The sequence below is a fragment of the Streptomyces sp. NPDC000410 genome, from assembly GCF_040300305.1.
GTDB lineage: Bacteria > Actinomycetota > Actinomycetes > Streptomycetales > Streptomycetaceae > Streptomyces.
The window spans coordinates 1-55,778 of record NZ_JBEPDM010000029.1; the positions used below are offsets into that span (position 1 = coordinate 1).

The 55,778-nt window shown below is 71.2% G+C and carries 54 protein-coding genes, 1 rRNA gene, 2 pseudogenes and 1 riboswitch (1 of these 58 running past the window's edge); of the genes and pseudogenes, 35 read left to right on the top strand and 22 right to left on the bottom strand.

Annotated elements, in window-relative coordinates; all coding sequences use genetic code 11:
- The 11 genes from rrf to ABT342_RS24970 form a co-directional block, all read left to right on the top strand.
- Positions 1–95, top strand: a 5S ribosomal RNA gene (gene rrf / locus ABT342_RS24920); the annotation flags it as partial.
- Between the two features lie 148 nt (positions 96–243).
- A complete protein-coding gene (gene clsA / locus ABT342_RS24925; RefSeq protein ID WP_351577942.1) occupies positions 244–852 on the top strand; it encodes a cardiolipin synthase ClsA in 609 nt (202 codons plus the stop codon).
- Between the two features lie 115 nt (positions 853–967).
- Positions 968–3,463: a sugar phosphate nucleotidyltransferase gene (locus ABT342_RS24930; protein ID WP_351577944.1), complete on the top strand. Its 2,496-nt coding sequence runs from the start codon at positions 968–970 to the stop codon at positions 3,461–3,463.
- Between the two features lie 97 nt (positions 3,464–3,560).
- Entirely contained in the window at positions 3,561–4,490 is a 930-nt protein-coding gene (locus tag ABT342_RS24935; protein ID WP_351577946.1) for a DUF881 domain-containing protein, read from the top strand.
- The gene (locus tag ABT342_RS24940) at positions 4,487–4,819 is read left to right on the top strand and encodes a small basic family protein (protein ID WP_003970459.1); all 333 of its coding nucleotides are present in this window, start codon (positions 4,487–4,489) and stop codon (positions 4,817–4,819) included. Before ABT342_RS24935 ends, ABT342_RS24940 begins: the two co-directional genes overlap by 4 nt.
- Before the next feature lie 5 nt (positions 4,820–4,824).
- Positions 4,825–5,634 (top strand): DUF881 domain-containing protein, encoded by an 810-nt coding sequence (locus ABT342_RS24945; protein ID WP_502965608.1) that lies wholly within the window; start codon positions 4,825–4,827, stop codon positions 5,632–5,634.
- Positions 5,635–5,716: 82 nt separating this feature from the next.
- Positions 5,717–6,658, top strand: a complete 942-nt coding sequence (locus tag ABT342_RS24950) for an FHA domain-containing protein (RefSeq protein ID WP_351578168.1) — start codon at positions 5,717–5,719, stop codon at positions 6,656–6,658.
- Between the two features lie 18 nt (positions 6,659–6,676).
- Positions 6,677–7,420 carry a transcriptional regulator FtsR gene (gene ftsR, locus ABT342_RS24955; RefSeq protein WP_351577948.1) on the top strand — a complete coding sequence of 248 codons (744 nt, stop codon included), beginning with the start codon at positions 6,677–6,679 and terminating at the stop codon, positions 7,418–7,420.
- 53 nt (positions 7,421–7,473) lie between these two features.
- Positions 7,474–7,947, top strand: a complete 474-nt coding sequence (locus ABT342_RS24960; protein ID WP_026281837.1) for a bifunctional nuclease family protein — start codon at positions 7,474–7,476, stop codon at positions 7,945–7,947.
- Between the two features lie 184 nt (positions 7,948–8,131).
- Positions 8,132–8,728 (top strand): MerR family transcriptional regulator, encoded by a 597-nt coding sequence (locus ABT342_RS24965; protein WP_351577950.1) that lies wholly within the window; start codon positions 8,132–8,134, stop codon positions 8,726–8,728.
- A gap of 103 nt (positions 8,729–8,831) precedes the next feature.
- Positions 8,832–10,424, top strand: coding sequence for a DNA polymerase IV (locus ABT342_RS24970; RefSeq protein ID WP_351577952.1), 1,593 nt, complete (start codon positions 8,832–8,834; stop codon positions 10,422–10,424).
- On the opposite strand, the gene ABT342_RS24975 is transcribed toward ABT342_RS24970, so the two are convergent.
- Entirely contained in the window at positions 10,334–10,717 is a 384-nt protein-coding gene (locus tag ABT342_RS24975) for a PRC-barrel domain-containing protein (protein WP_351577954.1), read from the bottom strand. The genes ABT342_RS24970 and ABT342_RS24975 overlap by 91 nt on opposite strands.
- 113 nt (positions 10,718–10,830) lie before the next feature.
- A riboswitch (glycine riboswitch) is annotated at positions 10,831–10,928 on the top strand.
- A 177-nt stretch (positions 10,929–11,105) separates the two neighbouring features.
- Between ABT342_RS24975 and gcvP the strand changes: the two genes are divergently transcribed.
- Positions 11,106–13,991, top strand: coding sequence for an aminomethyl-transferring glycine dehydrogenase (gene gcvP, locus ABT342_RS24980; protein ID WP_351577955.1), 2,886 nt, complete (start codon positions 11,106–11,108; stop codon positions 13,989–13,991).
- Between the two features lie 229 nt (positions 13,992–14,220).
- Here gcvP and ABT342_RS24985 read toward each other — a convergent pair whose 3' ends face one another.
- Both ABT342_RS24985 and ABT342_RS24990 read right to left on the bottom strand, forming a co-directional pair.
- Positions 14,221–14,421 (bottom strand): DUF5999 family protein, encoded by a 201-nt coding sequence (locus tag ABT342_RS24985; RefSeq protein WP_351577957.1) that lies wholly within the window; start codon positions 14,419–14,421, stop codon positions 14,221–14,223.
- Positions 14,422–14,725: 304 nt separating this feature from the next.
- Positions 14,726–15,316: a hypothetical protein gene (locus ABT342_RS24990; protein WP_351577960.1), complete on the bottom strand. Its 591-nt coding sequence runs from the start codon at positions 15,314–15,316 to the stop codon at positions 14,726–14,728.
- A 486-nt stretch (positions 15,317–15,802) separates the two neighbouring features.
- Here ABT342_RS24990 and ABT342_RS24995 point away from each other — a divergent pair, with 486 nt between their 5' ends.
- The gene (locus tag ABT342_RS24995; RefSeq protein WP_351577963.1) at positions 15,803–17,332 is read left to right on the top strand and encodes a glutamate-cysteine ligase family protein; all 1,530 of its coding nucleotides are present in this window, start codon (positions 15,803–15,805) and stop codon (positions 17,330–17,332) included.
- 55 nt (positions 17,333–17,387) lie between these two features.
- On the opposite strand, the gene ABT342_RS25000 is transcribed toward ABT342_RS24995, so the two are convergent.
- Positions 17,388–18,740, bottom strand: coding sequence for an outer membrane protein assembly factor BamB family protein (locus tag ABT342_RS25000; RefSeq protein ID WP_351577966.1), 1,353 nt, complete (start codon positions 18,738–18,740; stop codon positions 17,388–17,390).
- 196 nt (positions 18,741–18,936) lie between these two features.
- Between ABT342_RS25000 and ABT342_RS25005 the strand changes: the two genes are divergently transcribed.
- Positions 18,937–19,734: a CPBP family intramembrane glutamic endopeptidase gene (locus ABT342_RS25005; RefSeq protein WP_351577969.1), complete on the top strand. Its 798-nt coding sequence runs from the start codon at positions 18,937–18,939 to the stop codon at positions 19,732–19,734.
- Positions 19,735–19,786: 52 nt separating this feature from the next.
- Here the strand turns inward: ABT342_RS25005 and ABT342_RS25010 are convergent, their stop codons facing one another.
- Positions 19,787–20,611: a PhzF family phenazine biosynthesis protein gene (locus ABT342_RS25010; protein WP_351577972.1), complete on the bottom strand. Its 825-nt coding sequence runs from the start codon at positions 20,609–20,611 to the stop codon at positions 19,787–19,789.
- 150 nt (positions 20,612–20,761) lie between these two features.
- On the opposite strand from ABT342_RS25010, the gene ABT342_RS25015 reads away from it, so the two are divergent.
- Positions 20,762–21,349 (top strand): PadR family transcriptional regulator, encoded by a 588-nt coding sequence (locus ABT342_RS25015; RefSeq protein WP_351577975.1) that lies wholly within the window; start codon positions 20,762–20,764, stop codon positions 21,347–21,349.
- A 63-nt stretch (positions 21,350–21,412) separates the two neighbouring features.
- Here the strand turns inward: ABT342_RS25015 and ABT342_RS25020 are convergent, their stop codons facing one another.
- A complete protein-coding gene (locus ABT342_RS25020; RefSeq protein ID WP_351577978.1) occupies positions 21,413–21,841 on the bottom strand; it encodes a type II toxin-antitoxin system Rv0910 family toxin in 429 nt (142 codons plus the stop codon).
- A gap of 221 nt (positions 21,842–22,062) precedes the next feature.
- On the opposite strand from ABT342_RS25020, the gene ABT342_RS25025 reads away from it, so the two are divergent.
- From ABT342_RS25025 to ABT342_RS25035, 3 genes are all read left to right on the top strand, one after another.
- Positions 22,063–22,593: a Clp protease N-terminal domain-containing protein gene (locus ABT342_RS25025; protein WP_351577981.1), complete on the top strand. Its 531-nt coding sequence runs from the start codon at positions 22,063–22,065 to the stop codon at positions 22,591–22,593.
- 41 nt (positions 22,594–22,634) lie between these two features.
- Complete coding sequence (locus tag ABT342_RS25030) at positions 22,635–23,624, top strand: EamA family transporter (RefSeq protein ID WP_351577984.1); 990 nt, start codon at positions 22,635–22,637, stop codon at positions 23,622–23,624.
- Between the two features lie 226 nt (positions 23,625–23,850).
- Positions 23,851–24,810: a DMT family transporter gene (locus tag ABT342_RS25035; protein ID WP_351577986.1), complete on the top strand. Its 960-nt coding sequence runs from the start codon at positions 23,851–23,853 to the stop codon at positions 24,808–24,810.
- A gap of 226 nt (positions 24,811–25,036) precedes the next feature.
- Here the strand turns inward: ABT342_RS25035 and ABT342_RS25040 are convergent, their stop codons facing one another.
- Complete coding sequence (locus tag ABT342_RS25040; protein ID WP_351577989.1) at positions 25,037–25,708, bottom strand: pyridoxamine 5'-phosphate oxidase family protein; 672 nt, start codon at positions 25,706–25,708, stop codon at positions 25,037–25,039.
- A gap of 35 nt (positions 25,709–25,743) precedes the next feature.
- Here ABT342_RS25040 and ABT342_RS25045 point away from each other — a divergent pair, with 35 nt between their 5' ends.
- Positions 25,744–27,075, top strand: a complete 1,332-nt coding sequence (locus ABT342_RS25045) for an aminotransferase class I/II-fold pyridoxal phosphate-dependent enzyme (RefSeq protein WP_351577992.1) — start codon at positions 25,744–25,746, stop codon at positions 27,073–27,075.
- Between the two features lie 15 nt (positions 27,076–27,090).
- On the opposite strand, the gene ABT342_RS25050 is transcribed toward ABT342_RS25045, so the two are convergent.
- Positions 27,091–28,032, bottom strand: coding sequence for a DMT family transporter (locus tag ABT342_RS25050; RefSeq protein WP_351577994.1), 942 nt, complete (start codon positions 28,030–28,032; stop codon positions 27,091–27,093).
- 74 nt (positions 28,033–28,106) lie between these two features.
- Here ABT342_RS25050 and ABT342_RS25055 point away from each other — a divergent pair, with 74 nt between their 5' ends.
- Entirely contained in the window at positions 28,107–29,003 is an 897-nt protein-coding gene (locus ABT342_RS25055) for a LysR family transcriptional regulator (protein WP_351577997.1), read from the top strand.
- Positions 29,004–29,102: 99 nt separating this feature from the next.
- Here ABT342_RS25055 and ABT342_RS25060 read toward each other — a convergent pair whose 3' ends face one another.
- Positions 29,103–29,570, bottom strand: a complete 468-nt coding sequence (locus ABT342_RS25060) for a pyridoxamine 5'-phosphate oxidase family protein (RefSeq protein ID WP_351578000.1) — start codon at positions 29,568–29,570, stop codon at positions 29,103–29,105.
- 145 nt (positions 29,571–29,715) lie between these two features.
- Here ABT342_RS25060 and ABT342_RS25065 point away from each other — a divergent pair, with 145 nt between their 5' ends.
- Positions 29,716–30,372 carry a cysteine hydrolase family protein gene (locus ABT342_RS25065; RefSeq protein ID WP_351578003.1) on the top strand — a complete coding sequence of 219 codons (657 nt, stop codon included), beginning with the start codon at positions 29,716–29,718 and terminating at the stop codon, positions 30,370–30,372.
- Here the strand turns inward: ABT342_RS25065 and ABT342_RS25070 are convergent.
- The 3 genes from ABT342_RS25070 to ABT342_RS25080 all read right to left on the bottom strand — a co-directional run bounded on the left by ABT342_RS25070 (position 30,359) and on the right by ABT342_RS25080 (position 32,769).
- Entirely contained in the window at positions 30,359–30,826 is a 468-nt protein-coding gene (locus ABT342_RS25070; RefSeq protein WP_351578006.1) for a Rieske (2Fe-2S) protein, read from the bottom strand. The genes ABT342_RS25065 and ABT342_RS25070 overlap by 14 nt on opposite strands.
- 179 nt (positions 30,827–31,005) lie before the next feature.
- Positions 31,006–32,277, bottom strand: coding sequence for a cation:proton antiporter (locus ABT342_RS25075; protein ID WP_351578009.1), 1,272 nt, complete (start codon positions 32,275–32,277; stop codon positions 31,006–31,008).
- Positions 32,278–32,283: 6 nt separating this feature from the next.
- Complete coding sequence (locus ABT342_RS25080) at positions 32,284–32,769, bottom strand: cation:proton antiporter regulatory subunit (protein WP_351578012.1); 486 nt, start codon at positions 32,767–32,769, stop codon at positions 32,284–32,286.
- Between the two features lie 264 nt (positions 32,770–33,033).
- Between ABT342_RS25080 and ABT342_RS25085 the strand changes: the two genes are divergently transcribed.
- The 9 genes from ABT342_RS25085 to ABT342_RS25125 all read left to right on the top strand — a co-directional run bounded on the left by ABT342_RS25085 (position 33,034) and on the right by ABT342_RS25125 (position 40,515).
- Complete coding sequence (locus ABT342_RS25085; protein ID WP_351578014.1) at positions 33,034–33,864, top strand: HAMP domain-containing sensor histidine kinase; 831 nt, start codon at positions 33,034–33,036, stop codon at positions 33,862–33,864.
- Positions 33,768–34,271 (top strand): LuxR C-terminal-related transcriptional regulator, encoded by a 504-nt coding sequence (locus ABT342_RS25090; RefSeq protein ID WP_351578171.1) that lies wholly within the window; start codon positions 33,768–33,770, stop codon positions 34,269–34,271. The genes ABT342_RS25085 and ABT342_RS25090 overlap by 97 nt, the downstream gene beginning before the upstream one ends.
- A gap of 77 nt (positions 34,272–34,348) precedes the next feature.
- On the top strand, positions 34,349–35,194 hold the full coding sequence (locus tag ABT342_RS25095; RefSeq protein ID WP_351578017.1) for a HipA family kinase: 846 nt from the start codon (positions 34,349–34,351) through the stop codon (positions 35,192–35,194).
- Positions 35,191–35,574: a DUF3037 domain-containing protein gene (locus tag ABT342_RS25100; protein ID WP_351578020.1), complete on the top strand. Its 384-nt coding sequence runs from the start codon at positions 35,191–35,193 to the stop codon at positions 35,572–35,574. The genes ABT342_RS25095 and ABT342_RS25100 overlap by 4 nt, the downstream gene beginning before the upstream one ends.
- A 237-nt stretch (positions 35,575–35,811) precedes the next feature.
- Positions 35,812–36,573, top strand: a complete 762-nt coding sequence (gene fabG, locus ABT342_RS25105; protein ID WP_351578022.1) for a 3-oxoacyl-ACP reductase FabG — start codon at positions 35,812–35,814, stop codon at positions 36,571–36,573.
- 16 nt (positions 36,574–36,589) lie between these two features.
- On the top strand, positions 36,590–37,357 hold the full coding sequence (locus ABT342_RS25110; RefSeq protein ID WP_351578024.1) for an SDR family oxidoreductase: 768 nt from the start codon (positions 36,590–36,592) through the stop codon (positions 37,355–37,357).
- A gap of 117 nt (positions 37,358–37,474) precedes the next feature.
- Positions 37,475–39,055: an ABC transporter substrate-binding protein gene (locus tag ABT342_RS25115; protein WP_351578026.1), complete on the top strand. Its 1,581-nt coding sequence runs from the start codon at positions 37,475–37,477 to the stop codon at positions 39,053–39,055.
- A gap of 78 nt (positions 39,056–39,133) precedes the next feature.
- A complete protein-coding gene (gene ung / locus ABT342_RS25120; RefSeq protein WP_351578029.1) occupies positions 39,134–39,817 on the top strand; it encodes a uracil-DNA glycosylase in 684 nt (227 codons plus the stop codon).
- Between the two features lie 248 nt (positions 39,818–40,065).
- Positions 40,066–40,515 carry a hypothetical protein gene (locus tag ABT342_RS25125; protein ID WP_351578174.1) on the top strand — a complete coding sequence of 150 codons (450 nt, stop codon included), beginning with the start codon at positions 40,066–40,068 and terminating at the stop codon, positions 40,513–40,515.
- Between the two features lie 91 nt (positions 40,516–40,606).
- On the opposite strand, the gene ABT342_RS25130 is transcribed toward ABT342_RS25125, so the two are convergent.
- Together ABT342_RS25130 and ABT342_RS25135 are read right to left on the bottom strand one after the other, a co-directional pair.
- Complete coding sequence (locus ABT342_RS25130; protein WP_502965609.1) at positions 40,607–41,140, bottom strand: DinB family protein; 534 nt, start codon at positions 41,138–41,140, stop codon at positions 40,607–40,609.
- Between the two features lie 34 nt (positions 41,141–41,174).
- Entirely contained in the window at positions 41,175–41,768 is a 594-nt protein-coding gene (locus tag ABT342_RS25135) for a TetR/AcrR family transcriptional regulator (protein WP_351578034.1), read from the bottom strand.
- Positions 41,769–41,847: 79 nt separating this feature from the next.
- On the opposite strand from ABT342_RS25135, the gene ABT342_RS25140 reads away from it, so the two are divergent.
- Together ABT342_RS25140 and ABT342_RS25145 are read left to right on the top strand one after the other, a co-directional pair.
- Positions 41,848–43,068 carry an FAD-dependent monooxygenase gene (locus ABT342_RS25140; RefSeq protein ID WP_351578037.1) on the top strand — a complete coding sequence of 407 codons (1,221 nt, stop codon included), beginning with the start codon at positions 41,848–41,850 and terminating at the stop codon, positions 43,066–43,068.
- Positions 43,065–43,988 (top strand): Gfo/Idh/MocA family protein, encoded by a 924-nt coding sequence (locus ABT342_RS25145; protein WP_351578040.1) that lies wholly within the window; start codon positions 43,065–43,067, stop codon positions 43,986–43,988. Before ABT342_RS25140 ends, ABT342_RS25145 begins: the two co-directional genes overlap by 4 nt.
- On the opposite strand, the gene lnt is transcribed toward ABT342_RS25145, so the two are convergent.
- The 3 genes from lnt to ABT342_RS25160 all read right to left on the bottom strand — a co-directional run bounded on the left by lnt (position 43,894) and on the right by ABT342_RS25160 (position 48,173).
- Positions 43,894–45,525: an apolipoprotein N-acyltransferase gene (lnt, locus tag ABT342_RS25150; protein WP_351578043.1), complete on the bottom strand. Its 1,632-nt coding sequence runs from the start codon at positions 45,523–45,525 to the stop codon at positions 43,894–43,896. The two genes, ABT342_RS25145 and lnt, sit on opposite strands and share 95 nt — an antisense overlap.
- An 87-nt stretch (positions 45,526–45,612) precedes the next feature.
- Positions 45,613–46,077: a nuclear transport factor 2 family protein gene (locus ABT342_RS25155; protein ID WP_351578046.1), complete on the bottom strand. Its 465-nt coding sequence runs from the start codon at positions 46,075–46,077 to the stop codon at positions 45,613–45,615.
- Positions 46,078–46,160: 83 nt separating this feature from the next.
- Positions 46,161–48,173 carry an APC family permease gene (locus ABT342_RS25160; RefSeq protein ID WP_351578049.1) on the bottom strand — a complete coding sequence of 671 codons (2,013 nt, stop codon included), beginning with the start codon at positions 48,171–48,173 and terminating at the stop codon, positions 46,161–46,163.
- Between the two features lie 110 nt (positions 48,174–48,283).
- Between ABT342_RS25160 and ABT342_RS25165 the strand changes: the two genes are divergently transcribed.
- Both ABT342_RS25165 and ABT342_RS25170 read left to right on the top strand, forming a co-directional pair.
- Positions 48,284–48,592, top strand: a complete 309-nt coding sequence (locus ABT342_RS25165) for a DUF1490 family protein (RefSeq protein ID WP_351578051.1) — start codon at positions 48,284–48,286, stop codon at positions 48,590–48,592.
- A gap of 2 nt (positions 48,593–48,594) precedes the next feature.
- Positions 48,595–50,778 (top strand): heavy metal translocating P-type ATPase, encoded by a 2,184-nt coding sequence (locus ABT342_RS25170; RefSeq protein WP_351578054.1) that lies wholly within the window; start codon positions 48,595–48,597, stop codon positions 50,776–50,778.
- A gap of 7 nt (positions 50,779–50,785) precedes the next feature.
- On the opposite strand, the gene ABT342_RS25175 is transcribed toward ABT342_RS25170, so the two are convergent.
- The 4 genes and pseudogenes from ABT342_RS25175 to ABT342_RS25190 all read right to left on the bottom strand — a co-directional run.
- Complete coding sequence (locus ABT342_RS25175; RefSeq protein WP_351578057.1) at positions 50,786–51,661, bottom strand: undecaprenyl-diphosphate phosphatase; 876 nt, start codon at positions 51,659–51,661, stop codon at positions 50,786–50,788.
- 195 nt (positions 51,662–51,856) lie between these two features.
- Entirely contained in the window at positions 51,857–53,146 is a 1,290-nt protein-coding gene (locus tag ABT342_RS25180; protein ID WP_351578060.1) for a DUF1266 domain-containing protein, read from the bottom strand.
- Between the two features lie 17 nt (positions 53,147–53,163).
- On the bottom strand, positions 53,164–54,255 hold the full coding sequence (locus ABT342_RS25185; protein WP_351578062.1) for a helix-turn-helix domain-containing protein: 1,092 nt from the start codon (positions 54,253–54,255) through the stop codon (positions 53,164–53,166).
- A 98-nt stretch (positions 54,256–54,353) separates the two neighbouring features.
- Positions 54,354–54,731, bottom strand: a pseudogene (locus ABT342_RS25190) (winged helix-turn-helix transcriptional regulator); the annotation flags it as partial.
- A gap of 2 nt (positions 54,732–54,733) precedes the next feature.
- Here ABT342_RS25190 and ABT342_RS25195 point away from each other — a divergent pair.
- Positions 54,734–54,925: pseudogene (locus ABT342_RS25195) on the top strand (steroid 3-ketoacyl-CoA thiolase); the annotation flags it as partial.
- Between the two features lie 19 nt (positions 54,926–54,944).
- Here the strand turns inward: ABT342_RS25195 and ABT342_RS25200 are convergent.
- Positions 54,945–55,778: the 3' portion of a TVP38/TMEM64 family protein gene (locus ABT342_RS25200; protein ID WP_351578064.1), read on the bottom strand. 33 nt of this gene lie beyond the right edge of the window; 834 of the gene's 867 nt are visible here — the last part of the coding sequence; its start codon lies off the right edge, out of view; the stop codon is at positions 54,945–54,947.

Consider the following 55,778-nt stretch of genomic DNA (forward strand, 5'->3'; position numbering starts at 1 on the left):
AAACGCCCGGTTACATTCCGAACCCGGAAGCTAAGCCTTTCAGCGCCGATGGTACTGCAGGGGGGACCCTGTGGGAGAGTAGGACGCCGCCGAACGGATTGTGTGGAGAGCCCCGGACCGGGTAACGGTCCGGGGCTTTTCCGCGTTTAGGCACCTTAGGCACCCCCATGTCCAGCACGTATGAGCCTGAGGGTAAGGTCGGGGGGCATCATTGGCACGTTCCACACAGCAGGAGGCCCCCGGGTGGAGGTCCAGGAGACCCGTGTTCAGACGGACCGGGTACTCACCATCCCTAACATCCTCAGCATGGCCCGCCTTGTCGGCGTGCCGTTGTTCCTGTGGTTGATCCTCCTGCCCGAGTTCGGTGGACCGAACGCTGATGGGTGGGCGCTGCTTGTGCTGCTGCTGAGTGGCGTCAGTGACTACCTCGACGGCAAGCTCGCCCGGCGCTGGAACCAGATCAGCAGCCTGGGGCGCATCCTCGACCCCGCTGCTGATCGGCTTTACATCCTTTCCACCCTGGTGGGGCTGACCTGGCGGGAGATCCTGCCGCTCTGGCTGACCGCGGCGCTTTTGGCCCGTGAGCTGATGCTGCTGGTGATGGTGGGAATCCTTCGCCGGCACGGCTATCCGCCGCCTCAGGTGAACTTCCTCGGCAAAGCTGCAACCTTCAACCTGATGTATGCGTTCCCGTTGCTACTGCTCAGTGACGGAAACGGGTGGCTTGCGTCACTTGCTGAAGTTTTCGGATGGGCGTTCGCCGGATGGGGTACAACTCTGTATTGGTGGGCAGGGATCCTCTACGTGGTTCAAGTCCGCCGGCTCGTCAAGGCTGATTCCGTGGCTGATTGAGCCGTCTGTCCGGAGCTGGAGCAGAGTGCCTCGGCCCGCGTATGTCATCGGAAGGGCCTGCCCGGACGGGTGAAGTCGGCTGGACCGTCGTCTCTTCAAGGAGGACGCTTCCGACATGAAGGCCGTCGTGATGGCTGGTGGCGAAGGAACACGACTTCGCCCCATGACCTCAAGCATGCCCAAGCCACTCCTGCCGGTGGCCAATAGGCCGATCATGGAGCATGTGCTGCGCTTGCTGAAGCGGCATGGGCTCAATGAGACCGTCGTGACCGTGCAGTTCCTCGCCTCCCTCGTCAAGAACTACTTCGGCGACGGCGAAGAGCTCGGGATGGAGCTGACCTATGCCAACGAGGAGAAGCCGCTCGGCACCGCGGGGAGTGTGAAGAATGCCGAGGAGGCGCTGAAGGACGACGCCTTCCTTGTCATCTCCGGAGACGCGCTCACCGACTTCGACCTGACCGACCTCATCACGTTCCACAAAGAGAAGGGCGCACTGGTCACGGTGTGCCTGACCCGGGTGCCCAATCCGCTGGAATTCGGCATCACCATCGTGGACGAAGAGGGCAAGGTCGAACGGTTCCTCGAAAAGCCGACCTGGGGGCAGGTCTTCTCGGACACCGTGAATACGGGCATCTACGTGATGGAGCCCGAGGTCTTCGACTACGTCGAGGCCGATGTTCCGGTGGACTGGTCCGGCGATGTCTTCCCGCAGCTCATGAAGGAAGGCAAGCCGATCTACGGCTATGTCGCCGAGGGCTACTGGGAAGACGTGGGCACGCACGAGAGCTATGTGAAGGCCCAGGCCGACGTGCTCGAAGGCAAGGTCGACGTCGAGCTCGACGGGTTCGAGATCTCGCCCGGCGTATGGGTCGCTGAGGGTGCGGAGGTGCATCCCGACGCGGTGCTGCGCGGGCCGCTCTACATCGGGGACTACGCCAAGGTCGAAGCCGACGCGGAAATCCGTGAGCACACCGTCGTCGGCTCAAACGTGGTCGTGAAGAGCGGGGCGTTCCTGCACCGGGCCGTCGTGCACGACAACGTCTACATCGGGCAGCACAGCAACCTTCGTGGCTGTGTGATCGGCAAGAACACCGACATCATGCGTGCCGCTCGCATCGAGGACGGCGCGGTCATCGGCGACGAGTGCCTGATCGGTGAGGAATCGATTGTTCAGGGCAATGTGCGGGTCTATCCGTTCAAGACGATCGAGGCCGGCGCCTTCGTCAACACCTCGGTGATCTGGGAGTCGCGCGGCCAGGCGCATCTGTTCGGCGCGCGGGGCGTCTCCGGAATCATCAATGTGGAGATCACGCCGGAGCTCGCCGTACGGATCGCGGGAGCGTACGCGACAACCCTCAAGAAGGGCGCGACCGTCACCACGGCTCGGGACCACTCGCGTGGTGCGCGGGCCCTCAAGCGTGCGGTGATCTCGGCGCTCCAGGCCAGCGCCATCGACGTACGGGACCTGGAGAATGTGCCGTTGCCGGTCGCGCGTCAGCAGACGGCTCGTGGAAGCGCCGGCGGGATCATGATCCGGACCTCGCCGGGCGTGCCGGACTCCGTGGACATCATGTTCTTCGACGAGCGCGGGGCGGACCTGTCGCAGGCCGGGCAGCGGAAGCTGGACCGGGTGTACGCGCGGCAGGAGTACCGTCGGGCGTTCCCCGGTGAGATCGGGGACCTGTCCTTCCCCGCCAGCGTCTTCGACTCGTACACCGGATCGCTGCTGCGCAACGTCGATACGACGGGGATCGCCGAGGCAGGCCTCAAGGTCGTCGTCGACGCCTCGAACGGCAGCGCGGGTCTCGTTCTGCCGAGTCTCCTCGGCCGGCTCGGTGTGGACTCCCTGACCATCAATCCCGGCCTCGACGAGTCGAGGCCGACCGAGACGGCCGACGCCCGCCGCAAGGGGCTGGTGCGGCTCGGGGAGATCGTGGCGTCCGCGCGGGCCGCGTTCGGCGTGCGGTTCGACACCGTCGGGGAGCGGCTCTCACTCGTCGACGAGCGGGGCCGGATCATCGAGGACGACCGCGCCCTGCTCGTCCTGCTCGATCTGGTGGCCGCCGAGCGGCGCAGCGGGCGGGTCGCTCTGCCGGTGACGACGACACGTATCGCAGAGCAGGTCGCCGCGTACCACGGCACGCAGGTCGAATGGACGACGACGTCGCCCGACGATCTGACCCGGGTCTGCCGGGAGGAATCCACCATCTTCGGTGGAGACGGCCGTGGCGGCTTCATCGTTCCCGAATTCAGCAGTGTCTTCGACGGCACGGCGGCCTTCGTGCGGCTGATCGGACTGGTGGCCCGTACACAGCTCACGCTCAGCCAGATCGACGCGCGGATTCCACGCGCGCATGTCCTGCGGCGGGACGTCGCCACTCCCTGGGCGGTCAAGGGACTGGTCATGCGCAAGGTCGTCGAGGCCGCGGGAGACCGGTCCGTCGACACGACCGATGGTGTGCGCGTCGTCGAGGCGGACGGGCGGTGGGTGATGGTGCTGCCCGACCCCGCCGAAGCCGTCACCCATCTGTGGGCCGAAGGCCCCGACGACACGTCGGCCCAGGCACTGCTCGACGAATGGTCCGGCGTCGTGGACAGCGCAGGTCACTGAGCTGCGGGCGGTGTGCCGGAGGGCGGTGAGGGCCGCCGTCCGGCACACCGGTGGGGCCATTCGGCGGTAGCGGCTGCGACGTGCGACGATGTGCGGCATGCCGCAGCAGCCCCCCGTTCGGAGCACCGCCTCACCCCCGCCGCGTCCCGATGCGTCCATGTCGCTGCTGACCAATGTCATGGATCACAGCCTCGACGACGGCTACGCCGAGGCGGCGGCCCGCAGGGACGCGGAGGGCGGTGGGCTGCCCAAGACGCTGCGGACGAAGTTGTGGCTCGCCGCGGGCCTGGTCCTGGCGGCGTTCGTGGTCACGCTGGGTGCCGCGCAGGCGCGGATATCGGCACCGGTGGTGGCGAAGGAGCGCGAGGAGCTCATCGACCGTATCGAGGCGGAGACCTCGGCGGCCGACGAGCTGGAGGCCGAAGTCGAGCAGCTGCGTGACGAGGTCGGCGAGCGCCAGCGCAAGGCACTGGAGAAGCACGGCGGGGACCAGGGCGAACTGGTCGCGCTGCTCTCCGGTGCGACCGAGCTGCACGGGCCGGGGATCAAGCTCGTCATCGACGACGCCGAGGGCACGGAGGGTGGCGGCGACGGCCCGCGGGAGGGCAGCGGCTTCGCCGATACGGGGCGGGTCCGGGACCGGGACATGCAGCGCGTCGTCAACGGACTGTGGCAGTCCGGTGCGGAGGCCGTCGCGATCAACGGACAGCGGCTCACCGCCCTGTCCGCGATCCGCGCGGCCGGCGACGCCATACTGGTCGACAACAAGCCGCTGGTGCCGCCGTACACGGTGCTGGCGGTGGGGGACGGGAAGAAGCTGAGCACCGCCTTCCAGGACAGCGCCGACGGCCAGTACCTGCACGCGCTGCAGGAGAACTTCGGCATCCGCACCAGCATTTCCGCGCAGGAAGAGGTGCGTCTGCCTGCCGCGCCGAGCCTGATCGTACGTACCGCACAGCCGAGGACCACCGCTGCCAGGACGGGCGGCGGACAGGGCACCGCAGACACAGGGAAGGGCACATCGTGATCGCCGTACTGGGCCTCGTCGTGGGAGTCGTGGTCGGACTGTTGGTCCGGCCCGAAGTGCCGGCGGTGGTCGAGCCCTACCTGCCGATCGCCGTGGTCGCGGCCCTGGACGCGGTATTCGGCGGCCTGCGGGCCATGCTCGACGGGATCTTCGTCGACAAGGTCTTCGTGGTCTCGTTCCTGTCGAACGTCGTCGTCGCGGCCCTGATCGTGTTCCTCGGGGACAAGCTGGGCGTCGGCGCCCAGCTGTCGACAGGTGTCGTCGTCGTCCTGGGCATCCGGATCTTCTCCAACGCTGCCGCCATCCGCCGGCACGTGTTCCGGGCGTGAGGCCGATGAGCGAGAACGAAGCGATGAAGGGCGAAGGGCAGCCGCCGAAGGATCCGGGCGGCCCCGCCGCCGAGCCGCCCGCGCCGACCCCGGAGCCGACCGGCCGGCAGCGGCTGATCGAAGGGCTCTGGCCGCCGCGGGTCTCCCGGGCCCAACTCATCGTCGCGCTGCTGCTGTTCGTCCTGGGCCTGGGTCTGGCCATCCAGGTCCGGTCCACCAGCGACAACAGCGCCCTGCGCGGTGCGCGCCAGGAGGATCTGGTGCGCATCCTCGATGAACTTGATGACCGCACCACGCGTCTTGAAGATGAGAAGCAGCGTCTGGAGGACCAGCGGACCGAGCTGGAGACCAGCTCGGACCAGGCCGAGGAGGCGCGGCGGCAGACTCAGGAAAAGGAGCGGCAGCTGGGAATCCTCGCGGGTACGGTGGCGGCCCAGGGTCCGGGTATCACCCTGACCATCGACGACGGGTCGGGCGCGGTCGAGGCGGACATGCTGCTCGACGCGATCCAGGAGCTGCGCGCGGCAGGCGCGGAGGCCATCCAGATCAACGACGTCCGGGTCGTGGCGAACTCGTACTTCTCCGGCGGCGACGGCGACATCGAGGTCGACGGCAAGAAAGTGGACGCGCCGTACCGCTTCAAGGTGATCGGCAAGCCGCAGGATCTGGAGCCGGCGCTGAACATCCCCGGGGGTGTGGTGCAGACCCTGGAGAAGGAGCAGGCCACGGCCACGGTGGCCCGCTCGGAGAAGATCGTTGTGGACGCCTTGCGACCAGCGGAACGGCCTGACTACGCTCGGTCGTCCTCCCAGTGAGACGGGGGGACACAGGGGTGTCCGGACTAGGGCAAGAGGTTGCGGGGGGTCGACGCATCGTAAGCGTGCTGCGTGGTGGAAACTGTCCGGAGGATACGGACGTTGTGAGAATGTCCGGGTCGGCAGGTGTGTTGAGTCAGGGTTCCTGCCCCACGGGCGGGTCTGTTTCGGTCAAGGGGAATCGCCCGTGAAGTTGTTTGGGAAGTTGTTCGGCAAGAGCGCACGCGAGGACAGCGGCAACTCCGCCCGCCATCGCGCACCGCGCCATGGCCAGGAGGCGGAGCAGAGCGGCGAGCGGCCGCTCTTCCGGGACGAGGTCGCAGGGCCGGGTGGTCACATTCCCGGCGGTCAGGGCGCGTCCGCTGTTGACCCTGCCGGTCCCGGCCGCATAGGTTTCGGAGAACCGTCAACCTCAAGTACGGGTGGAGAGTTTGCCTCCGACCCGTACGCATCCCAGGCCCCCGCGGGGCAGCCGCGGCAGGAGGATCCGTCCATGCCGGTTTGTACGCGGTGCGGGCACCGCAACGCCGAGGCCAGCCGTTTCTGCTCCAACTGCGGGGCGCCGCTGCGGCCAGGGGCCCAGGCGGAGCGTGCCTCGGAGACGACCTCGACGATCTCCATCTCGGGGCTGGAGGCCTACGACTCCGAGGTGACGGGCCAGACCGCCGTGCCCTCGTTGTCCCCCGAGGCCCAGGCGGCCGTCGACGCGCTGCCGCTCGGCTCGGCGCTGCTCGTGGTGCGTCGCGGGCCCAACTCGGGCAGCCGCTTCCTGCTGGACGGTGAGCTGACCACGGCCGGCCGCCACCCGCAGAGCGACATCTTCCTCGACGACGTGACCGTGTCCCGGCGCCATGTGGAGTTCCGCAGGGCCCCCGACGGTACGTTCAGCGTCACGGATGTCGGCAGTCTGAATGGCACGTATGTCAACCGGGAGCCGATCGACTCGGTCCTGCTGTCGAACGGTGACGAGGTTCAGATCGGTAAGTACCGGCTGGTCTTCTGCTCGAGCCAGCGGGGCGTGTGACCCTTTCAGGGAAGGTCCATGCTGCGAACAACTCCGACGGGCGGTGCCGGCAGCGGCACCGTCGGCGGCGACCGGCTGGTCAGCATCGGCTCGGTGCTGAACCAGCTGCGTGACGAGTTCCCCGAGGTCACGATCTCCAAGATCCGTTTCCTCGAGGCCGAGGGCCTGGTCGAGCCGCGCCGCACACCGTCCGGCTACCGCAAGTTCAGTCCGGAGGACGTCGAGCGGCTGGCCCAGGTGCTGCGCATGCAGCGGGACCACTATCTTCCCCTGAAGGTCATCCGGGAGCATCTCGACGCCCTGAGCCGCGGTGAGCAGCCGCCGCTGCCGGTCCATGGCACGCCCGGGGACGCACAGCCGCCGGGCGCGGATCCCGGGGCCGGGCGGCCCACCGCGGCCCGGGTCGGCAGGGCCGAGCTGCTCGCGGCCGCGGAGGTGACCGAGGCGGAGCTCGACGAGTGGGAGTCGTACGCACTCATCGCTCCCGTGCCGGACGGCGGTTACGACGCGGAGTCCGTGACCGTGGCCAAACTGATCGCGGATCTGGGCAGATTCGGTCTGGAACCGAGGCACTTGCGCGCCATGAAGGCGGCCGCCGACCGGGAGGCCGGACTGGTCGAACAAGTGGTCGCTCCGCTGCGCCGGCACCGTAATCCGCAGACCAGAGCCCATGCCGAGGCAACGACGAAGGAGCTGGCGACCCTCTCCGTCCGGCTCCACGAGGCCCTGGTCTCGACGGCACTGGGTGTCCGACTGCGCTGATCTTGGAGGAGCCCGACTACCCAAACCTGCCGGGCACGTCCTAGGGTTGCTGTGTGAACGAGCTCGACGTTGTGGGTGTCCGGGTGGAAATGCCCTCCAACCAGCCGATCGTGCTCCTGCGTGAAGTGGGAGGCGACCGCTACCTCCCCATCTGGATCGGACCCGGGGAGGCGACCGCGATCGCCTTCGCGCAGCAGGGCATGGCTCCCGCGAGGCCGCTGACCCACGACCTGTTCAAGGACGTGCTGGAAGCCGTCGGGCAGGAGCTCACCGAGGTCCGGATCACAGACCTGCGGGAGGGCGTGTTCTACGCGGAGCTGGTCTTCGCGAGCGGGGTCGAGGTCAGCGCCCGGCCCTCCGACGCGATAGCGCTCGCCCTGCGCACCGGAACGCCGATCTACGGCAGTGACGGGGTGCTGGACGACGCGGGTATCGCGATTCCGGACGAGCAGGAGGACGAGGTCGAGAAGTTCCGCGAGTTCCTCGACCAGATCTCGCCGGAGGACTTCGGCTCCAGCAGCCAGTGACCGTCCCGCTTCGTGGCCCGTCATAGGCGGGTCACGAAGCACATTCGAGTAGCCTTTCCCCGGACCGGGGCACGGAAAACCACTCTCAGGGTGATTATCACTCGGCGTGCCGAGTGTGGCGATCGTTGACGCACCCCGAGTGACTGCCTACCGTCGTGATGGCAGGTCAAGGACGGAGGTCGGCGTGAGACACAGCGGCGACGGTACGGCAGAGGATCCTCTCGGACGCGGTCCCGGGCAGGGCGGGCCGTATCCGCTTCCCATCAGTTCGGCCGACCCCTCGACCGAGACCATCGGCTACCGGGGGCCGACCGCGTGCGCGGCGGCGGGCATCACCTACCGGCAGCTCGACTACTGGGCCCGCACGGGCCTGGTGGAGCCGAGCGTACGCCCCGCGTACGGCTCCGGCACTCAGCGGCTCTACAGCTTCCGGGACGTCGTCGTCCTCAAGATCGTGAAGCGCTTCCTGGACACGGGCGTCGCGCTGCAGAACATCCGGACCGCGGTGCAGCACCTGAGGGCCCGCGGCTTCACGGACCTGGAGCGGATGACGCTGATGAGCGACGGAGCGACGGTCTACGAGTGCTCCTCGCCCGACGAGGTCGTGGATCTGCTCCAGGGCGGCCAGGGTGTCTTCGGGATCGCCGTGGGCGTCGTATGGCGGGACGTCGAGGCGGCCCTCTCTCAGCTGCACGGCGAGCGCGTGGACACCGGTGAGACGCTGGTCGGCCACAATCCGGCCGACGAGCTGGCCAGGCGCCGCCGCGACCGGGCGGTCTGAGCGCCGCGAGCGGGCCGTCCGGGCCGTGCTGCGGCTCCCGGTCGCAAAGACGCTCGTACGCGCGTACGGCCGATTGTCAGTGGCGTAGGGCAGCATCAGGGGTGTGAGACCCGCGCCGACGATTCTGCATCTCGACATGGATGCGTTCTTCGCCGCCGCCGAGCAGGCGGCGAAGCCCAGCCTGCGCGGAAAACCGGTGGTGGTCGGCGGGCTCGGCCCGCGCGGGGTCGTGGCCACGGCCTCGTACGAGGCGAGACGCTTCGGGGTGCACTCGGCGATGCCGATGGGCCAGGCCCGGCGGCTCTGTCCGAACGCGGCGTACCTCGTGCCGAGGTTCTCGCTCTACCGGACGGTGAGCGAGCAGGTGATGGAGCTGCTGGGCCGGCTGTCGCCCCTGGTGGAGCCGCTGAGCCTGGACGAGGCCTTCGTGGACCTGGAGGCCGGGGGCGCGGCCCATGACTCGCCCTCGGCGCGCGAGGCCGGTGAGCGGCTGCGCAGGGACATTCTCGCGGTCACGGGGCTGACCGGTTCGGTCGGCTTGGCGGGTTCGAAAATGCTGGCGAAGATCGCCTCCGAGCAGGCGAAGCCCGACGGCCTCGTGCTCATCGAGCCGGGGACCGAGCGGGAGCTGCTGGGGCCGATGTCGGTGCGGACGCTCCCGGGGGTGGGGCCGGCGACGGGGGAGCATCTGCGACGGGCGGGGATGACCACGGTCGCCGAGCTGGCCGAGGCGGGCGAGGACGAGCTCGTACGGCTGCTCGGGAAGGCGCACGGGGCCTCGCTGTTCCGGATGGCGCTCGGACACGACGACCGGCCCGTGGTGGCCGAGCGCGACGCGAAGTCGGTGTCGGTGGAGGACACCTTCGACGTGGATCTGCACGACCGGGTGCGGATCCGGCTGGAGGTGGAGCGGCTCGCCGACCGGTGTGTGCGGCGGCTGCGCGGGTCGGGGCACTCCGGGCGGACGATCGTGCTGAAGGTGCGCAGGTACGACTTCTCGACGCTGACCCGGTCGGAGACGCTGCGCGGGCCCACGGACGATCCGGCCGTGGTGCGGGAGGCGGCGGCCCGGCTGCTGGAGTCGGTGGACACCACGGGTGGGGTGAGGTTGCTCGGGGTGGGCGTGAGCGGTCTCGCCGACTACACGCAGGAGGATCTGTTCGCGCAGGCGGCGGCGGGAGAGCGCGGTCCCGGGGATGCCGACAGGATCCCGGAGGAGCACGGCCCCGTCCGGGACGAGGCGGAGCCGGTGGAGCAGCAAGCGCCGACCGGGCGGCACTGGGCGGCCGGACACGACGTGCGGCATGCGCGGTACGGGGCGGGCTGGGTGCAGGGCAGCGGGCTCGGGCGGGTCACCGTCCGATTCGAGGAGCCGTGGTCGGCCGTGCCGGGCAGGGTGCGGACCTTCTCGGTCGACGACCCGGACCTGGAGCCGTCGGAGCCGCTGCCGCTGGTCCGTCCGGAGCTGGAAGAGCCGGAAGTGCCGGAAGAGCCGGAAGAGCCGGAAGAGCCGGAAGAGCCGGAAGAGCCGGAAGAGCCGGAAGAGCCGGAAGAGCCGGAAGTGCCGGAAGAGCCGGAAGTGCCGGACGAGGCGGATGAGCGGGATCAGCCGGATCGGTCGGATCGGTCGTCGTCGCCCGGGCGCCGCCCGAAGTCCTGGTCGGCCGCCGGGGGAGCGGGGAGGTCGAGACCGTAGTGGTGGTAGAGCTGGAGTTCCTGTTCGGGCGAGAGGTGCCGGCCGACGCCGAAGTCGGGAGCGTCCTTGATCAAGGCGCGCTCGAAGGGTATGTGGAGGCCGTCGCCCGTGAGTTCGCTGGGCTCCAGCGGCACGAACGCGTCCCGGCTGAACAGCCCGGTGCGTACCGCCGCCCACTCCGGTACCCCCGTCGCGTCGTCCAGATACACCTCGTCGACGGTCCCGATCTTGGTCCCGTTGCGGTCGAACGCCTTGCGGCCGATCAGGCTGCGCGGATCGATATCGGTCTGCACGGTCCCTCCAACTGGTCGCACTGCTCCGTACGTACTACGAAAGTGCACAATTGTGGGGTCGGCCACTCGAGGGCTGAGGCCAAGTCCTCGCTGGTAGGCTGGCAGACGGCTGCTGACCCCGTGCGGGAGAGTCCTCCGGCGAATGTGCCGTAGGCGCCGAAGGAGCAAATCCTCCCCGGAATCTCTCAGGCCCCCGTACCGCACGGAAGAGGTCACTCTGGAAAGCAGGGCGGGCGTCGGACGGCACCCACCCTCACCGACGGTGAAAGCCGGGACGTCAGCGCGCGGACGGACCGGTGAAGCTCTCAGGTTGAGATGACAGAGGGGGAGGCCGTCCGGGCACCCCCCAGGTGCCCCTCGCAGGTCGTATCGACCAGGAGGCCTCCGTATGACCGCCAACCGCACTCCGCTCTCCCAGCTGGAGCGAGGCACCCCCTTCGAGCAGCGCCACATCGGGCCCGACGCCGAGGCCCAGGCCAAGATGCTCGCGCAGGTCGGTTACGGCTCGCTCGACGAGCTGACCGCCGCCGCAGTGCCGGACGTGATCAAGAGCGCCGAGGCGCTCGGACTGCCCGAGGCCCGCACCGAGGCCGAGGTCCTCGCCGAGCTGCGCTCCCTGGCGGACCGCAACAAGGTCCTGGCACCGATGATCGGCCTCGGCTACTACGGCACCTTCACCCCGCCGGTCATCCTGCGCAACGTCATGGAGAACCCGGCCTGGTACACGGCGTACACGCCCTACCAGCCGGAGATCTCGCAGGGCCGTCTCGAGGCGCTGCTCAACTTCCAGACGATGGTCGCCGACCTCACCGGCCTGCCCACCTCCGGCGCCTCGCTGCTCGACGAGGGGACCGCGGCCGCCGAGGCCATGTCCCTGGCCCGGCGGGTCGGCAAGGTGAAGGACGGCGTCTTCCTGGTCGACGCCGACACCCTGCCGCAGACCATCGCCGTGATCGAGACCCGCGCCGAGCCGACCGGAGTGGAGGTCGTCGTCACCGACCTCACCGAGGGCATCCCCGCCGACGTCGCCGAGCGCGGCGTCTTCGGCGTGCTCCTCCAGTACCCGGGCGCCTCCGGAGCCGTCCGCGACCTGAAGCCGCTCATCGAGCAGGCCCATGAGCTCGGCGCCATCGTCACGGTCGCCGCCGACCTGCTGGCGCTGACACTGCTCACCTCGCCCGGTGAGCTGGGCGCGGACATCGCCGTCGGCACCACCCAGCGCTTCGGCGTTCCGATGGGCTTCGGCGGCCCGCACGCCGGCTACATGGCGGTCCAGGCCAAGCACGCCCGCAGCCTGCCCGGCCGGCTCGTCGGCGTGTCCGTCGACGCGGACGGCAACAAGGCCTACCGCCTCGCCCTGCAGACCCGTGAGCAGCACATCCGCCGCGAGAAGGCCACCAGCAACATCTGCACCGCGCAGGTGCTGCTCGCCGTCATGGCCGGGATGTACGCCGTCTACCACGGCCCCGACGGCCTGAGGGTGATCGCGCGCCGCACCCACCGGTACGCCACGATCCTCGCCGAGGGGCTGCGGGCGGGCGGTGTCGAGCTCGTGCACGGCGCGTACTTCGACACGCTGACCGCCCGGGTGCCGGGCAAGGCGTCCGGGGTCGTCGCCGCCGCCCGCGAGAACGGGGTCAACCTGCGCCTCGTCGATGCCGACCACGTCTCCCTCGCCTGCGACGAGACCACGGGCCGCGCCCAGCTGACCGCCGTCTGGGCCGCCTTCGGGGTCGACGCGGACGTCGAGGCGCTCGACGCCGTGGCCGACGACACGCTCCCGGCCGCGCTGCTGCGCACCGACGACTACCTGACGCACCCGGTCTTCCACAGCCACCGCTCCGAGACCGCGATGCTGCGCTACCTGCGCAGGCTCGCCGACCGTGACTACGCGCTGGACCGCGGCATGATCCCGCTCGGCTCCTGCACCATGAAGCTGAACGCGACCACGGAGATGGAGCCGGTCACCTGGCCCGAGTTCGGCCAGATCCACCCGTTCGCCCCCGTCGCGCAGGTGCAGGGCTACCTCACCCTGATCCGCGAGCTGGAGGAACGTCTCTGCGAGGTCACCGGTTACGACCGGGTCTCCATCCAGCCGAACGCCGGCTCGCAGGGCGAGCTGGCCGGACTGCTCGCCGTCCGGGCGTACCACCGGGCCAACGGTGACGAGCAGCGCACCGTCTGCCTCATCCCGTCCTCCGCGCACGGCACCAACGCCGCGAGCGCGGTCATGGCGGGCATGAAGGTCGTCGTCGTCAAGACCGCCGACGACGGAGAGATCGATGTCGAGGACCTGCGCGCCAAGATCGAGCAGCACCGCGACGAGCTGTCGGTGCTCATGATCACGTACCCCTCGACGCACGGTGTGTTCGAGGAGCACGTCGCCGACATCTGCGCGCAGGTGCACGAGGCGGGCGGCCAGGTGTACGTCGACGGTGCCAACCTCAACGCGCTGGTCGGCCTCGCCAAGCCGGGCAAGTTCGGCGGCGACGTCTCGCACCTCAACCTGCACAAGACGTTCTGCATCCCGCACGGCGGCGGTGGCCCCGGCGTCGGCCCGGTCGGCGTCCGCGAGCACCTCGCCCCGTACCTGCCGAACCACCCGCTCCAGCCGACCGCGGGCCCGGAGACGGGCGTGGGCCCGATCTCGGCCGCCCCGTGGGGCTCGGCCGGCATCCTGCCGATCTCCTGGGCGTACGTGCGGCTCATGGGCGGCGAGGGCCTCAAGCGCGCCACCCAGGTCGCCGTGCTCGCGGCGAACTACATCGCCAAGCGCCTGGAGCCGCACTACCCGGTGCTCTACACGGGCCCGGTGGGCCTCGTCGCGCACGAGTGCATCGTGGACCTGCGGCCGCTGTCGAAGGCGACCGGCGTCAGCGTCGACGACATCGCCAAGCGGCTGATCGACTACGGCTTCCACGCCCCGACGATGTCGTTCCCGGTGGCCGGCACGCTGATGATCGAGCCCACCGAGAGCGAGGATCTGGCCGAGATCGACCGCTTCTGCGACACCATGATCGCGATTCGTGCGGAGATCGAGAAGGTCGCCTCGGGCGAGTGGCCAGCCGAGGACAACCCGCTGCGCAACGCCCCGCACACCGCGGCCGCGCTCGGTGGGGACTGGGAGCACCCGTACAGCCGTGAGGAGGCGGTCTTCCCGGCCGGTGTCTCGGCCGCGGACAAGTACTGGCCGCCGGTGCGCCGGATCGACGGTGCCTTCGGCGACCGTAACCTGGTCTGCTCCTGCCCGCCGCTGGACGAGTACGACGGGTGACGTAGGGCTCGGGTGGGGGCGCCTGCGGCGGGCTTTGTCCCCGCCCCGCCCCTTCCCGAAACCGGGGGCTTTGCCCCCGGACCCCTGCCGGGGCTCTGCCCCGGACCCCGCGCGTCAATCGCCGGCGGGGCTGGACGCGAGGGACATACGTCAGGGCCGGTTCGGAGCTTTCTCCGAGCCGGCCCTTTGTTGTCTCCCTGATCCCTCTCCCTGATCCCTTGAGCAGGGCTTATGCAGCCTTGGCCACCTGCAGCGGCGGTCGGTGCGGGGCGATGATCTGCCCGTCCGGGAGCAGCTCACCGGTGTCCTCGAAGAGCAGGACGCCGTTGCACAGCAGGCTCCAACCCTGCTCCGGGTGGGGCGCCACGAGGCGGGCGGCTTCCCGGTCGGGAGAGTCGGCTGTCGGGCAGGGTGGCTGATGCTGGCACATGGGTGGGTTCTTTCGCTGTGATGTGGTGAGAGTCCTGCGGCTCGGCGCTGTGTTCATGGCCGCCCCCGTATCTGTCGGTCCAGTCCCAGTGTTGCCCCACGGGAGTCTTTCCGCAGGGATTTCGCGGCAGCTCCCCTCACCACTTACAGACGTGTCACCCACGCGGGCGGTTCAGCCCAACTGCACTGTCCTTTCGGGTGGTTCGGGGTAGCCGTACCGGGCTAGTCCGGATGGGGCATGGGGGTAGGGGGCATGGCTGTGCCCCGTGACCAGGGGACACGGGGCAGGGGCGCCGGAGGCAGGATCAGGCCGGTGAACCGAGGAGGGGAGCCGGGGTGACGCGCAGCGTCAACACGGGCAGGAGGTCCGCGACCCGGTGCGGACGGTGGGCGGCGATCCCCGGCGGGGCCGGCGCGAGCGGCACCAGCAGGTCGGACGGATCGGGGCCGCCGCCCGACGCGTCGGCCTCCGTGTCCCCGTGCAGCCACAGCGTGAGCATGTAGAGCTCGGGCACGGACAGCAGCCGTGGCTGGTAGCTGCCCGTTATCTGCTCCGCCTGCTCCAGCGCCCGTTCGGTCGATGCGATGTACGGGCCCTCGAAGAAGTGCGAGAAGGCCCAGCCGTCCGGGGTCAGCATCGTGTCCGCGGCGGCGACGGCGCGCTCTTCGCCACGGATCATAAACCGCCAGCCCACCAGCCGGGTGCGCGGCGAGCGGCCGGTGCGCGGGACGACCTGGTCCAGCACATGGACGGGGAGGGGCAGGTCGGGCGAGACCGTGCCCTGGACGGATCGGAGAGCGGGAGTGCGGTCTTCGCGGACTGCGGAGGGGGAGCCGAGTGCCGCGAGGACGCTGCGCAGGGCGGGCGCGGGAGCAGGGGGGACATGCAGGGGCATGGTGGGTCGCCTCTCAGTCAAGAGACATGGTGGTGCGAGGGCATGGGCGGTGCGGACGGCACTGTCAGCGTGGGCCAGAGGGAGGTCAAAGGCCATGGCCGGGAGCCAACTCTCTGCCTCGCTAGCGAAGTTTATACGACGCGTGTTCACATGATGTTTCTGCTAGCCGTCCCAGGTATTGCGGTCAAGGCTGAATCAGGACTTTTTCGTGCGGAGTTCCTGTTGATTTCCTGTGAACGCACAGGTGTCACCTGGGGTGTTACCCGGCAGGCGGTGGGCCGAATCTCGTCGGAGATTTCACGACCCGGCGCGCTGCGGTAACTGCGTACCGTTCCATGCCGATGGAATGTGCCGCTCGAAAGCGAGAACCAGACTACCTGTCAGCGGCGTTGCACGGGGCCTTATGGATCAGTGGGCCTGGGCATTATCGTCGGTACGCGAGCGGCCGACGGCCGCCGCTGCGCCCACTCGAGGAGGGACGCTTCGATGGGGGAGAAGGTCGTGGCAGGCGGGTTCGACCTGTCCGATCGGCAAAGGTATCGGAGAAAGCTCCAGCAGTGCCTCGAGGGGCTGGGGAGACTCCTGGTGGAGAAGAGGTTCGAACGGCCCAGGAATCTCATGGGGCTGGAGCTCGAGTTGAATCTCGCCGGTGCCGACGGGCTGCCGCGAATGATGAATACCGAAGTACTCGACCGGATCGCCAGCCGTGATTTCCAGACCGAACTCGGGATGTTCAATCTGGAGGTCAACGTGGCTCCGCACCGGCTCAGCGGGCGCGTCCTCGACCAGCTCGACGAGGAGCTGCGCACGGGGTTGGGATATGCCGACCGCAAAGCCGCCGAGATCGACGCCGGCGTGGTGATGATCGGAATTCTGCCGACCCTCGCCCGGCATGATCTGGTCTCCGAGAACCTCTCGGACGTCGACCGGTACATCCTGCTCAACGATCAGATCGTCACGGCTCGCGGCGAGGACTTCGCCCTCGACATCGAAGGCGTCGAACGGCTCAGCGTCACCGCGACGTCGATCGTGCCCGAGGCGGCCTGCACTTCCGTGCAGCTGCACCTGCAGGTGACGCCGGCCCGGTTCGCCGATGTGTGGAACGCGGCGCAGGCCATCGCCGCGGTGCAGATCGCGGTCGGTGCCAACTCCCCCTTCCTGTTCGGCCGGGAGCTGTGGCGGGAGTCCAGGCCGCCCCTGTTCACCCAGGCCACCGACACCCGACCGCCCGAGCTCCAGGCGCAGGGCGTACGGCCGCGGACCTGGTTCGGGGAGCGCTGGATCGGCTCGGTGTACGAACTCTTCGAGGAGAATCTGCGGTACTTCCCGGCGCTGCTGCCGATCTGCGACGAGGAGGACCCGCTGCGGGTGCTCGACGACGGCGGAGTGCCGCGGCTTCAGGAACTCGTCCTGCACAACGGCACGGTCTACCGCTGGAACCGGCCGGTCTACGGCCTCGCAGACGGCGTACCGCACCTGCGCGTCGAGAACCGGGTGCTTCCGGCCGGGCCCACGGTCACCGATGTCATCGCCAACGCCGCCCTCTACTACGGGCTCGTGCGGGCGCTCGCCGAGGAGTCCAGGCCGGTGTGGACCCGGATGCCGTTCGAGACCGCCGAGGCCAACTTCGACGCCGCGTGCCGTCATGGCATCGACGCCGAGCTGGACTGGCCGCGCCCCGGCCGGGGCGGCGCACTCACCCGCGTACCGGCCGTCAAGCTCGTACGGGACGAACTGCTGCCGCTCGCCGCGGCGGGGCTGGACGCGTGGAACGTGGAGCCCGCGGACCGCGACTTCTACCTCGGCGTCATCGAGGAGCGCTGCAGGCGCCGGGTGAACGGCGCCTCCTGGCAGGCGGATTCCTTCCACCGCGCGCTCGACACCGGCCTCGACCGCGAGGCCGCACTCGCGGCGGTCACCCGCCGGTACGGCGAACTGATGCGCCGGGGCGAGCCGGTGCACGCCTGGCCGGTGTGGGCCGGCACCACCGATGCCGCGCCGGGGGGCGACGGCTGACGCGGGAGCGACGCCGTGTCCGGGCCGCCTCCGCGGCGGCCCGGCCCCGGGACCGTCACCAGGGCTCGTACGCCGAGAAGGGCCGCACGCCCTCGCCCCAGCGCACGGCGATCACCAGGTCCTCGTAGGTGAGCAGATCCTGGAGATCGCCCTCGTAGTCGCCCACGTCGTCGCGGAGGGTGCGGTCGTCCTCCTCGTCGCCCGTGGCGGCGTCGAAGACGTACACGTCGTCGTTGTACTTCGAGGAGGCGGATACGGCCGTCACCCGGCCGCCCTCCGCGTGCAGCGCGATGATCTCCGACCAGCTGCCCGCGATGTCCGCCCGCCACAGCTCGCCACCGGTCGCCAGGTCGAAGACGACGACCCGCTCCCAGTCGCCCTGGTTGCCCTCGTACGTGGCGACCGCGAAGAGCCGTCCGTCGGCGACGGACACCTTGGCCGGATGTTCCGACGAGATCCTGCCGTAGCCGCCGACGAGGTCGATCCGCCCCTGCGGGCGGCCGTCCTGTCCGAAGGCGAGGAGGTACTGCGCTCCACCGTCCGTCAACTGCGTCTGTCCGACCTGCACCACGGCGGGCTCGGCGGACAGGAACGACACGCCCGTGCCCGCGGCCATGCCCCGCCGGGCGTCGAGGGGCACGGTCCAGCGCTCCTTGCCGTCGGCCGGGTCGAACGCGGCGAGCTTCAGTTCGTCGCGGTCACATGCGACGACGGCGTGGACCTGCTTCGCGGCGGCGGCGACCCGGACCGGGACACAGCCCTTCGGCACGGCGGCCTTCCAGCGCGGGGCGCCGGTCCGCAGGTCGAAGGCGCGCACGGCCTGGACGCCGGGCTGCTTCTGCGACTCCGTCACCTCCGAGGAGCCGCCGCTGTCGCGGAGCACGGCGAGTCCGCCGCCGGTGGCGACGACGTCGGTCGCGTCGGCTGACCCGGGCAGGCGGGAGGTGTGCCACAGTTCGCGACCGTTGGTGAGGTCGAGCGCCGCGACGGTGGCGCAGCCCTTGTCCGGCTCGCCGTAGGCGATCAGGGCGACCGAGTCGTCGGCGGCCGTACTGACGGAGCAGATGTCCGCCCGGCCGGGCACGTACTCCCAGCGCTTCTTGCCCGATCTGACGTCGAACGCGGTGACGGCGTCGAAGCGGCTGCGGACGACGGTGTCGCCGACGAGCCAGTCGCCGTTGCCGTGTTCGGCGGCGGCGCGGTCGTGCGGGGCCTCCCAGGCGGTCTTCATGGAGAATCCCGGTACATAGCCCGAGCCGGACATGAAGATGGCGGCGACGCCGCCGACGAGGATGAGCGCGACACCGCCCAGGACCAGTACGCCGAGCAGCCTTCGCCCCCAGCTCAGCGGTGCTCTGTCCGCGGTCCGGTCATCACTGGTCCGGTCATCGTTCACTTGCGTCGACACGCGGATCCCCACCCCTTGCGACAGTCGAAGGCCACAGAGTAAGGGATCGGTGATCATCCGAACGAGGTCCGGCCCAGGAGGAGCCCGCAGGCCGGGGCGTCCGGCCGCTCGCGTACGGTCCTCGTGGCTGTGGTCGCACGCCGGTGATCGAACGCCGGTGGGCGGGCAGCACGGTGTGAGGCGGGATCGAGGGCGAATGGAGGCGCGTGTGCACGAGGCCGGGGGCGCGGAGGTGCTGCCGCGGAAGGTTCTGCGGAGCGAGTTGCTGCTCGTGCTGGCGCTGTCGCTGGGGGCCAGCGCGGTGGCGTCGGTGATCAGCTTCGTCGGGTCGCTGACGAAGCCCGGGGGGCTCAAGGAACAGGCGGCCACCCTCAACAGCTCCATCGTGCCGGGGCGGCCGTGGCTGGATCTGGCCTGGCAGCTGTTCGGCATCGCGACGGCGCTGGTGCCGGTCGCGCTCGTGGCGCATCTGCTGATGCGGGAGCGGGGGGCCGGAGGGCTGAAGGCCATCGGCCTCGACCGCACCAGGCCGTGGAGCGATCTGGGGCGGGGCGCGCTGGTGGCCGCCGGGATCGGCAGCGCCGGGCTCGCGTTCTACCTCGTGTCCAGGGCCGCCGGGTTCAATCTGACGGTGGTGCCCGAGGGGCTGCCCGAGGTGTGGTGGAAGTACCCGGTCCTGATCCTCTCGGCGTTGCAGAACTCCCTGGTGGAGGAAGTGATCGTCGTCGGGTATCTGCTGCGCCGGCTCGGGCAGTTGGGCTGGACCCCGATGGCCGCGCTCGTGGCCAGTTCGGTGCTGCGCGGCTCGTACCACCTCTACCAGGGGATCGGCGGCTTCATCGGCAACATGGTGATGGGCGTGGTCTTCGTTCTGCTCTACCGCAGGTGGGGCCGCGTCGGCCCGCTCGTCGTCGCCCACGCGCTGCTCGACATCGTGGCGTTCGTCGGATACGCGCTGCTAGCCGGGAAGGTGAGCTGGCTGCCCACCATGTGACCCCGGCACAGGGAGGGGGGCGTACGGCGGTTGCCGTACGCCCCCTCGCGCGTCACGGCTTCGTCAGCAGCTCGCCCTCGATGACGGTCACGGCGCTGCCGGTGAGCAGTACGCGGTCGCCGCGCAGCGCCGTCCGTACGAGGCCGGTGCGGGCCGAACCCTGAAGCCCCGTCAGCTCGTCGCGCCCCAGCCGGGCCGACCAGAAGGGGGCGAGCGCGGTGTGCGCGCTGCCGGTGACCGGGTCCTCGTCGATGCCGAAGACCGGGAAGAAGCAGCGCGAGACGAAGTCGTACCCCCGGCCGGGGTCCTCGGCCGGTGCGGTGGCGATGATGCCGCGCCTCGAACTGCCGGCCAGGGCGCGCAGGTCCGGGTCCAGGCCGCGTACGGTCGCCTCGTCCGGCAGCTCGAACAGCAGGTCGCCGATGTGGTCGCTCGTGTCGTGCACCGAGAGCGGAGTCGCGCCCAGTGCCTCGGTGACCGCCGCCGGGACCTCGAACGGGGTCAGCGACGACACCGGGAAGTCCATGGTGATCGAGCCGTCCTCATGAGCGGTCGCGGAGAGGATTCCGCAGCGTGCCGCGAAGCGCACCGTGCCGGTCGCGGTCCCGGTGCTGTGCAGGACGTGGGCCGTGGCCAGGGTCGCGTGTCCGCACATGTCGACCTCGGCGGCCGGGGTGAACCAGCGCAGCGCCCAGTCCGCGTCACCGCCGGGCGGCAGCGGGTGGGCGAAGGCGGTCTCGGAGAGGTTGACCTCCGCCGCCACGCGCTGGAGCCAGTCGTCGTCGGGGAAGGAGCCGGCGTCGGGGAACAGTAGTACCCCGGCGGGGTTCCCGCCGAAGGGCCGGTCGGTGAAGGCGTCGACGATTCGGATTCGCATGCCGCTGACCGTAGAAGGCCGCAAAGCCCGCAGGCCAAGGCCAATTCAAGGAATCTGGCCCCATCGGCGATCGGAAGACGATTGCTCGGCGACGTATTCCGATATATCGTTGACCCATCGCGACAGATCAACGATGGAAGGAGCGTAGCGATGCGTTCCCATGGACAGGGCAACTGTGGACCCGGCCATCACGGTCGGGGCGACTTCGAGACGCGGCGCGCCGCCTTCGGCCCCTTCGGGCCGGGGTTCGGCGGGCCACCGTGGGGTGGCCCTCGTGGTCGCGGCGGCGGCCGGGGGAGGGCGCGGCGCGGTGACGTGCGCGCGTCGATCCTGGCGCTGCTGAAGGACCGTCCGATGCACGGTTACGAGATGATCCAGGAGATCGGCGAGCGCAGCGGCGGGGCGTGGAAGCCCAGCCCCGGCTCGGTCTACCCGACCCTCCAGCTGCTGGAGGACGAGGGGTTGATCGCCAGCGTGAGCGAGGGCGGCAAGAAGCTGTTCACGCTCACCGACACCGGGCGCACCGAGGCCGAGTCGGTCCCGGACGCCCCGTGGGAGGAGGCCGGGCGCGGCATCGACTGGGATGCCATGAACGAGATAAGGCAGGCCGGCTTCGGTCTGATGGAGGCGTTCGGCCAGGTCTGGAAGACCGGTAGCCCGGAGCAGCGGCAGAAGGCGATCGCGGCCATCAACGAAGCCCGCAAGAAGCTGTATCTGATCCTTGCCGACGAGCACTGAGGCGAGTGAATGAGAAGGGCCCCGCCCTCGGGCGGGGCCCTTCTCGCATGTGAAGAGAGAGGCTCAGCTCACCAGTCCGCCCAGCTTGCGCAGCGATTCGTTCAGCGCGGCCGTCGCCGAGTCCTTGAGCTTGCCCGCCATCAGCGAGACCGCCGCCCCGGTGAACTCCCCGTCGATCCGCACCGACGTGGCGTCCCCGTCCGGCGTGAGCGCGTACCGGGTGCCCACGGTGACGCCCATCGGCCCCTTGCCCCTGATCGCGAGGACCCGTTCCGGCTCCAGCTCCTCCACCGTCCAGGTCACCTCGGCCGGAAAGCCCATCAGCTTCATGTTCTCGGCGAAGGTGGCGCCGGTCGCGAGCGTGTCCGGACCGCCCTGCGGGAAGCTGGTGTGCGTGGCGTTCCACTGGCCGTACGAGGCGAAGTCGGTCAGCTGGGCCCAGACCTTCCCGGCGGGTGCCTCGATGCGCGCCTCTGCACTGACCTCGGCCATGCGACCACCCCTTCACGCCATCACATCGGGTTCTGGTGTCGACGGAACGTAGCCGCGCGGCGGCGAACATTCAATACTGATGAACTGTCAGATTCGGTGGCGCGGTGCCCGGTCTCATCCGTAAGGAGGAGGGACGGGCCCGGTGTGCCCAACTTCTGTGGGATGCCCAAATGCTCCCGTGCGGGGATGCTCGCACCGCGGGGGACTGATGGGGTAGGAGTGTGCAAATCCCTGTCCCGCGGCTGCCCCACCGGCCCGCACCCCTGCGTGCCGAGTCCGACGCCAGACTCACCGTGGAGCTGGCCTCGGTCGTCGCGGGGGCGCGCCGACGCGCGCTGCGGGACGGTGACCGCCAGATCGACACCGCCCATCTGCTGCACTCCCTCATAGAGGGGGACGGCGGGGCGCGAGCCGCCTTCGGTGACGGGCCGCAGGTCGCCAGGGTGCTCGGCTATCTCGTCCAGCGCAGCATCGGATACGGGCTGCGCTGGCAGGGCTCGGTCGAGGACTCCGGGGCGGGTCCGGCCGTCCGCGCGGCCGAGCCGGCGGGCTGGTCGCCGTCGGCCGCCGCCGCGATGGAGGGCGCGCTGGTACGGGCCCGGCTGCGCGGCGGGCCCCGCGCCACCGGCCTCGATCTGCTCGCCGCGATCGCCGCGGACCACCGCTGCCGCGCCGTCGAGGTGCTGGACCGGGCCGGGGTGGACGCGGGGTGGCTGGAAGGGCGAATCGGGGAGTTGTCTCAACAGGTGTAACGGATGTGACGCTCCTGACGTGCTGCTGCCATGATGTGCCGATGCACGCGTCTCAGGGAAGGAGCGCCGGCCTGGGACTCGCCCTGGCGTCGGCGTTCGCATTCGGTGGTTCAGGTGTGGCGGCCAAGCCGCTCATCGAGGCGGGACTCGACCCGCTGCATGTGGTGTGGCTACGGGTGGCCGGCGCCGCGCTCGTCATGCTGCCGGTCGCCTGGCGCCACCGCGACCTGCTGATACGCAAGCCGGCGCTGCTCGTCGGCTTCGGCCTGCTCGCCGTCGCCGGCGTCCAGGCGTTCTACTTCGCGTCGATCTCCCGGATCCCCGTCGGGGTCGCGCTGCTCATCGAATATCTCGCCCCCGCCCTGGTCCTCGCCTGGGTCCGCTTCGTCCAGCGCCGCCCGGTCACCCGCGCCGCCGCGCTCGGAGTGGTCCTCGCCGTCGGCGGACTCGCCTGCGTCGTCGAGGTGTGGTCCGGGCTGAGCTTCGATCTGATCGGGCTGCTGCTCGCCCTCGGCGCCGCCTGCTGCCAGGTCGGCTACTTCGTCCTGTCCGACCAGGGCGCCGGCGACGAGGACGCCGCGGACCCGCTCGGCGTGATCGCGTACGGACTGCTCATCGGCGCCCTCGTGCTCACCGTCGTCGCCCGCCCGTGGGGCATGGACTTCTCCCTGCTGGGCGCCGACGCGAGCATGGGCGGGACGTCGGTCCCCGCGGGCCTGCTGCTCGGCTGGATCGTGCTGGTCGCGACCGTCGTCGCGTACGTCACCGGGGTCGTCTCGGTGCGCAGGCTCTCCCCGCAGGTGGCCGGAGTGGTGGCTTGTCTGGAGGCGGTCATCGCGACCGTACTGGCCTGGGTGCTGCTCGGTGAGCACCTGTCGCCGCCCCAGATCATCGGCGGCGCCGTGGTTCTGGTCGGTGCGTTCATCGCCCAGTCGTCCACGCCCAAGGCGCCGTCCGGGCCGGTGGCCGGCGGACCGGGAGCCGAGCGCGCGCCTGAAGGGGAGCTGGCCGCCGGTCGATCCGCCACGTAAGGTGCCGATCATGCATTCGACCGTTCTTCCGCCGCCCGCCGCGTAGCGCGGGCGGCCGACCGCTGACGAAGACCGGGCCCGGGGTGTCGAGTCCCCCGGGCGGTTCGTCGCCGCCCGCGTGTGGAGCCGGCGGCCACCTGTCCTGTCTTCCCGCCGACGCCCGGCCCGCACGGGTCCGGCGCGGCTCCGGGGGCGACCCCGGACGTTCAGCACACGGAGAACTCACGTGTCGAATCCTTCCGCAACCGCTCCTTCCGGCCTGTCCGTCGGACGCGGTCTCTCCTTCCTCGTCGTCGCCGGGGTGGCCTGGGGGACCGCCGGAGCCGCGGCCTCGCTGGTCTTCGGCGTCAGCGACCTCGGGCCGCTCGCCCTGTCGTTCTGGCGCTGTCTGGGTGGTCTGGTGCTGCTCGCGGGCGTGCTAGCGCTGCGGCCGCGCAGGCCGGTCGGCGCGGTCGAGCCGCGCCGCCGCAGGCTGGTGCGCATCCTCGGTACGGGCATCGGTCTGACGGTTTTCCAGAGTGCCTACTTCGCCGCGGTCGAGCAGACCGGACTCGCGGTCGGCACCGTCGTCACGCTCGGCGCGGGCCCCGTGCTGATCGCCATCGGGGCGCGGCTGACGATGGGGGAGCGGCTCGGCGGCGGCGGGATCGCCGCGGTCGCGGGCGCGCTCACCGGACTCGCGGTCCTCGTGCTGGGCGGCGACGGTGCCACGGTCCGCCCGCTGGGCGTGGCGCTGGCCGTGCTGTCGGCCGCCGGTTACGCCGCGATCACCCTGCTGACCCGGTGGCTCGGGCGCGACGGCAAGGCGCCCGACGCCCTGTCCACGACCGCCTGGACGTTCCTGGTCGGGGCGGTCGGGCTGCTGCCGTTCGCGCTGGCCGAGGGGCTGCTGCCGCACACCGAGGAGCCCGGCCGGGTGCTGTGGCTGCTGGTGTACGTCGCCGCCGTGCCGACGGCGCTCGCGTACGCGCTCTACTTCGCGGGCGCCGCGGTCGTGCGTGCCGCGACGGTCTCCGTGATCATGCTGCTCGAACCGGTGAGCGCGGCGGTCCTCGCGGTGACCGCGCTCGATGAACGGCTGACCGCGGCGACGGTGGCCGGGACGCTCATGCTGCTCGCGGCCGTCGTGGGCCTGGCCTGGCAGGAAGCGCGGCCGGCGGCACGGCGGGACGCGCTGACCGTGTGAGCGAGGGCCTGTCGTTCGGATCAGGCCGCATCGGTGACGGAGGGGGCGGACCCGCGCTGCGCCGCGCGGGCCCGCCCCGTGGCATGGCCCGCTCCCCGTACGGGCCTTGCCGTCCCGGAATCGGTCCCGACCGGGGGCGAGAGCCGACCGGATCGTTCCGACGGGAGTCGACGGGAGCCGGTCGAAACGCTTCCCGATGAAGTCGACGGAGGCCGACCGGAGTCGCCTAGAGCACCGACAGGTAGTCCGGCAGAGCGACGGCCGGGTCGAGGTCGTCGGCCGGGATCGGCGCGCCGTGCCCGCGCGTCAGCGGTAGGACGCCGGTCCAGTACGGCAGGGACACGTCCTCGGGATCGTCGTTCGGGCCGCCGGTGCGGACCTTGGCCGAGACCTCGTCGAGGTCGAGGCGGAGCACGGCGGTGGCGGCGAGCTCCTTGGCGTTCGCGGGACGCGAGTCGTACGAGCGGCCCGGCACGACGTGGTCGACCAGCGCGTCGAGGGCGGTCGCCTTCTCCTCCGGGTCGGTGACCTGGTGGGCGGTGCCGTGGACCACGACGGAGCGGTAGTTGATCGAGTGGTGGAAGGCGGAGCGGGCCAGCACGAGGCCGTCGACGTGGGTGACGGTCAGACAGACCTCGAGGCCCGGATCGGCCTGCCCGGCCATGCGCAGCGGGCGGGAGCCGGTGGAGCCGTGGACGTACAGCCTCTCGCCGACGCGGCCGTAGAGCGTCGGCAGCACGACGGGCGCCCCGTCGCGGACGAAGCCGAGGTGGCAGACGTAGGCCTCGTCGAGGATCGAGTGCACCAGTTCGCGGTCGTAGGAGGCACGGTCCCGGGAGCGGGTGGGCACCGTGCGCTCGGTGGTCCGGTAGGCGGGCTCCGTAGGCGTCGCGGTCATTGCGTACTCCATTGCACTAGTGCATAATGTTGTTTGTGCTAGGAGAGTATCGGATCACGGGCCGTCGCGCATCGGAGATTGCCGGGAGCGTGGAGCGAGGGGTCGGGTCGGGAGACCTTGCTCCGGGGCAACTGCTGCCCCCCATGCGGGAGTTGGCGGCCGAGCTGGGGGTCAACCCGAACACCGTCGCTTCCGCGTACCGCACGCTGCGCGAGCGCGGAGTCATCGAAACGGCGGGCCGCAGGGGCAGCCGCGTGCGCCCGCGCCCGGCCAGCACGGCGCGCGCCTCGCTCCGGGTCGACGCGCCGCCCGGCGTCCGGCAGATCTCCGAGGGCAACCCGGACATCGCCCTGCTGCCCTCGCTCCAGGCGCCCCTCGCGGCCGCCGCGCGCCACCACGCGCAGCGGCCCGCTCTCTACGGGGAGGCGTCGGTGGACCCGGAGCTGGCGCGGCTCGCGCTGGCCTCGTTCGCCGCCGACGGAGTGCCGCACGGGCCGATCGCCGTCACCTCCGGCTCGCTCGACGCCATCGAGCGCGTACTCACCGCCCATCTCAAGCCCGGTGACGCGGTCGCCGTCGAGGACCCGGGCTGGGCCGGCCTGCTGGACCTGATCCCGGCGCTCGGACTGCGCCCGGAACCGGTCGCCCTCGACGAGGACGGACCGCGCCCCGACGAGGTCGAACGCGCACTGGCCGCCGGAGCCCGCGCCCTGATCGTCACCGACCGGGCCCAGAACCCCACCGGCGCCGTCGTCTCCGAGGCGCGCGCCCGTGAGCTGCGCGAGGTGCTCGCCCGGCACCCCGGAGTGCTGCTCATCGAGGACGACCACGGCTACGCCATCGTCGACCAGCCGCTCCACCCGCTCGCCGGGGTCACGGACCACTGGGTGTTCGTACGCTCCGTCGCCAAGGGATACGGCCCGGACCTGCGGGTCGCCGTGACGACCGGTGACGCCCTCACCGTCGACCGGGTGCTGGGGCGCCAGCGACTCGGTCCCGGCTGGGTCAGCCGGCTGCTCCAGCGCGTGGTCGTGGAGCTGTGGACGTCGGGCGCGGTCGACACGGGAGCGGTGGCGCGGGGGTACGGGCGGCGGCGCGAGGCGCTGGTGCGGGCGCTGGCCGATCGGGGGGTCGAGGCGTACGGCCGCAGCGGAATGAACGTCTGGGTGCCGGTGGCCGACGAGACGGGGACGGTCGCCCGGCTGCTCCACTCCGGGTGGGCCGTCGCCCCTGGGGCGCGCTTCCGGATGACGTCGCCCCCCGCCATCCGGATCACCGTCTCCGGGCTCACTGCGGACGACATCGCGGTCCTCGCCGACGCGGTGGCCTCGGCGGCGGGGCCGATGCCCGCGGGCAGCTACGGCTGACGTGCCCGCCGGGGTTCACCGCCGGCGTCGGCTCTGGGTGAGCGCCGCGCCCGCCAGCACGATGGCCGCTCCCACGGGGGTGTTCCAGCCGAGCCGCTCGCCGAGCAGCAGGACGCCGGCGGCGGTGGCGATGACCGGGATGAAGTACGTGACCATCGTCGCGGTCGTGGGCCCGACCTCGGCGACCAGCCCGTACTGGAGCAGCATCGCGAGGCCGGTACCGAGCGCGCCCAGGGCGACGACGGCGAGCAGCGGGGCCAGCGGGAACGAACGGGGGAGCGTGGTGAACAGCGGGGTCACCACCGCCAGCTGGAGCGTGGCGAGCAGCAGCTGGGCGCCGGAGAGCGACAGGTTCGAATGGGCGGAACCGGCGAGCGTGCGACGGACGTAGATCCAGCCGATCGGATAGCAGAGTGCGGCGAGGAGCGCCATCGCGGTACCGGTCACGTCCAGTCCGGAGAACCCCTGCCAGACGCCCAGCACGGTCAGCACGCCGATGAAGCCGATACCGAGACCGGCGACGCGGCGACGGGTCGGCCGGTCCTCGGAGAACGCCACGAGGGAGAGCACCATGCCCCAGAGCGGGGAGGTGGCGTTGCAGATCCCGGCCAGGGTCGAGGGGATCGTGAGCTCCGCGTAGGCGAAGAGCGAGAACGGCAGGGCGTTGAGCAGGAACCCGGCGACGGCCAGATGGCCCCAGGTGCGCAGGCCGCGCGGCAGTCGGTCCCGCTTGACGGCGAGGGCCACGGCCAGCACGGCCGTACCGAAGAACAGCCGGCCGAAGGTGACCTGGAACGGCGCGTACGCCTGCGTGCCGACCTTGATCAGAAGGAAGCTGAAGCCCCAGATGAGGGACAGCACCAGGAACCTGACGCGCCAGTCGACGGCGGGGCGGCGGGTCGCGGTGGCGGGCAGGGAGCGGGTGGGGAGGCGAGGCGGCTGCGTAGCGGTGCTCATGCCGTCCACTGTCACGTCACCCATCTCGTAGCACAAGCGAGATTTCTTCGACATGACGGATTAGCATTGCTTACATGTTGAACCTGGAGCGCCTGCGGACCCTGGACGCCCTGGCCCGGCACGGCTCGGTCAGCGGTGCGGCCGACGGGTTGCACGTGACCACGTCGGCCGTGTCCCAGCAGATGGCGAAGCTGGAGCGGGAGGTGGGGCAGCGCCTGCTCACCAAGAACGGTCGGGGAGTGCGGCTCACCGACGCCGGCCGGCTGCTCGCCGACCACGCCGCGCGCATCCTGTCCCAGGTGGAGCTCGCCCAGGCCGATATCGAGGCGCAGCGCGGACAGGTGGTCGGCGAGGTGCGGATCGGGGCCTTCCCGACGGCCGCGCGCGGGCTGTTCCCCGCGGCGCTCACCCAGCTGCGCGCCGCCCATCCCGAACTGCGTGTGCGCTCGGGCGAGGTGGAGCCGGAGGCCGGGGTACAGCAGGTGATCAGGGGCGATCTCGACCTGGCGGTCGTCCTGGACTGGCACAACAAGCGGCTGCCGGTGCCGGGCGGTCTGGTCCGGGCGCAGCTGCTCGACGACGTGGCGGACGTCGCGATGCCGGTCTCCCATCCGCTCGCGGGCAGGGCGGAAGTGGACCTGGAGGAGTTCGCGGACGACGAGTGGGTGTCCTGGCCGGAGGGCGAATTCTGCTACGAGTGGCTGGTGTTCACGCTCCGCGCGCGGGGCATCGAGCCCCGGATCGCGCATTTCGCGGGCGAGCACCACACCCAGCTGGCGCTGATCGCCGCGGGCCTCGGGGTGTGCGTGACCCCGAGGCTGGGGCGCGGCCCGGTGCCGGAGGGCGTCCGGCTCGTACCCGTACGGCAGAGGATGCTCCGGCACATCTACGCGGTCTGGCGCGGCGACGCCGACCGGCGCCCCTCGATCCGCGCGGCGGTGGAGGCCCTGCGGGCGGCCGCGGCGAGCTGAGGGGCTCCGCGGCGGGGCGGGGCCTCCGCTCAGTGCGTGGAGGCCCCGCGGGCGGCCGCGATGAGCTGAGGGGCCCCGTGGCGGGGGCGAAGCCTCCGCTCAGTGCGCCCCGATCTTGCGGAAGTCCCAGGACGCGATCGACTCCGGCGTCAGTCGCAGCCAGGCGTGGCGCCCGTCGTGGGGCATCGTGTCGAGGCCGAAGTTCTTCCGGGCGAACAGCCGCTCGGGGGCTTCGAGTTCCGGACAGGGTTCTCCCGTGCGGGGGGATTCGCCGACGAAGACGGCGGTGCCCGAGAGTTCCACGCCGCGCAGTTCGCCGTACTCCTCCCCGGAGTCCACGACCACCGCGATCCTCGGGTCGGTGCGCAGCTCCGCCCAGCGGCGGCTGCGGGTGATCGAGTACAGCCACAGGGACGTGCCGTCCCAGGCGTACCAGAGCGCGCTGACGTGCGGGCGGCCGTCCGCGGACACGGTGGCCACCCGGCATGTGCGTTGCTCGGCGAGGAACGCGTCCAGCTCGGCCGGAGTCATCATGATCCGGCGGCCGCGGCGCTGTGTGACGGCCATCCGAGGCCCCCTCCGTTGGTGACGTTGGCTGACCAGGTGCTAACTGACCAGGTGATAACTGACTGGGTGTCAGAAATCATGAGGGCTCTTCCCTCGTGACGCAATGGCGGTTACCGTCGCGCCCGTCGAGGAGGGGAGCGAAGTGGTGACTTCGTCCGAAAAGCTTCTGGAGCAGCTCGAACCGGGCGGCACGGTCCTGCTGACCGTCGAATGCCAGCAGGGCGTCGTCGGCGACGACAGCGCGCTGCCCGAGCTCGCGGCGCAGGCCCGGTCATCGGGCGCCCTGGCGAATGTCGCGCGGCTCGTTGCCGTCGCCCACGAGACCGGGGTGCAGGTGCTGCACGCGGTGGCGGAGCGGCGGCCCGACGGGCGCGGGGCGAACCGTAACGCCCGGCTGTTCAGGGCCGCCGAACGGCTGCCCGTACAGCAGCACTCCGGCAGCCGGGCGGTGCGCGTGGCCGAGCCGATCGAGGTCGGGGACGAGGACATCGTCGTACGGCGGCTGCACGGGCTGTCGCCGATCGCCGGCACGGAGGTCGACGCCCTGCTGCGCAACCTCGGCTGCCGCACGCTCGTCGTCACCGGCGTCTCGGCCAATGTGGCGATTCCGAACGCCGTCTTCGACGCCGTGAACCTCGGGTACACGGCCGTCGTCCCGGCCGACGCCATCGCGGGGGTGCCCGCCGATTACACCCCCGCGATGATCCGCAACACGCTCGCGCTCGTCGCCACCGTCACGACCACCGACGACGTGCTGGCCTGCTGGAAACGCCCACGACGGGCGCCCGTCACGCCAGCTTGATCGAATCCCCCTCCACGACGATCTGCGCGGCGGGCAGCGGCATCGTCGCCGGGCCGCCCTTCACGCTGCCGTCCGTCGCGTCGAACATGCTGTTGTGGCAGGGGCAGTTGATCGTGCCGTTGGACACGTCCTTCACCGCACAGCCCTGATGCGTGCACTTGGACGAGAACGCCTTGAACTCGCCCGCCGTCGGCTGCGTCACCACCACGTCGCCGAAGACCTTGCCGCCGCCCTCCGGGATGTCCGCGGTCTTCGCGAGCACCTTGCCCGCCGCACCGCCCGTACCGCCCCCCGGCGTGCTGCCCCCGCCGGCCGCCGGGGGCTGCTCCGGGGCCGCGGCCCCGCTGTCCGAGCCGCCGCACGCGGTGAGGGCCACCGTCAGCCCCGCTCCACCCACCGCCGCGACGACGGTGCGACGCGTCATGGCCCGCGCGGTCTCCTGCGTTCCGGTCATGCCGGTTCCCCTTCCACGGTCTTCCACGGTTGTCCAACGGCCGGCCTCCGTCGGCCGGTTCGCGATGTTGTACGGGAACCTCACCCGGTCCGTTCAATTCCACGCGTCACGAAGAGGGCACGAAGCGGCGACGCGGACGACGGCGTCGAGTGACCGGCGCCTGATCCGCCGGACAGGCCCTACGCGTCGTTCCCGGGCCCGGAGACCGTCTGCTCCCGCACCTGCTCGTGGTCCGGGGAACCGGCGGGGGAGGGCACGGCCGCCCCGACCGGTTCCGGACTCGGGCGGCGCGCCGGCAGGCGGCGGCCGACCCAGGCGGCGGCCGGTTCGGTGTAGCGGGCGGTGAGCGGCCCGATCACGACCAGGATGAGGACGTAGGCGGTGGCGAGCGGGCCGAGAGCCGGTTCGATGCCGGCGGTGACGGCGAGGCCGGCGATGACGATGGAGAACTCGCCGCGCGCGACGAGCGTGCCGCCCGCGCGCCAGCGGCCCTTGACGCCGATCGCGGCCCGCTTGGCCGCCCAGTACCCGGTGGCGATCTTCGTGAGCGTGGTGACCACCGCGAGGGCGAGGGCGGGCAGCAGCACCGGGGGGATGCTGGCGGGGTCGGTGTGCAGGCCGAAGAAGACGAAGAACACGGCGGCGAACAGGTCCCGCAGCGGACTGAGCAGGGTGTGGGTGCCCTCCGCGACCTCCCCGGACAGGGCGATGCCCACCAGGAACGCCCCGACGGCGGCGGAGACCTGAAGCTGCTGGGCGATGCCCGCGACGAGGAGAGTGAGGCCGAGGACGACCAGCAGCAGCTTCTCGGGGTCGTCGCTGGAGACGAACCGGGAGATCACCCGCCCGAAGCGCACGGCGACGAACAGCACCGCGCCCGCGACGCCGAGCGCGATGGCCAGCGTCGCACTGCCGGCGGCCAGGCTCACCCCGGCCAGCAGCGCCGTGACGATCGGCAGGTAGACGGCCATCGCCAGGTCCTCCAGCACCAGGATGCTGAGGACGACCGGGGTCTCCCGGTTGCCGACGCGGCCGAGGTCCCCCATGACCTTGGCGATCACACCCGAGGACGAGATCCATGTGACACCGGCCAGCACGACGGCCGCGACCGAACCCCAGCCCATGAGCACCGCGGCGACCGCGCCGGGTACCGCGTTCAGGCCGAAGTCGACGAGCCCCGCCGGGTACTGGGTCTTCAGATGGGAGACGAGATCGCTGGCCGTGTACTCCAGACCCAGCATGAGCAGCAGCAGGATGACGCCGATCTCGGCGCCGATCGCGACGAACTCCTCGCTCGCCCCCATGGGCAGCAGCCCGCCCTTGCCGAAGGCGAGACCGGCCAGCAGGTACAAGGGAATCGGGGAGAACTTCAGACGCCCGGCGACTCGGCCGAGCAGTCCCAGACCCAGCAGGATCGCGCCGAACTCGATCAGAAAGAGAGCGGAATGCACAGGCGCTCACTCCCGCCCGAGTATCGCCGCGGCGGCGTCGACGCCCTCGCGGGTGCCGATGACGATGAGGGTGTCCCCACCGGCCAGGCGGAAGTCGGGCGACGGGGAGGGACGGGCTTCGGCGCGGCGCAGCACGGCCACGATGGAGACGCCGGTCTCGGTCCGCATACGGGTCTCGCCCAGCAGCCGCCCGTTCCAGTACGAGTGGGCCGACAGCTCGATCCGCTCGGCGACCAGGCCCAGGTCGGTGGTGTGGAGCAGGCTGGGGCTGTGATGGGCCGGCATCAGCGCGTCGATCAGCGAGGTCGCCTCCGCTCCGGTCAGGTGCAGCGATTGCGCGCAGGCGTCGGGGTCGTCGGCCTCGTACAGGCTGACGGTGCGGGTGCCGTCGCGGTGCGCGATGACCGACAGGTGACGGCGTTCGCGTGTGGTGAGGTCGTACTGGACGCCGATGCCGGGCAGCGGTGTCGAGCGCATCCGTGGAGCAGGCACAACTGATCCCCTCGTGTTCGTTCCATGCGTGTGATGCCGGTGCGGTACGCGGCACGGCCACGGGCAGGGGCGGCCGCTCGGCGGCCTCATCGTGCCACTTTTCCCCGGGTCCGAATATGGGTGTCGGCACGGATGGACAGGCGCCTTCCGCTCCGTTGAGGATGGGGCGGGAAGTAGGCTTCGCCGCAGGTCAGGGCATCTGGACGGCGGGGTGTCGAGGAGCCGGGCGACGAGTGTCCGGGGTCGGCGGGAAGGCGTGGGGCCGTGTCGTTGTACTGGCGGATCTTCCTGCTGAACGCCGCCGTTCTGGCCCTCGCGGTGGCACTGCTGCTCGGCCCGGTCACCGTCTCCACCCCGGTCCTCTTCGGCGAGGCGCTCGTCCTGCTCGGCGGACTGGTCGCGATGCTGGTGATCAACGCCGTCCTGCTGCGGATCGGGCTCGCCCCGCTCGGCAGGCTGAACCGGGCGATGGCCACGGCCGACCTCCTCAAGCCCGGCGCCCGACCCGCCGTCACCGGCGACGGCGAGATCGCCGAACTCACCACGGCCTTCAACGCCATGCTCGACCGCCTCGAAGCCGAGCGGGCCACCAGCAGCGGCCGGGTGCTCACCGCGCTGGAGGCCGAACGCCGCCGCATCGCCCAGGAACTGCACGACGAGATCGGCCAGACCCTCACCGCGGTCCTCCTCCAGCTCAAGCACGCCGCCGACCGCGCCCCCGAACCGGTACGCGACGACCTGCTGGGGGCCCAGGAGACCACCCGCGCCAGCCTGGACGAGATCCGCCGCATCGCCCGCCGACTGCGCCCCGGCGTCCTGGAGGAACTCGGCCTGCACAGCGCACTGCGTTCCCTGGCCGCCGAGTTCACCACCCCCCGCCTGAGCGCCACCGCCCACATCACCCCCGGCCTGCCCCACCTGTGCCCGGCCACCGAACTCGTCCTCTCGCCGAGGCCGCCGACGGGGCCGAAGCGGTCGCCCACGCCCTCGGCATCGGCATCGACCTCGCGGTCCTCGACATCGCCATGCCCCGCCGGACCGGCCTCCAGGCCGCCCGCGAACTCGCCCGCATCCGCCCCGGCCTGCCGATCCTGATGCTGACCATGTACGACAACGAGCAGTACTTCTTCGAAGCCCTGCGCGCCGGCGCCTCCGGATACGTCCTCAAATCCGTCGCCGACCGCGACCTCGTCGAAGCGTGCCGCGCCGCCCTGCGCGACGAACCCTTCATCCACCCCGGTGCCGAGACCACCCTCATCCGCACCTACCTCGACCGCGCCCGCACGGGCAGCCCACTGCCCGACCGGCCCATCACCGAACGCGAGGAGGAGATCCTCAAACTCGTCGCCGAGGGCCACAGTTCCAAGGAGATCGGCGACCTCCTCGTCATCAGCCCCAAGACCGTGGAGCGCCACCGCGCCAACCTGCTCCAGAAACTCGGCCTCCGCGACCGCCTCGAACTGACCCGCTACGCCATCCGCGTCGGCCTCATCGAGCCCTGACCCGCCGTCCCCGCGATCGAGCCGAGCGCGGTGAATATCCCGCGATCAACGGCTGACCGAACGGATAGCCTGGCGAAATGCTTACAGAAGTGACAGCGACCTGCTATGTCACCCCCTTGCGTGAGGGCGGTTCGCTCCCGGGCATCGTCGAGGCCGACGATCTCGGTACGTACGTCATGAAGTTCACCGGAGCCGGCCAGGGCCGCAAGACCCTGGTCGCCGAAGTCATCTGCGGGCAGCTGGCGCGTCGGCTCGGGCTGCGGATGCCGGAGCTCGTCCAGATCCAGCTCGACCCGGTCATCGGCCTCGGCGAGCCGGACCAGGAGGTGCAGGAGCTGCTCAAGGCCAGCGGCGGGCTGAACCTCGGCATGGACTTCCTGCCCGGTTCGATCGGCTTCGATCCGCTCGCGTACGAGGTGACCGCGCGGGAGGCGGGCCGTGTCGTCTGGTTCGACGCGCTGATCAACAACGTCGACCGGTCCTGGCGCAACCCCAACATGCTCGTCTGGCACGGGGACCTGTGGCTCATCGACCACGGTGCCACGATGATCTGGCACCACAACTGGCCCGGCGCCCAGGCCTCCGCGGCCAAACCGTACGACGCGTCCGACCACGCCCTCGCGCCCTTCGGGCCGGACATCGCGGCGGCCGCCGCGGAGTTGGCCCCGCTCGTCACCGAGGAGCTCCTGACCGAGGTGGCGGCGGACGTCCCGGACGAATGGCTGGTCGACGAGCCCGGCTTCGACTCCACGGCCGAGCTGCGCCGCGCCTATGTGGAGGCGCTGCTGCCGCGCGCCGCCACCATCCACGACCGGATCACCCTGAGCGCCCCGTCGAAGCCCCGGCCGTCGCAGGCCCCCGGCTGGCTGACCGATCACCTCACGCCGTGGCCGCACCCCACGAAGAAGGGCGACGCCAAGTGAGCGACCGTGACGTGTTTGAGTACGCGCTGCTGCGCGTCGTGCCCCGCGTCGAGCGCGGAGAGTGCTTCAACGCGGGCGTGGTGGTCTACTGCCGTGCCAAGACCTTCGTCGCCGCCCGTACGTATCTGGACGAGGCCAAGCTGCGGGCACTCGATCCGCAGGCCGACGTGATGGGCGTACGGGCCGCACTGCACGCGGTCGAGGGCGTCTGCCGGGGTGGCGAGGACGCGGGCCAGGCGGCGCGGGACGACGCGGGCCGCCGCTTCCGCTGGCTGATCGCGCCCCGCTCGACGGTCGTCCAGCCGGGCCCCGTGCACACCGGCCTGACGGCCGATCCGGAGGCGGAGATCGAGCGCCTGCTGGACGTGCTCGTGCGGTGATCGGCGGGCGTGTGAGACGTGCTCGGGCGCTGATCGGCGGGCGAGTGAGCCGAAGGGGCGCGTCGCTGTCACCAGCCATTGGAGCGCCCCGGAGGTGAACCGACCCCTCGAAAAGAGGGGGGCACGTTGACACCGGGTGCCAGGGCTCATAGCTTCTCGTCTACAGAAGGTACTAAGCGGTCGCTCATTACCGTGACGTACCGCGGGAGCCGTACCCAAGGGCGAGGAGAACCCACCATGTCCACCACCGAGCAGCGCGTCGCGATCGTGACGGGAGCGGCGCGCGGCATTGGCGCCGCCACCGCCGTACGGCTCGCGGCCGAGGGCCGTGCCGTCGCCGTACTCGACCTGGACGAGGCGGCCTGCAAGGACACCGTCGAGAAGATCACCGCGAACGGCGGGAAGGCCATCGCCGTCGGCTGTGACGTCTCGGACTCCGCCCAGGTCGAGGCCGCCGTCGCGCGGGTGGCCGCCGAGCTCGGGGCGCCGACGATCCTCGTGAACAACGCGGGCGTGCTCCGGGACAACCTCCTCTTCAAGATGAGCGAGTCCGACTGGGACATCGTGATGAACGTCCACCTCAAGGGCGCGTTCCTGATGGCCAAGGCGGTCCAGTCGCACATGGTGGACGCGGGGTTCGGCCGTATCGTCTCGCTCTCCTCCTCCTCGGCGCTGGGCAACCGCGGCCAGGCCAACTACTCCGCCGTCAAGGCGGGCCTGCAGGGCTTCACCAAGACCCTCGCCAAGGAGCTCGGCAAGTTCGGGGTCACCGCCAACGCCGTCGCCCCGGGCTTCATCGTCACCGAGATGACCGCCCAGACGGCCGCCCGCGTCGGCATGGGCTTCGAGGAGTTCCAGGCGGCGGCCGCCACCCAGATCCCGGTCCAGCGCGTCGGCAGGCCGGAGGACGTCGCGAACGCGATCGCGTTCTTCACGGGCGACGACGCCGGGTTCATTTCCGGCCAGGTCATGTACGTCGCCGGCGGCCCGCTCAACTGAACCGGAGGCCACTGACATGACCACGAGGGAACTTCCCCCGCTCTCCGGCAAGGTCGCCCTGGTCACGGGCGGCAGTCGGGGTATCGGCTACGGCGTCGCCGAGGCGCTCGTCGCCCGCGGTGACCGGGTGTGCATCACCGGACGCGGCGAGGGCGCGCTCAAGGAGGCCGTCGAGAAGCTCGGCCCGGACCGGGCCATGGCCGTCGTGGGCAAGGCCCATGACGAGGCGCACCAGGTCGGCGCCGTGGAGCGTGTGATGGAGGTGTTCGGCCGCGTCGACTTCCTCGTCAACAACGCCGGCACCAACCCGGTCTTCGGCCCGATGGCCGAGCTCGACCTGGGTGTGGCCCGCAAGGTCTACGAGACCAACGTGATCTCGGCGCTCGGTTTCGCCCAGCAGACCTGGAAGGCGTGGCAGAAGGAGAACGGCGGTGCGATCGTGAACATCGCGTCGGTCGCCGGGATCTCCGCGTCGCCCTTCATCGGGGCGTACGGGATGAGCAAGGCGGCGATGGTCAATCTGACCCTCCAGCTGGCGCACGAGTTCGCGCCGGTCGTCCGGGTCAACGCCATCGCGCCCGCCGTGATCAAGACAAAGTTCGCGGAAGCGCTGTATGAGGGGCGGGAGGCGGAGGCGGCCGCCGCCTATCCGCTGGGCCGGCTCGGTGTGCCCGAGGACATCGGGGGCGCCGCGGCGTTCCTCACGTCCGACCAGTCGGACTGGATTACGGGTCAGACGCTCGTGGTCGATGGCGGAATTTTCCTGAATGCCGGAGTTCACTGATCCGGTTTGCACCGGAATAGTGTGAGATGACCCAAGTGCCCCGCCGGGCCTCCAGATTGTTCCGGCGGGGCACTGCGATATGGTTCGCCGACCCATGGCTGAACGAGGAGCGTGCACGTGTTCAACCGGACGATGCTGCGGTCGGTTGCAGTCCTTGCGTCCATATCCCTGGCGTCGGGATGCGGTCTGTTTTCGGACGATGACGCCGATGGGGCCAAGCCGATAGTCATCGGTACGACGAGTGAGCCGAGCACGCTCGACCCGGCCGCCGCGTGGGACGGCTCCTGGGAGCTGTACCGGAACGTCTTCCAGACCCTCCTGAGCTTCCCCACCGGCAGTACGAACCCGAAGCCCGACGCGGCCGAGAGCTGCAGGTTCACGGACACGACGAGCACCGCGTACGAGTGCACGCTGCGCGCCGGCCTCAAGTTCTCCAACGGGCACGATCTGAACGCGGACGCCGTCAAGCACTCCATCGACCGGATCCGGAAGATCAACGTCCCGGGTGGTCCCAGCCCGCTGCTCGGATCGCTCCGCGACATCAAGACGGACGGCGACCGCAAGGTCACCTTCCGGCTCACCAAGGCGGACGCCACCTTCCCCTTCGTCCTCGGCACGCCCGCCATGTCGCTCGTCGACCCCGCCGAGTACCCGGCCGACAAGCTCCGTGAGGACGGCAAGCTCGTCGGCTCCGGTCCGTACATCCTCCAGTCGTACACCGAGGGCTCCCAGGCCGAGCTGAAGAAGAACAACCGCTACGACGGCTTCGCCGACCGCAAGAACGACGCCGTCACGATCCGCTACTTCAAGGAATCGGAAGCGATGGTGACCGCGCTCAAGAACAAGGAGCTCGACGTCACCAACCGCGGTCTCACCGCGCAGGAAGTCCTCGAACTGCAGCAGAAGAAGGCCGAGAACGAGGGGCTCCAGGTCGTCGAGGTCGTCGGCGCCGACATCCGCTACCTGGTCCTCAACGCCCGGGACCCGAAGGTGGCCAAGCTCCCCGTCCGCCGGGCGATCGCCCAGGTCGTGAACCGTGAGGACCTGGTCGCCAAGGTCTACCCGGGCGCGGCAGAGCCGCTGTACTCGATGATCCCCAAGGGCATCGCTGGCCACACCACCAGCTTCTTCGACACCTTCGGCGAGCCGGATGTGGACAAGGCCCGTGAGATCCTCGCCGACGCCGGAATCAACGAACCGGTCGAGCTGACGTTCTGGTACACCACGGACCGCTACGGCTCCTCCACGGCTCTCGAGTTCGCCGAGCTCAAGCGGCAGCTCGACAAGTCGGGGCTGTTCAAGATCACGCTGAAGAGCAAGCCCTGGAAGGAGTTCCAGGCGGGCTTCAAGAACGGCGAGTACCCCGTCTTCGGGCGCGGCTGGTTCCCCGACTTCCCGGACCCGGAGAACTTCGTCGCACCGTTCGTCGGCAAGAACAACGCGCTCAGCACGCCCTACGAGAGCCCGCAGATCACCCAGGTGCTGCTGCCGGAGACGCGCAAGCAGAGCGACCGGGGCGCGGTGTCCCAGCAGTTCGAGCAGGCCCAGAAGATCTTCGTTGAGGACGTCCGGCTGCTGCCGCTGTGGCAGGGCAAGCTGCACATCGCGGCCAGCGAGGAAGTCGCCGGAGCCGAGCGTTCCCTCGACCCGCAGACGATCATGCAGGTGTGGGAGTTCGAGCGGAAGGCCAGCTGGTAGGAGACCGGCAGCGGCGATTGTCAGTGGCCGGGGGTAGGTTCTTGATCGAGAACTGATCGCACACCGGAGGTTGTTGACGTGACCGACACCGACATGCTGCCCGAGTCCTGGCGCGGCGTCCTCGGCGAGGAGCTCCAGAAGCCCTACTTCAAGGAGCTCGTCGACTTCGTCGAGGACGAGCGCGCCAAGGGTCCGGTGTACCCGCCGCGCGAGCAGGTCTTCGCCGCGCTGGACGCCACGCCCTTCGAGCGGGTGAAGGTGCTGGTCCTCGGCCAGGACCCCTATCACGGCGAAGGCCAGGGCCACGGCCTGTGCTTCTCGGTGCGTCCGGGCGTCAAGACCCCGCCCTCCTTGCGGAACATCTACAAGGAGATGCAGGAGGAGCTGGGCCACCCGGTGCCGGACAACGGCTATCTGATGCCCTGGGCCCAGCAGGGCGTGCTCCTGCTCAACGCGGTGCTGACCGTGCGGGCCGGCGAGGCCAACTCCCACAAGGGCAAGGGCTGGGAGAAGTTCACGGACGCGGTGATCCGCGCCGTCGCCTCGCGGCCCGACCCGGCGGTCTTCGTGCTGTGGGGGAACTACGCGCAGAAGAAGCTGCCGCTGATCGACGAGAGCCGCCATGCCGTGGTGAAGGGCGCGCACCCCTCGCCGCTCTCCGCGAAGAGGTTCTTCGGCTCCCGCCCGTTCACGCAGATCAACGAGGCCGTGGCGGCCCAGGGGCACGAGGCGATCGACTGGCGCGTCCCGGACCTGGGCTGACCGTCCGGGCCCCGGCCCTTGGCCCCGGACCTGGGCCGGCCGTCCGAGCCCCGGGCACTGGGTACGGGTCGGCCGTCCGGGCCCGGGGGCCGTTCCGGCCGATGGGGCCCGGGGGTCCGTTCCGGTCGGCAGGCCCCGAGGTTCGGACACCTGGCTGACAGGTCCGGGGCCGCGTCCGAGCCTGTGCCGGATTGCCGGTGGCGGCGACTAGCGTCGGGATCACGCATGCCGAGACGCTGGAGGCCGCGATGGTGGAGCAGCAGGAGACGTCTGACGATGCCTTCACGACGAGGATCGGGCAGGCGGTCATGCTGCTCCACGCGGGCGACCGGGAGGAGGCCCGGAACCGGTTCGGGGAGCTGTGGGCGCACATCGGGGTGTACGGCGACCCGCTGCACCGCTGCACCCTCGCCCACTACATGGCGGACGCCCAGGACGATCCCGGGGACGAGCTCGCCTGGGACCTGCGGGCGCTGTCCGCGGCCGAGGGCCACGACTCGGCGGGCGGGGTGCGCGGGATGTACCCCTCCCTGCATCTGAACCTCGCCGCGGACTACGCGAAGCTCCACCGCCCCGAGGCCGCGCGCGCCCATCTGGAGCGTGCCCGCGCGGCGTCGGACGCCCTGGCCGACGATCGGTACGGCGCCGGTGTCCGGGCCGCGATCGACCGGCTGGAGCGGCGGCTGGCGGAGGACTGAGAGGCCTGCGACGTACGGCCTGTCCGGCGGATCATGCCGGACTCGCGACGCCCTGCGACTCGCTGATCCAGCCTGATTCGCCGGACAGGCCCTACACGCCGGTGGCGCCGTCGATCCGCTCCCGGATGAGATCGGCGTGCCCGTTGTGACGGGCGTACTCCTCGATCATGTGGATGTAGATCCAGCGCAGATCGAACGTGCCGCGCGGGTGGTGGCCCGCGGTCAGGTCGTCCAGCGACCTCGTCGCGACCAGCTCACGGGCCCGCGCGATCTCGGCGCGCCAGGCCGTGTGCGCGGCCTCCCAGGTGTCCTCACCGGTCAGATGGAACTCGCCGTCCGGGTCCGCCTCGCTGTAGTAGAGCGGCGGGACGTCCTCGCCGTCCAGGACGCTCCGGAACCAGATGCGTTCGACCTCCGCCATGTGCCGTACGAGGCCGAGCAGTGAGAGCTCCGACGGCGGGACCGATGCCTCGCGGAGCTGTTTGTCGTCGAGCCCGGCGCACTTGAGCGCGAGGGTCTCCCGCTGGAAGTCGAGCCAGGCTTCGAGCGCTTCGCGCTCGCCGGCGATGGTGGCGGGCGCGGCCCGTTCGGAAGTCGGCCTGTCGGATGGCGTCATGGCTCGCATCCTGGCGGACGCGCACGGGGCACCGTCAAGGATGTCAGCGGCCCAGCATGCCGTGCAGCAGCTCGCCGAACCCCTTCCGCAGCTCCTCCCTGGTGGGTACGGAGGCGTGGTACGAACCCGCCGCGCAGGAGAACATCAGCCCCTCGCACCAGGCCACCAGCGACAGCGCGTGCCGCTCGGGCTCGGCCGACCCCGCGCCCGCCATCAGCGCGATCAGCGGTTCGCGGAACAGGGCGCCCGTCCGGTCGAAGAAGGTCCGCAGCGCCGGCCTGCGCGTGGCCTCGAGGGCCAGTTCGTAGCGGCACACGAGCAGGGCCGGGTGGTCGGTCAGATAGCGGTGCAGCGCCAGGGAGAGCGCGTCGAGCAACTGGTCCGTTCCGCCGTCCGGGACCGGCATCTCTCCCGGAGCGAGCACCTGCGCCTCGCGCTCCGCCAGCCGGCGGACGGCGGCCTCCAGCAGCGCCTGGCGGGTGCGGGCGTGGTTGGACGTCGAGCCCTGGGGGAGTCCGGCCCGCTCGTCCACGGCCCGGTGGGTGAGCCCGCGCATCCCGCGCTCGGCGAGCAGGGCCAGGGCGGCGTCGGCGATCAGTTCGGCGCGGGAGGGGGAGCCGTTGGTGCGTGCGGTCATGGGGACAACCTACCCCGACTCGACTACATCTGTAGTATCGTGCGAGAGGTCACTACAGCTGTAGTCGTGAGGAGCAGTCATGGACACACCCCGTGCGGTCGTCATCGGAGGCGGTATCGGCGGTCTCACCGCCGCAGCGGCCCTCCACCAGCAGGGCTGGGACGTCACCGTGCTGGAGCGGGCCACCGCGCTCACTCCGGTGGGCGCCGGAATCGGCCTGGCCCCCAACTCCCAGCGCGCCCTGGACGTCATCGGCCTCGGCGACCGGGTCAGGTCCCTGGCCGCCTGGCAGGGCGACGGAGGCCTGCGCACCCCCGACGGCCGCTGGCTCAACCGGCTGAGCAGCACCGCCACCGCCGAACGGTTCGGCGGCTCCATGGTCCTGCTGCACCGCGCGACCCTCGTCGACATCCTGGTCTCCGCGCTGCCGGAGGGATCCGTACGAACGGGCTCACCGAGCACGCTCACCGACGCGGGGGACGACCACCGGCGTGCCGTGGTCACCACCCCCGACGGCACCGTCGAAGCCGATCTCGTCGTCGCCGCCGACGGCATCAACTCCGCGGTCCGCCGGGCCCTGTTCCCCGCCCACCCCGGCCCCCGGTACTCCGGCTACACCACCTGGCGCATCGTTGCCCCCGCGCCCGAGCGGCCCTTCGCCGCCCACGAGACCTGGGGGCGGGGCGCCCTCTGGGGCACCCACCCGTTGAAGGACGGCCGCATCTACGCCTACGGGGCGGCGCTGACGCCCGCCGGCGGGCGCGCCCCCGACGACGAGAAGGCCGAGCTGCTGCGGCGCTTCGGCGACTGGCACGACCCGATCCCCGCGATCATCGCGGCGGCGGAGCCCGAGGCGGTGCTGCGCCGCGACGTCCACTACATGGCCACTCCGCTGCCCGCCTACCACCGCGGCCGGGTCGCGCTCGTCGGCGACGCCGCCCACGCCATGCAGCCCGCCCTCGCGCAGGGCGGCAACCAGGCCATCGAGGACGCCATCGTGCTCGCCCACCACGCGGGCGGCGGCCCCGACGTCGGGCAGGGCCTCGCGGCGTACACCGCCGAACGGCTGCCGCGCACCATGCGGATCGTGCGGCAGGCCACCAAGGCGGGCAGGGCGGCCATGCTGAACAGCGCCGCCGCCGTCGCCGTGCGCGACACGCTCGTCGCCGCGGTCTCCCGCTTCGGCCCCGGCCTCGTGCTGCGCAGCTTCGACGGCATCGCCGACTGGCGCCCGCCCCAGCACACGTATGCTGCCGGGACGGCGCACCGAGGACAGGACGGGACAGGGAGGCAACGGTGAGGGTCGGCTGCATCGGGCTCGGGGACATCGCGCAGAAGGCGTATCTGCCGGTGCTCACCACCCGTCCGGGTGTCGAACTGCATCTGCACACCAGGACCGTGGCCACCCTGGACCGCGTCGCCGCGAGTCACCACATCCCGGGCGACCACTGCCACACCACCCTCGACTCGCTCCTCGCCCAGGGCCTCGACGCGGCCTTCGTCCACGCCCCGACGCCGGCCCATCCCGAGATCGTCACGCGGCTGCTCGAAGCCGGCGTACCGACGTACGTCGACAAGCCGCTGGCGTACGAACTCGGCGACTCCGAACGGCTGGTGGAGCTGTCCGAGCGGACCGGGACCAGCCTCGCCGTCGGCTTCAACCGGCGCTTCGCCCCCGGCTACGCCCAGTGCCTGGAGTATCCGCGCGAGCTCGTCCTGATGCGCAAGAACCGGGTCGGCCTGCCCGAGGACCCGCGCACCCTCGTCCTCGACGACTTCATCCATGTCGTCGACACCCTCCGCTTCCTGCTCCCCGGGCCCGTCGACCGCACCGACGTGCGTGCCCGCGTGCGCGACGGGCTCATGCACCACGTCGTCCTGACGCTCTCCGGCGACGGGTTCACCGCGATCGGCATCATGAACCGCCTGTCCGGATCCACCGAGGAGATCCTCGAAGTGTCCGGACAGGACGCCAAGCGGGAAGTCCTCAACCTCGCCGACGTCATCGACCACAAGGGCCAGCCGACCGTGCGGCGGCGCGGCGACTGGGTGCCGGTCGCGCGTCAGCGCGGCATCGAGCAGGCCGTGCTCGCCTTCCTCGACGCCGTACGCGCGGGCACGTTCCTCAGCGCCCAGGACGCACTGCTGACCCATGCCCTGTGCGAGCGGGTGGTACGGGAGGCTCTCGACCAGGCTTCGCCGTCCCCGTCGGCGTCCTGAGGGACCGTACGCCCTCGGCCGCGCAGAACACCGCCAGCACCGCGAGCGCGGCGTACACCGCCCAGTCGCCGAGCCGGACGTACACCGTCGTGCCGTCCGCGAGCGGGATGTCGTGGACGACCGCGGTCGAGGCGTCCGTGTCCAGCGCGTCGCCGATCCGGTGGCCCTGCGCGTCGTACACCGCGCTCACCCCGGTCAGCGTCGCGTGCGCCATCGGCCGGCCCGTCTCCGCCGCCCGCAGCGCCGCCAGCGAGGCGTGCTGCGCGGGCGCCCAGCTGTCCTGGAACGTCGTGGTGGCGGACTGTGCGACCAGCAGCTGGGCGCCGTCGCGCACCAGCTGCCTGCTCATGTCGGGGAACGCGGACTCGAAGCAGACCAGCGGGCCGAGGCGCGGTCCCACGCCGCCCCGTCCGTCGGGAAGCGCCATCACGACCTGGCGCGTGCCCCGCATCCGGTCCTCGCCCGCCGCACGCCCCACGGAGGTGACCCAGCCGAGCAGCGCGCGGGCCGGGACGTACTCGCCGAAGGGGACCAGCCGCATCTTGTCGTAGCGATCGCCGGTCGGACCGTCCGGCCCCACCAGCACCGTGCTCTTGAAGATCCTCCCGGGGGGACCCGCGGGCCTCTGGTCCGAACGCCGGGCGTCCACGTTCACCAGCACCGGGGCGCCCACCGTCCGGGACAGTTCGGCGATCCGCGCGGCGAGATCGGGGCGGGCCTCCAGGTCCGCGCCGACGCTGCTCTCCCCCCAGAGCACCAGGTCCACGTCCGCTCCGGCCAGCCCCCGGGTCAGCTGCTCGCCGCGAGCGAAGCGCGGCTCGGCACCGACGGTGATGCCCGGCTGGACCACGGCGACCCTGACCCGGCCGGCGGGCTCGGGACGCGGAGCCCACACCCATACGGCCCCGACCAGCAGCGTGCAGCCCAGCAGGCCCGCCACCGCCGGGACCCGTGCCGCAGGCACGGCCACCAGCAGGGTCACCGCCGTGTTCACCGCGACCACCAGCAGGCTCACCAGCCATACGCCGCCCACCGAGGCCATCCGCAGCGCGGGGGAGACCTGCCACTGGCTCGCCCCGAGCAGACCCCACGGCCCGCCCAACCCCTCCCAGGACCTGACCAGTTCGGCCACCAGCCAGCCCGAGGGGAGGACGGCGAGCGCGGCGACGGACCGCGCCGGTGACGGCGTACCGCCAAGCATGACGCGTACCAGCCACCCCCAGGGCGCCCACAGCAGCCCCAGCAGCGCCGCCAGCAGCAGCAAGAACACATGCAGATTCGGCAGCAGCCAGTGGTGCGCGGCAAGGACGAAGCCGAAGCCGCCGAGCCAGCCCTCCAGGGCCGCCCGGCGCCCGGTCCCGGCCGTACGGATCAGTAGCAGCCACGGTACGAGCGAGACGTACGCGAACCACCACAGCGCGGGCCCGGGAAACGCGAGCGCGGGCAGCGCGCCCGCCGCGAAAGCGATCGCACCGCGCCACCACGGCGACGTCAACAGCCTCGCCGGCCGATCCCGCCGGCCGACCGGAATCCGCATCGCGGCGCCTCCCGAGAACAGGGTCCGTCTCCAGTGTGGGGGCGCGGGGCGGCCCGGGACAGCCGACGCGATCAGTCACCGACGCGATCAGCCACCGGAGGGAGCCGCGGGGAAGTCCGCCCGCCGCCATTTCTCCCGGACGGTCACCGACCGCAGCCGCCAGCCGTCCTCCGTACGCGCGAGAGCGAACGCGTACCGCCCGCCGGAGACGAAGTCGTCGCCCGAGTCGAGCCGCATCGGATTCACGTAGTCGGCCCGTACGTCCGCACCGTCGCCCGGATAGCCGCCCAGGTCATGGAGGCGCACCTGCCGGTTGACGATCAGATGCTGTCGTACGGGAAACAGCCGCATCGTTTCCGCCAGCCAGCCGGCGACCTCCGCCGCCGGGCCCTCGATACCGCCCGCACCGCGGTAGTCGGCACGGCCGTCCGCGGTGAACAGGGCCCGGTAGCCGGACCAGTCGGAGTCGTCCACGGCCACCGCGTACCCGGTGATCACCTCGTCGATGGCCAGCCGGTCCATCACCGTCGCCAGATCCACGCGCTGCGTCATCGGCTCAGTGTGGGTCAGCGGACGCGCCACGCCAAGGGCCCACGCAGGGAACAGGCCCCGCGCGGGGCACGTGGCGCGCGCCCTCACGCCCGCCGTCGGGCAGCGGGTTCGCCGCGCCGGACCGACCCCGGGGCGCGCGCGGCCGGGCGGGCGGCGCGCGCGGAGGAGGTCAGCTGCCAGGGCACGCTGATGACCATGACGCCGGGGACGAGGAGGAGCCGGCGCTTGAGCCACAGCGCCGACTGGTTGTGCAGCACGTTCTCCCACCAGTGGCCGACGACGTACTCCGGGATGAACACCGCGACCGCGTCCCTCGGGCCGGTGCGCTGGACGGAACGTACGTACGTCATCACCGCGCTGGTGATCTCCCGGTACGGCGAGTCGAGGACCTTCAGCGGCACATCGATGCCGGACTCGTCCCACCTCCGCTGCAGGGCGGCGGCCTCGCCACGGTCGACGGCGACCGTCAGCGCCTCCAGCCGGTCGGGTTTGAACGAGCGCGCGTAGGCGAGCGCCCGCAGCGTGGGCTTGTGCAGGGTCGAGACCAGCACGATCCCCAGCACCCGGGAGGGCGGGGCGAGTTCTCCGCGCGGATCGGTGGCCGCGAGCTCGGCCGACGTGGCGTCGTAATGCCGCCGGATGCCCCGCATCATCAGCCACAGCACGATCGCGGCCAGCACCGCCAGCCAGGCCCCCTCGGTGAACTTGGTGGCCAGGACCACGACGAGGACCAGGAACGTGACGACCGCCCCGGTCGCGTTGATGATCCGGGCGACGTGGTGCCGGCGGCGCAGCGCGCGGTCCCGCTCCGTGCGCAGCTCGCGGTTCCAGTGCCGGACCATGCCGGTCTGGGAGAGGGTGAAGGACGTGAACACGCCCAGGATGTACAGGTGGATGAGGCTGGTGACATTGGCCTCGTAGGTCCACAGCAGCAGCGCGGCCACGATCGCCAGGGCCAGGATGCCGTTCGAGAAGGCCAGCCGGTCACCGCGGTTGTGCAGCTGACGGGGCAGGTAGCGGTGCTGGGCGAGGATCGAGGCGAGCAGTGGAAAGCCGTTGAAGGCGGTGTTCGCGGCGAGGATCAGCACCAGCGCGGTGACGGCCTGCACGTAGTAGAAGCCGATGCTGCTCTCGCCGCCGAAGACGGCGGCCGCCAGCTGGGCGATCACCGTGCGCTGCGGGTAACTCGCGCAGTCGGGCAGACCCGTCAGCCGGCACGGGTCCGAGGCGATGTGCACCTTGGCGACGATCGCGAGCGTGGTCACCCCGGCGAACATCGTCACGGCGATGATGCCCATGGCGGCCATCGTCGCGGCCGCGTTGCGCGGCTTGGGCCTGCGGAAGGCGGGGACCCCGTTGGAGATCGCCTCCACACCGGTCAGCGCCGTACAGCCGCTGGAGAACGCCCGCAGCACCAGCATCACCAGGGCCAGCCCCGCCAGGTCCGCGTCCGCCGGGTCCGGTTCGATGCCGTACGCGGCGGTCGCGGCCACCGGCGCGTCACCGAGGAGATAGCGGAACAGGCCCGTGCCGACCATGAGCAGCACCCCGGCGACGAAGAGATAGGTCGGCGCGGCGAACGTCCGCCCCGACTCCCGCACACCGCGCAGGTTGATCGCCGTCAGCAGCGCGACGAACGCGAGCGCCATCGGCACCCGCTCGGGGGCCAGCTCCGGCACCGCCGAGATGATGTTGTCGACCCCGGAGGCCACCGAGACTGCCACCGTCATCACGTAGTCGACCAGCAGCGACGCCGCGACGACCAGCCCGGCGCCCGGGCCGAGGTTCGCCGAGGCGACCTCGTACGAACCCCCACCGCTCGGATACGCGTGCACGACCTGGCGGTACGAGAGCACGACCACCGTCATCAGCGCCACGACCGCGCCCGCGATCCACGGCGTGAAATGCAGATAGGCCAGCCCGCCCAGGGTGAGCACGAGGAGGATCTCCTGGGTGGCATAGGCCACCGAGGACAACGGGTCCGAGGCGAAGATCGGCAGCGCGAGCCGCTTCGGCAGGAGGGTCTCGCCGAGCTCCTCACTGCGCAGTGCGCGACCGATGACCAGCCGCTTCAGGAAAGCCGTCACGTTGAACACGGCGCGAGCGTAGGCACGGCCCCGCGCCTCGCCTCGCCCCGCCGCGCCGGGCGGACGCACACTGGAGGGGGGTCGGCCCGGCCCGTACTGCCGTACGGAAGGAGACCTTCATGCATCCCCTGGCAGTCGCCGGAGCAGCCGCAGCACGTCTCGCCCACTACGCGATATCGGGCGTGGTCGGCGGACTCATTCTGCGGGGAGCCGCCAAACGCCTCCCCGAGGCCAGGCCGGTCGCCCGCAAAGCGCTGGTGAGCGGCATCGCCGGCGGCATCGTCGCGAGCCGGTGGCTGGCGTCGGCCGCCGAGGAGGCCCGCCTCAAGGCCGGTGACGTACTGGCCGAGGCCCGTACGACGCTGGGCGAGGAGGCACCGCCCCCCTCGGCCGTCCAGGTCGAGCACGACCACGACCACGAGCACTGACGATGTCCGGCGTACTCGTCCGCTCCGTGGCCGCGGGCCGGGCCCGGCTGACGGTTCCGTGGGTGCGGGCGCGCCCCGGCAGTGCCGGACTCGTCGACGAGCGGCTCACGCGCATCAGCGGATTCCGGGCGCTGCGGATCTTCCCCCGCACCGGCAGCGTCGTGATCTGGGTGGCACCGGACGATCTGGACGTCGGCCGGCTGGTGGCCGCGCTCGAAGAGCCCCCGCCCGCGTCCGCGCCCGTCAAGGCCAGCCGGTCCCTGCCGGACTCCTCCACCGGGGAGGTCGCCCGGCTGGTGGTCGGCGGGGCGGTCCTCGTACTCGTGGCGCTGCGCAGGCTGCTGGGCCGGCCGCGGCTCGTGGCCGGCTCCTCAGGGCTGCTCGGCGCGGTCACCCTCTTCACCGGGCTCCCCTTCTTCCGCGGTGCCCTGCGCACCCTGCGCGGCCGCGGCCACCCCGGGACGGACACCCTGGTCACCGCCGCGACCGTCATCTCGCTGGTGCTGCGCGAGAACGTCGTCGCGCTCACCGTGCTGTGGCTCCTCAACATCGGCGAATTCCTCCAGACCCTGACGCTGCGCCGCACCCGGCGCGCCATCGAGGAGCTGCTCACCATCGGTGAGGAGCGGGTCTGGCTCGTCAGAGAAGGCGTCGAGGTCGAGGTCGCGCTGGAGGAGGTCGAGCCCTCGGACGTCGTCGCCGTGTACGAGCACCACCGCATCCCGGTCGACGGACACGTGGTCGCGGGCGAGGCACTGGTCGACCAGGCCGCGGTCACCGGAGAGGCACTGCCCGTCTACGCCCGCGAGGGCTCGCACGTCTACGCCGGCACCATCGTCACGTCCGGGTCGCTCCAGGTCCGCGCGGACTCGGTCGGCCGTGACACCACGGTCGGCCGGATCATCAGCCGCGTCGAGGAGGCCCAGGCGGACCGGGCGCCGATCCAGACCGTGGCCGCCCGCTTCACCCGGCGGTTCGTCCCGGTCTCCTTCGCGCTCGCCGCACTGACGTACGTCCTCACGCGCGACGCCCGCCGCGCGATGACGATGCTGCTGATCGCCTGCCCCTGCGCGGCGGGACTCGCCACGCCGACCGCCATCAGCGCGGCCATCGGCAACGGGGCCCGACGCGGCACACTCATCAAGGGCGGCACGCACCTGGAGGGCGTCGGCCGGGTCACCGCCGTCGTCTTCGACAAGACCGGCACGCTCACCTTCGGGCGGCCACTCGTGACCAGCGTGGTCAACCTCGGCGACCGGTTCACCGCCGACGAGGTGCTGAGCCTCGCCGCCTCGGGGGAGCTGCACGCCCGCCATCCGCTCGCCCAGGCCATCGTCGCCCGCAGCGAGGAACGGCATCTGCACGTGCCCATCCACCAGGCCTGCGAGGTCGTCCTCGGCATGGGCATGCGTGCCGAACTGGACGGCACCCGGCTGCTCGTCGGCAGTCCGGCCCTGCTGCGCCGGCACGGAGTCGAGCTGTCGGACGAGGCACAGGGCTGGACCGAGCGGCTGCGCGGCGGCGGGGAGACCGTCATCTGCCTCGCCCACGACGAGGACCTGATCGGCCTGCTCGGAGTCTCCGACGCCGTACGGTCCGGGGCCGGGACCGTCATCGCCCAGCTGCGGGACCTCGGGGTCTCCCGGGTCCTGCTGCTCACCGGGGACGCCCCGGAGACGGCGCAGGTCGTCGCCGACGCCCTCGGCATCACCGAGGTGCACGCGCACGCCCTGCCCGAGGGAAAGCTCCAGCTGATCCGCGACCTCCAGGCCGAGGGCCATACCGTCGCCATGGTCGGCGACGGCACCAACGACGCCCCGGCGCTCGCCCTGGCCGATGTCGGGATCAGCATGGGCGAGCACTCCTCGCACGTGGCCCTGGAGACCGCGGACATCGCGCTCGCCGGGAACGATCTGCGGCAGGTCGCCGCCGTGGTGGAACTGAGCCGCCACACCCTGCGCGTCGTACGGCAGAACTACGGCCTCGCGATCGGCGTCAATCTGCTCGGCCTGCTCGCGGGCGCCGGCGGATCCATCAATCCCGTACTCGCCGCGCTGCTGCACAACACCAGCAGCATCGCGGTCGTCGGCAACTCGGCGCGGCTGGTGAACCACACCCCACACCTGCCGCAAGCCGCCGACGAGGTACTGACGGCGGCTCCGCTGGGCGACCGGCGGGTGCGCTAGTGGGCGGCTAGTGGGCGAGCTCACCCGCGTCGGGGGCGAGCGAGCCCGTGCCCACCAGGATGAAGAGCAGGATGCCGAGGAGGATCCGGTAGATCACGAAGGGCATGAAGCTCTTGGTCGTGATGAACTTCATGAACCACGCGATGACCGCGTATCCGACACCGAACGCGATGATCGTCGCGAAGATCGTCGGCCCCCACGACACGTGCCCGCCGTCGAACGCGTCATTCAGCTCGAACGCCCCCGAGGCGAGCACGGCCGGAATGGCGAGCAGGAAGGAGTAGCGGGCCGCCGCCTCGCGCGTGTACCCCATCAGCAGACCGCCGCTGATCGTCGCGCCGGAGCGGGACACACCCGGGATCAGGGCCATGGCCTGGCAGATGCCGAAGATCAGACCGTCCTTGACGGACAGCTCCTGGAGCGTCTTGCGGTGCCGTACGGCCCGGTGCTTGCCGCCCTCCTCGTCGCGGGCGGCGAGCCGGTCCGCGATGCCGAGCACGATGCCCATGACGATCAGCGTCGTGGCGATCAGGCGCAGATCGCGGAACGGGCCCTCGATCTGGTCCTTGAGCGTGACACCGAGCACACCGATCGGGATCGAGCCGACGATGACGAGCCAGCCCATCTGGGCGTCGTGGTCACTGCGCATCGCCTTGTCCGTCAGCGACCGGAACCAGGCCGAGACGATCCGGACGATGTCCTTGCGGAAGTAGATCAGTACCGCCGTCTCGGTGCCGATCTGGGTGATCGCGGTGAAGGCCGCCCCCGGGTCCTGCCAGCCGGCGAACGCCGCCGTCAGGCGCAGATGCGCGCTCGACGAGATGGGCAGGAATTCGGTCAGCCCCTGGACGAGCCCGAGGATGAGTGATTCGAACCACGACATGAAAGCTAAGCCATCCAAGTGCAGGTCTGGTCTGAACGTACGACTTTGAAGGTGTTCCGGAGGTGTTCCGAAGGTGCGACGCGGGCCGCGATCATGCGCCTGCGTGCCCGGGGCAGCGTAGCGTCATTCGGTGCACGCCCTGCGAGCGGGATGCCGACTTGACGATGGTCGGTTCATCGTGACAGTCGTACAAGATCAGCACTGGGCGGCTTGAGCACCCCCGGAACCGTCGCTCGCGAGGTCGAAGGGCACGGTCAGCCAGGGGCTGTCGGGGTCCGTCGTCAGCGCCCGGTGCGCTTCCAGCACCTCGGTGTACCAGGAACCGAAGCGCTCCTCGTCGAAGTGGAGGCAGCGGCCGAGCACGTATCCGGCGGAGAACTCCTCCCACGAGCCGTACGCCGCCCGCGCGGCCCGCCCGGCCGCCGCGACGGCCTCGTGCATCTCCGCCTCGGTGGCGTACCGCGCACCCCTGCCCCAGCGCGCCATCTTGGAGGCGCGGCCGAGGTCCCAGGCGGCGACGGTACGGACGTACCCGTCGGGCGGCAGGAGCCCGTCGGCCCGGAAACGGGCCTCGTAGCGCAGCACCTCGCCCACGAGTCCGCGCATTTTCCGCACGGCCTCGTCGAACCCCGAGCCGGTCTCGTCGAACTGATCGCGCAGCGTCGACTCGACGCAGTTCCGCCACGCCGCCGGATCGACGGGGTGGCCGTGTCCCGCCTGGATCAGCGCGGAGCGCGCGCCCAGGACGAAGTCCCAGACCCAGGGGCTGACTTCGCGGCCGAGCAGCCGTTCCTGCATCCCGAGCCAGTCCTCGCGGCTGTTCACGCCCCAGGACTCGGCGATCCGCTCGACCTCGCCGTGGTAGCCCGTGCCGTGCCAGTCGAGGGTGTTCCACGCGTCGCCGTTGGCATAGCAGAGGTGCGCGCCGCAGGCGAGACCGTGCAGGTGTGCGTGCGAGGCGGGAGCGCCGGTGCGGCGGGTCACGACGCGGTCGCTGTAGCCGTCGGGGTCGTAGAGCTCGCGGTGCAGATCTCCCCAGACCTCCCGCTCGTCCTCGTCGGTGAGGAGGAAGTGCTCGCAGGGCGTCTGCGCGTTGACCACCAGCACGTCGACGTGCTCGGGCAGGATCGTGGCGAGGCCGCCGAGCGTGACGAACTCGTAGACGAGGGCCGGGTGCGGGCGGGGCAGTACGCCCGCCGTGTACACCTGCGCGACGACCCGGCCGTCGGGGGTGTCGACGGTGAGCATCGGGTATTCGCCCGGTCCGGCTGCCAGCGCCGCCGGCATCGCCACCGGGTAGTAGACACCCTCCGTGGCGAGGGTCCGCAGATAGCCGTACGTGTTGCCGGAGCGGCTCAGCTTGTACAGATGCTGTTCGAGGTCGGTCGGAGCCTGCCAGCGGCTGCCGTCCTCCGGTTCCGGAACGGACGGGAAGACCTCGTCGTGGACCTCGTCCGGTATCTCCTGCTCGGCCGCCGTCTGCATGGGCCCCCTTCCCGATCTCAAGATCGAGTTCGCACACTACGCGACGGCGTCGTCGCCCCGCCGATCAGGCCCTGGTGCGCTGCCTGCAACCCGGCCTGGAAGCGGGTGCGGGCCCCGAGCAGGTTCATGATCCGGCGCATCCGGCGCTCCACCGTCCGCTGGGCGACGCCGAGCCGGCGCGCGATGGCCCGGTCGGTGAGGCCGGCCGCGGACAGGGCGAGCAACTGCTCGTCCTCCCCGGAAAGCGCCTGCTCGCCGTCGGGCCGGCCGCTGTCCGGCCGCCCGCTGTCCGGCCGGGTGGCGGTCGGCCACATCGGCACGGCCCGCTGCCAGAGCATCTCGAAGAAGACCACGAGAGCGTCCAGCAGCGCGGAGCTCTGCAGGACCATCACCTCCCGCTCGGTGGGCAGGGCGAACGGCACCAGCGCGACCCGCCGGTCGGCGATCACCAGCTTGAGCGGCACCTCGTCGAGCACCCTGCTGTCCTCGCCGAGCAGCGCGAGTTCCCGGCACAGGCCGAGCTGTTCGGGGGAGTCGAACGACTGCCGGGCGTAGATCGTGCGGTAGCGCACCCCTCGGCGCATGAGCCGGCGCTGCACGGAGGTCTGCTGCTCGGCGGGCTGGGCGACGTACGGGGGCCGGTCGAGGATCAGCACCTCCTCCCTGGTGGACTGCTGGGTCTGGAAGAAGCGCTGCGCGATCGCGTCCCGGCCGCTGAGCACCTGTACGGGCAGCCCGCTCCCGATGCGCTGCCCGCAGCGGAACTCCTCGGTGAGGGAGGCCGCCGCGAGCCGGGCGCGCTCGATCTCCTCCTGCCGCTGGAGGGCCAGCACTTCGGTCACCACGTCGGGGGGTGCGGGGGCGAAGCGGACGGGACGGCTGGGTACGCGGGTGAGCATGCCGCGCGTCTCCAGGGAGCGGGTCCTGCGGCGGACGCGGGCGGCGTCCCACCCGGTGGCGGCGGCGAGCTCCGCGACGGTCGAGCCCGGCCGGGTGAGCAGGGTCCGGTAGAGGAACTCGTCGTCCGCGGGCACTCCGAGCGCGGCGAGCGCGTGTGCGGCGTGGTCGCCGGACGGTTCCGCGGGCTCGGCGCGCGCCCCTGTGTTCATGATCCGTTCCTCCCGTACCACCTCTCGGGACACGGACCTTGACGGTAGGTGGACGGGGGACGGTGGTCCAGACCCTTGGAGGCGGTTGCCCGGCCGGGTCAGCCGTCCGCCGGGCCCGTCACCGTCCACCCGGGCGCGTGCACATGCGGGGTCAGCGTGCCGGGTGTCGCCTCCGCGCCGCAGGACGCGCGGACGACCACGGGGGTGAGCTTCTCTCCGCAGTCGTGCTCCAGCACGGTCGGCGGGCGCTCGGACAGATGCCGGTCGCCCCGGGCCATCAGCGTCAGCAGGACGGGCTGAAGCTCCCGGCCGGCGTCCGTCGGGACGTACTCGAAGCGCTGCGGGCGCTCGCTGTACGGGACCTTCTCCAGCACACCGGCCTCCACGAGCCGGCGGAGCCGTGCGGTGAGGATGTCGCGCGGTGCGCCGGTGTTGCGGGCGATCCGGTCGAAGCGGCGCACGCCGAGGAAGACCTCGGACCGGCGCCGACCCGGCCAGGCTCAACGTCCACGGCGGCGCGCTCGCACTTGGCCACCCGCTCGGCGCGAGCGGCACCCGCCTGATGACGACGCTGGTGCACGCGATGCGGGCGCGCGGCGCGCGGTACGGGCTCCAGACGATGTGCGAGGCGGGCGGCCTCGCGAACGCGACGGTCCTGGAGGCGCTGTAGTCCCTTACGGTCGAAGGGCCTACGCGTCGCGCAGCCGGTGGCGTTTGCGCCAGGCCACCGCGGCCGCGGCGAGGCCGGACACCACGATGAACCCCATCGCGATCAGGAACGCCGGGGACGTGGGGGAGGCGGCCCGGCTGCCCGCGACGACGTACGCGGCGGTGTTCGGCACCGAGCCGATCGCCGTCGCCAGCAGGAACGGGACGTACCCCATCCGCGAGACGGCGGCGCAGTAGTTGGCCGCGGCGAACGGCACCCCGGGAAGCAGCCGTACGGCCAGCATCGAGCGGAAGCCGTGCCGGCTCAGCTGCCCGTCGGCCGCCTTCAGCCAGCGTCCCCGCAGCAGCGGGCGCAACGCGTCCTGGCCCAGCACCCGGCCCAGGGTGAACGCGATGCCTGCGCCGAGCACCGTCCCCGCTATCGCCGAGGCCAGCCCCGCCTGCGAGCCGAACAGGGCGCCCGCCGCCAGGTTGAGCAGCGGCCGCGGGACGAACGCCGCGGTGCACAGCCCGTACGCCAGGCCGAAGGCCACCACCGCGGCCGCGCCGCCCACCTGAGGCGGCCAGCCCGCCGCCAGCAGCCGCTGCGGTTCGTACAGCACGACCAGTACGGCCGCCGAGGCCAGGAGCACGACGAGCAGCGCCAGCCGTGCCCAGGGCGACAGGAGCGCACGGCCGCAGCGCAGCGCGAGGCCGCTGGACGGCGCACCGGCGGAGGCGGAGGTGGTCGTGGCGGTGACGGTGGCGGCGGTGACGGTGGCGGAGGCCGGCTCGGCGAGGGCGAGGGCGACGGTGGCGGAGGCGGGCTCGGCGAGGGCGACGGTGGCGGAACCGGAGGCGGAGACGGGGAGAGT

Coding starts and splice junctions, on each gene's coding strand:
- ABT342_RS24930 (WP_351577944.1), top strand. CDS start 968: ATGAAGGCCGTCGTGATGGCTGGTGGCGAAGGAACACGACTTCGCCCC.
- ABT342_RS24935 (WP_351577946.1), top strand. CDS start 3,561: ATGCCGCAGCAGCCCCCCGTTCGGAGCACCGCCTCACCCCCGCCGCGT.
- ABT342_RS24945 (WP_502965608.1), top strand. CDS start 4,825: ATGAGCGAGAACGAAGCGATGAAGGGCGAAGGGCAGCCGCCGAAGGAT.
- ftsR (WP_351577948.1), top strand. CDS start 6,677: ATGCTGCGAACAACTCCGACGGGCGGTGCCGGCAGCGGCACCGTCGGC.
- gcvP (WP_351577955.1), top strand. CDS start 11,106: ATGACCGCCAACCGCACTCCGCTCTCCCAGCTGGAGCGAGGCACCCCC.
- ABT342_RS24985 (WP_351577957.1), bottom strand. CDS start 14,421: ATGTGCCAGCATCAGCCACCCTGCCCGACAGCCGACTCTCCCGACCGG.
- ABT342_RS24990 (WP_351577960.1), bottom strand. CDS start 15,316: ATGCCCCTGCATGTCCCCCCTGCTCCCGCGCCCGCCCTGCGCAGCGTC.
- ABT342_RS24995 (WP_351577963.1), top strand. CDS start 15,803: ATGGGGGAGAAGGTCGTGGCAGGCGGGTTCGACCTGTCCGATCGGCAA.
- ABT342_RS25005 (WP_351577969.1), top strand. CDS start 18,937: ATGGAGGCGCGTGTGCACGAGGCCGGGGGCGCGGAGGTGCTGCCGCGG.
- ABT342_RS25010 (WP_351577972.1), bottom strand. CDS start 20,611: ATGCGAATCCGAATCGTCGACGCCTTCACCGACCGGCCCTTCGGCGGG.
- ABT342_RS25015 (WP_351577975.1), top strand. CDS start 20,762: ATGCGTTCCCATGGACAGGGCAACTGTGGACCCGGCCATCACGGTCGG.
- ABT342_RS25020 (WP_351577978.1), bottom strand. CDS start 21,841: ATGGCCGAGGTCAGTGCAGAGGCGCGCATCGAGGCACCCGCCGGGAAG.
- ABT342_RS25030 (WP_351577984.1), top strand. CDS start 22,635: ATGCACGCGTCTCAGGGAAGGAGCGCCGGCCTGGGACTCGCCCTGGCG.
- ABT342_RS25040 (WP_351577989.1), bottom strand. CDS start 25,708: ATGACCGCGACGCCTACGGAGCCCGCCTACCGGACCACCGAGCGCACG.
- ABT342_RS25050 (WP_351577994.1), bottom strand. CDS start 28,032: ATGAGCACCGCTACGCAGCCGCCTCGCCTCCCCACCCGCTCCCTGCCC.
- ABT342_RS25055 (WP_351577997.1), top strand. CDS start 28,107: ATGTTGAACCTGGAGCGCCTGCGGACCCTGGACGCCCTGGCCCGGCAC.
- ABT342_RS25060 (WP_351578000.1), bottom strand. CDS start 29,570: ATGGCCGTCACACAGCGCCGCGGCCGCCGGATCATGATGACTCCGGCC.
- ABT342_RS25070 (WP_351578006.1), bottom strand. CDS start 30,826: ATGACCGGAACGCAGGAGACCGCGCGGGCCATGACGCGTCGCACCGTC.
- ABT342_RS25095 (WP_351578017.1), top strand. CDS start 34,349: ATGCTTACAGAAGTGACAGCGACCTGCTATGTCACCCCCTTGCGTGAG.
- fabG (WP_351578022.1), top strand. CDS start 35,812: ATGTCCACCACCGAGCAGCGCGTCGCGATCGTGACGGGAGCGGCGCGC.
- ABT342_RS25110 (WP_351578024.1), top strand. CDS start 36,590: ATGACCACGAGGGAACTTCCCCCGCTCTCCGGCAAGGTCGCCCTGGTC.
- ABT342_RS25125 (WP_351578174.1), top strand. CDS start 40,066: ATGGTGGAGCAGCAGGAGACGTCTGACGATGCCTTCACGACGAGGATC.
- ABT342_RS25130 (WP_502965609.1), bottom strand. CDS start 41,140: ATGCGAGCCATGACGCCATCCGACAGGCCGACTTCCGAACGGGCCGCG.
- ABT342_RS25135 (WP_351578034.1), bottom strand. CDS start 41,768: ATGACCGCACGCACCAACGGCTCCCCCTCCCGCGCCGAACTGATCGCC.
- ABT342_RS25140 (WP_351578037.1), top strand. CDS start 41,848: ATGGACACACCCCGTGCGGTCGTCATCGGAGGCGGTATCGGCGGTCTC.
- lnt (WP_351578043.1), bottom strand. CDS start 45,525: ATGCGGATTCCGGTCGGCCGGCGGGATCGGCCGGCGAGGCTGTTGACG.
- ABT342_RS25155 (WP_351578046.1), bottom strand. CDS start 46,077: ATGACGCAGCGCGTGGATCTGGCGACGGTGATGGACCGGCTGGCCATC.
- ABT342_RS25165 (WP_351578051.1), top strand. CDS start 48,284: ATGCATCCCCTGGCAGTCGCCGGAGCAGCCGCAGCACGTCTCGCCCAC.
- ABT342_RS25170 (WP_351578054.1), top strand. CDS start 48,595: ATGTCCGGCGTACTCGTCCGCTCCGTGGCCGCGGGCCGGGCCCGGCTG.
- ABT342_RS25175 (WP_351578057.1), bottom strand. CDS start 51,661: ATGTCGTGGTTCGAATCACTCATCCTCGGGCTCGTCCAGGGGCTGACC.
- ABT342_RS25180 (WP_351578060.1), bottom strand. CDS start 53,146: ATGCAGACGGCGGCCGAGCAGGAGATACCGGACGAGGTCCACGACGAG.
- ABT342_RS25185 (WP_351578062.1), bottom strand. CDS start 54,255: ATGAACACAGGGGCGCGCGCCGAGCCCGCGGAACCGTCCGGCGACCAC.